Origin of the sequence: Microcoleus sp. AS-A8 (assembly GCA_039962225.1) — a bacterium.
In the GTDB taxonomy this organism is placed as follows: domain Bacteria; phylum Cyanobacteriota; class Cyanobacteriia; order Cyanobacteriales; family Coleofasciculaceae; genus Allocoleopsis.
The window spans coordinates 1-47,852 of the sequence record JAMPKV010000039.1; the positions used below are offsets into that span (position 1 = coordinate 1).

At 47.4% G+C, this 47,852-nt stretch carries 43 protein-coding genes; 34 read left to right on the forward strand and 9 right to left on the reverse strand.

Annotated features, from left to right (window positions below; all coding sequences use genetic code 11):
* The first annotated feature begins 83 nt into the window (after positions 1-83).
* Both drmC and NDI48_30270 read left to right on the forward strand, forming a co-directional pair.
* Entirely contained in the window at positions 84-875 is a 792-nt protein-coding gene (drmC, locus tag NDI48_30265; GenBank protein ID MEP0835452.1) for a DISARM system phospholipase D-like protein DrmC, read from the forward strand.
* 69 nt (positions 876-944) lie between these two features.
* On the forward strand, positions 945-1,376 hold the full coding sequence (locus NDI48_30270) for an EVE domain-containing protein (protein MEP0835453.1): 432 nt from the start codon (positions 945-947) through the stop codon (positions 1,374-1,376).
* Between the two features lie 245 nt (positions 1,377-1,621).
* Here the strand turns inward: NDI48_30270 and NDI48_30275 are convergent, their stop codons facing one another.
* The 3 genes from NDI48_30275 to NDI48_30285 all read right to left on the reverse strand — a co-directional run bounded on the left by NDI48_30275 (position 1,622) and on the right by NDI48_30285 (position 4,412).
* Entirely contained in the window at positions 1,622-2,551 is a 930-nt protein-coding gene (locus tag NDI48_30275) for a ParB/RepB/Spo0J family partition protein (protein MEP0835454.1), read from the reverse strand.
* The gene (locus NDI48_30280; protein MEP0835455.1) at positions 2,541-3,302 is read right to left on the reverse strand and encodes a ParA family protein; all 762 of its coding nucleotides are present in this window, start codon (positions 3,300-3,302) and stop codon (positions 2,541-2,543) included. Before NDI48_30280 ends, NDI48_30275 begins: the two co-directional genes overlap by 11 nt.
* Positions 3,303-3,500: 198 nt before the next feature.
* Complete coding sequence (locus tag NDI48_30285; GenBank protein MEP0835456.1) at positions 3,501-4,412, reverse strand: tyrosine-type recombinase/integrase; 912 nt, start codon at positions 4,410-4,412, stop codon at positions 3,501-3,503.
* 144 nt (positions 4,413-4,556) lie between these two features.
* Between NDI48_30285 and NDI48_30290 the strand changes: the two genes are divergently transcribed.
* Together NDI48_30290 and NDI48_30295 are read left to right on the forward strand one after the other, a co-directional pair.
* Positions 4,557-4,898, forward strand: a complete 342-nt coding sequence (locus NDI48_30290; GenBank protein MEP0835457.1) for a hypothetical protein — start codon at positions 4,557-4,559, stop codon at positions 4,896-4,898.
* A 1,078-nt stretch (positions 4,899-5,976) separates the two neighbouring features.
* Positions 5,977-7,818 (forward strand): hypothetical protein, encoded by a 1,842-nt coding sequence (locus NDI48_30295; protein MEP0835458.1) that lies wholly within the window; start codon positions 5,977-5,979, stop codon positions 7,816-7,818.
* A gap of 52 nt (positions 7,819-7,870) precedes the next feature.
* Here NDI48_30295 and NDI48_30300 read toward each other — a convergent pair whose 3' ends face one another.
* Both NDI48_30300 and NDI48_30305 read right to left on the reverse strand, forming a co-directional pair.
* Positions 7,871-9,427 (reverse strand): hypothetical protein, encoded by a 1,557-nt coding sequence (locus NDI48_30300; GenBank protein MEP0835459.1) that lies wholly within the window; start codon positions 9,425-9,427, stop codon positions 7,871-7,873.
* A 358-nt stretch (positions 9,428-9,785) separates the two neighbouring features.
* On the reverse strand, positions 9,786-9,977 hold the full coding sequence (locus NDI48_30305) for a hypothetical protein (GenBank protein MEP0835460.1): 192 nt from the start codon (positions 9,975-9,977) through the stop codon (positions 9,786-9,788).
* 256 nt (positions 9,978-10,233) lie between these two features.
* On the opposite strand from NDI48_30305, the gene NDI48_30310 reads away from it, so the two are divergent.
* The 11 genes from NDI48_30310 (at position 10,234) to NDI48_30360 (ending at position 16,727) form a co-directional block, all read left to right on the forward strand.
* Entirely contained in the window at positions 10,234-11,310 is a 1,077-nt protein-coding gene (locus NDI48_30310; protein ID MEP0835461.1) for a hypothetical protein, read from the forward strand.
* A 2-nt stretch (positions 11,311-11,312) separates the two neighbouring features.
* The gene (locus NDI48_30315) at positions 11,313-11,669 is read left to right on the forward strand and encodes a hypothetical protein (GenBank protein ID MEP0835462.1); all 357 of its coding nucleotides are present in this window, start codon (positions 11,313-11,315) and stop codon (positions 11,667-11,669) included.
* A 40-nt stretch (positions 11,670-11,709) separates the two neighbouring features.
* Complete coding sequence (locus NDI48_30320) at positions 11,710-12,057, forward strand: hypothetical protein (GenBank protein MEP0835463.1); 348 nt, start codon at positions 11,710-11,712, stop codon at positions 12,055-12,057.
* A complete protein-coding gene (locus NDI48_30325) occupies positions 12,054-12,290 on the forward strand; it encodes a hypothetical protein (protein ID MEP0835464.1) in 237 nt (78 codons plus the stop codon). The genes NDI48_30320 and NDI48_30325 overlap by 4 nt, the downstream gene beginning before the upstream one ends.
* On the forward strand, positions 12,287-12,517 hold the full coding sequence (locus tag NDI48_30330) for a hypothetical protein (GenBank protein ID MEP0835465.1): 231 nt from the start codon (positions 12,287-12,289) through the stop codon (positions 12,515-12,517). Before NDI48_30325 ends, NDI48_30330 begins: the two co-directional genes overlap by 4 nt.
* The gene (locus NDI48_30335) at positions 12,501-12,755 is read left to right on the forward strand and encodes a hypothetical protein (protein MEP0835466.1); all 255 of its coding nucleotides are present in this window, start codon (positions 12,501-12,503) and stop codon (positions 12,753-12,755) included. Before NDI48_30330 ends, NDI48_30335 begins: the two co-directional genes overlap by 17 nt.
* Positions 12,755-12,970 (forward strand): hypothetical protein, encoded by a 216-nt coding sequence (locus NDI48_30340; GenBank protein ID MEP0835467.1) that lies wholly within the window; start codon positions 12,755-12,757, stop codon positions 12,968-12,970. Before NDI48_30335 ends, NDI48_30340 begins: the two co-directional genes overlap by 1 nt.
* A complete protein-coding gene (locus NDI48_30345; protein MEP0835468.1) occupies positions 12,970-13,347 on the forward strand; it encodes a hypothetical protein in 378 nt (125 codons plus the stop codon). The genes NDI48_30340 and NDI48_30345 overlap by 1 nt, the downstream gene beginning before the upstream one ends.
* A 49-nt stretch (positions 13,348-13,396) precedes the next feature.
* Positions 13,397-13,834: a hypothetical protein gene (locus tag NDI48_30350; GenBank protein ID MEP0835469.1), complete on the forward strand. Its 438-nt coding sequence runs from the start codon at positions 13,397-13,399 to the stop codon at positions 13,832-13,834.
* A 4-nt stretch (positions 13,835-13,838) separates the two neighbouring features.
* Positions 13,839-14,639, forward strand: a complete 801-nt coding sequence (locus tag NDI48_30355) for a hypothetical protein (protein MEP0835470.1) — start codon at positions 13,839-13,841, stop codon at positions 14,637-14,639.
* Positions 14,640-14,708: 69 nt separating this feature from the next.
* Positions 14,709-16,727 (forward strand): hypothetical protein, encoded by a 2,019-nt coding sequence (locus NDI48_30360; protein ID MEP0835471.1) that lies wholly within the window; start codon positions 14,709-14,711, stop codon positions 16,725-16,727.
* A 227-nt stretch (positions 16,728-16,954) separates the two neighbouring features.
* Here the strand turns inward: NDI48_30360 and NDI48_30365 are convergent, their stop codons facing one another.
* A complete protein-coding gene (locus NDI48_30365; GenBank protein ID MEP0835472.1) occupies positions 16,955-17,641 on the reverse strand; it encodes a GIY-YIG nuclease family protein in 687 nt (228 codons plus the stop codon).
* Between the two features lie 585 nt (positions 17,642-18,226).
* Between NDI48_30365 and NDI48_30370 the strand changes: the two genes are divergently transcribed.
* From NDI48_30370 to NDI48_30405, 8 genes are read left to right on the forward strand one after another with little or no spacing between them, the layout of a single operon-like run.
* Entirely contained in the window at positions 18,227-18,670 is a 444-nt protein-coding gene (locus NDI48_30370; GenBank protein ID MEP0835473.1) for a hypothetical protein, read from the forward strand.
* Entirely contained in the window at positions 18,667-20,130 is a 1,464-nt protein-coding gene (locus tag NDI48_30375; GenBank protein ID MEP0835474.1) for a helix-turn-helix domain-containing protein, read from the forward strand. Before NDI48_30370 ends, NDI48_30375 begins: the two co-directional genes overlap by 4 nt.
* Positions 20,131-20,138: 8 nt before the next feature.
* On the forward strand, positions 20,139-20,792 hold the full coding sequence (locus NDI48_30380) for a DUF4186 domain-containing protein (protein ID MEP0835475.1): 654 nt from the start codon (positions 20,139-20,141) through the stop codon (positions 20,790-20,792).
* 20 nt (positions 20,793-20,812) lie between these two features.
* Positions 20,813-21,820, forward strand: coding sequence for a radical SAM protein (locus NDI48_30385; GenBank protein ID MEP0835476.1), 1,008 nt, complete (start codon positions 20,813-20,815; stop codon positions 21,818-21,820).
* Between the two features lie 2 nt (positions 21,821-21,822).
* Positions 21,823-23,124, forward strand: coding sequence for a hypothetical protein (locus NDI48_30390; protein MEP0835477.1), 1,302 nt, complete (start codon positions 21,823-21,825; stop codon positions 23,122-23,124).
* Between the two features lie 16 nt (positions 23,125-23,140).
* On the forward strand, positions 23,141-23,629 hold the full coding sequence (locus tag NDI48_30395; GenBank protein ID MEP0835478.1) for an ASCH domain-containing protein: 489 nt from the start codon (positions 23,141-23,143) through the stop codon (positions 23,627-23,629).
* Positions 23,626-24,177, forward strand: coding sequence for a dephospho-CoA kinase (locus NDI48_30400; GenBank protein MEP0835479.1), 552 nt, complete (start codon positions 23,626-23,628; stop codon positions 24,175-24,177). Before NDI48_30395 ends, NDI48_30400 begins: the two co-directional genes overlap by 4 nt.
* A 35-nt stretch (positions 24,178-24,212) precedes the next feature.
* Complete coding sequence (locus NDI48_30405; GenBank protein ID MEP0835480.1) at positions 24,213-25,637, forward strand: deoxyguanosinetriphosphate triphosphohydrolase; 1,425 nt, start codon at positions 24,213-24,215, stop codon at positions 25,635-25,637.
* 465 nt (positions 25,638-26,102) lie between these two features.
* Here NDI48_30405 and NDI48_30410 read toward each other — a convergent pair whose 3' ends face one another.
* Positions 26,103-28,058, reverse strand: coding sequence for a DUF4157 domain-containing protein (locus tag NDI48_30410; protein MEP0835481.1), 1,956 nt, complete (start codon positions 28,056-28,058; stop codon positions 26,103-26,105).
* 728 nt (positions 28,059-28,786) lie between these two features.
* On the opposite strand from NDI48_30410, the gene NDI48_30415 reads away from it, so the two are divergent.
* The 4 genes from NDI48_30415 to NDI48_30430 all read left to right on the forward strand — a co-directional run bounded on the left by NDI48_30415 (position 28,787) and on the right by NDI48_30430 (position 36,901).
* On the forward strand, positions 28,787-29,038 hold the full coding sequence (locus NDI48_30415) for a helix-turn-helix transcriptional regulator (protein ID MEP0835482.1): 252 nt from the start codon (positions 28,787-28,789) through the stop codon (positions 29,036-29,038).
* On the forward strand, positions 29,035-32,262 hold the full coding sequence (gene drmD / locus NDI48_30420; protein ID MEP0835483.1) for a DISARM system SNF2-like helicase DrmD: 3,228 nt from the start codon (positions 29,035-29,037) through the stop codon (positions 32,260-32,262). Before NDI48_30415 ends, drmD begins: the two co-directional genes overlap by 4 nt.
* Before the next feature lie 86 nt (positions 32,263-32,348).
* Positions 32,349-36,317 carry an N-6 DNA methylase gene (locus NDI48_30425; protein ID MEP0835484.1) on the forward strand — a complete coding sequence of 1,323 codons (3,969 nt, stop codon included), beginning with the start codon at positions 32,349-32,351 and terminating at the stop codon, positions 36,315-36,317.
* A 77-nt stretch (positions 36,318-36,394) separates the two neighbouring features.
* Positions 36,395-36,901: a hypothetical protein gene (locus NDI48_30430; protein MEP0835485.1), complete on the forward strand. Its 507-nt coding sequence runs from the start codon at positions 36,395-36,397 to the stop codon at positions 36,899-36,901.
* 33 nt (positions 36,902-36,934) lie between these two features.
* Here the strand turns inward: NDI48_30430 and NDI48_30435 are convergent, their stop codons facing one another.
* Both NDI48_30435 and NDI48_30440 read right to left on the reverse strand, forming a co-directional pair.
* Positions 36,935-37,270, reverse strand: a complete 336-nt coding sequence (locus NDI48_30435; protein ID MEP0835486.1) for a XisI protein — start codon at positions 37,268-37,270, stop codon at positions 36,935-36,937.
* A complete protein-coding gene (locus NDI48_30440) occupies positions 37,258-37,677 on the reverse strand; it encodes a XisH family protein (GenBank protein MEP0835487.1) in 420 nt (139 codons plus the stop codon). The genes NDI48_30435 and NDI48_30440 overlap by 13 nt, the downstream gene beginning before the upstream one ends.
* Positions 37,678-38,027: 350 nt before the next feature.
* Between NDI48_30440 and NDI48_30445 the strand changes: the two genes are divergently transcribed.
* The 7 genes from NDI48_30445 (at position 38,028) to NDI48_30475 (ending at position 47,547) form a co-directional block, all read left to right on the forward strand.
* A complete protein-coding gene (locus NDI48_30445) occupies positions 38,028-38,609 on the forward strand; it encodes a hypothetical protein (GenBank protein ID MEP0835488.1) in 582 nt (193 codons plus the stop codon).
* A 64-nt stretch (positions 38,610-38,673) separates the two neighbouring features.
* On the forward strand, positions 38,674-39,102 hold the full coding sequence (locus tag NDI48_30450) for a hypothetical protein (GenBank protein MEP0835489.1): 429 nt from the start codon (positions 38,674-38,676) through the stop codon (positions 39,100-39,102).
* 37 nt (positions 39,103-39,139) lie between these two features.
* Entirely contained in the window at positions 39,140-40,618 is a 1,479-nt protein-coding gene (locus tag NDI48_30455) for an ABC transporter G family ATP-binding protein/permease (protein MEP0835490.1), read from the forward strand.
* A 33-nt stretch (positions 40,619-40,651) separates the two neighbouring features.
* Positions 40,652-44,173, forward strand: coding sequence for a DISARM system helicase DrmA (drmA, locus tag NDI48_30460; protein MEP0835491.1), 3,522 nt, complete (start codon positions 40,652-40,654; stop codon positions 44,171-44,173).
* Positions 44,170-46,026: a DUF1998 domain-containing protein gene (locus NDI48_30465; GenBank protein ID MEP0835492.1), complete on the forward strand. Its 1,857-nt coding sequence runs from the start codon at positions 44,170-44,172 to the stop codon at positions 46,024-46,026. The genes drmA and NDI48_30465 overlap by 4 nt, the downstream gene beginning before the upstream one ends.
* 237 nt (positions 46,027-46,263) lie before the next feature.
* Positions 46,264-47,121 carry a pentapeptide repeat-containing protein gene (locus NDI48_30470; GenBank protein MEP0835493.1) on the forward strand — a complete coding sequence of 286 codons (858 nt, stop codon included), beginning with the start codon at positions 46,264-46,266 and terminating at the stop codon, positions 47,119-47,121.
* 33 nt (positions 47,122-47,154) lie between these two features.
* Positions 47,155-47,547 carry a transposase gene (locus NDI48_30475; GenBank protein ID MEP0835494.1) on the forward strand — a complete coding sequence of 131 codons (393 nt, stop codon included), beginning with the start codon at positions 47,155-47,157 and terminating at the stop codon, positions 47,545-47,547.
* Positions 47,548-47,852: the final 305 nt, after the last annotated feature.

Consider the following 47,852-nt stretch of genomic DNA (forward strand, 5'->3'; position numbering starts at 1 on the left):
AAGATGGTTGATACTCTTATTGCTACGGCGCTTGATTTAGTCAATCCTAAACATTTACGAAACTGGTTTACAAACTGCTGCTATTGTACTTCATAAACCTGCAATCTGCTGTAAGTCTTGCAACAGCGCTGGAAACAAAAAGACTTTCTGCACCTTTTTCCCTCTCCAGTGCTGCTAGTTATGTACCAGTCGATAAGGTCCAAATGATTGTTGGAGAACTAAACAAACTCCACACAATGGGTGCAACACCCAATCACATCGCCTATACCTTGCGTCTCTTGGCTGCCGAACGGGAATCGTCCCAGGAAATGCGCGATCGCATCGATTTAGTTTGGACGGGGCAGGAAGTCGTCGGCTCTGAAAGTCGCGATACCAGCATTGTAGTGCGCGAACTGTTCAGCACTGCCAAGACGAGCGTGCTCATTTCCAGCTTTGCGATTGACAAGGGAAAGAAAGCGCGAGAATTGTTTGGGGTACTCGCAGATCGAATGGATGCCAATCCAAAACTTCAAGTCAGGATGTTTCTAAACGTGCAACGTCCTCACAGAAGCCAAGCTCCAGAGTCTACTCTACTCAGAGAGTTTGCCGACACCTTTCGCAAGGCAATCTGGCCAGGGAAACGGTTGCCAGAGGTCTTCCACGATCCACGCTCCCTAGCAATGGGTACGGGAGAGAGAGCCAGCCTGCACGCCAAGTGTGTTGTAGTGGATGAGGAGCGCTTGCTCGTTACATCGGCTAATTTTACGGAAGCGGCTCACGAGCGTAACATTGAAGCGGGTGTACTGCTAGCTGACCCCGTGGCAGCTAGAGCGATGCGATCGCAATTTGAGACTTTGGTTTCTAGAAATATCTTACGCCGAGTTCCTGGCATTTGATAATGAAACTTTTTAATCAACTCCTGCCTGATAGTATGACTAACATTCACCCAGAACTCTTCCACTGACATGGCATATTGGCTGTTCCAAGGCAATCCCAAATACTACCGCGTCCTTGATGGCATCCGAGACTTTGAACAGATGCCTTGGTTGGTGACTCGCTACGGGAAAGACATTGCTTCTGGTGATGGAGTTCTGGTTTGGGTGTCTGGGAAAGAGGCAGGGATTTATGCGATCGCCACAGTCACAGAACCCGCTCAGGTTATCACCAAGCTACCAGACCGCCAATACTGGGGAGACCCCAACCGCGCTACAGGAAAACAGCAAGCCACCATCCGGTTTATCAGCAAACTGCTGGACAGCCCACTACTGAAAACAATTTTACTGAAAGACCCCCTACTAAAAAACTTATTGGTCATTCGCGCTCCCAACTCCACTAACTTCAAAATTACTCAAGAGGAGTGGCAACGAGTACATGAGCTATTAAAGGAGTCAACTTAGGGAGCGCATCCCTCGGAGTTTTTTAATGGCACAAAAAGCTTAGATTCTGTTAGCCCTTACCACGCCTTCGCGAAAAAGGATGGAATAGATGTCGATTAACCGCACTTTGATGACACCCCACTATATTACAAAATAACTAAACTAAGGATAACGACATGCCAAAGGTAGGGGGTGCTTCTCAACGGTTCTTTTCCGTTGACAAAAGAGCTAGATTATGCGGCTAATTAGGCGAGAAACGAAATTCGTTATCTTCTATAATCTTCTTCAATGATAAATTCTAGCTCTTCCAACAGTTCCTGAACCCGCTTCCATTTCTTAGGATTCTCCCAGGGCTTCGCCGCTCTCAGGCGACGGGTCGTGGCATCAAATTGAGAGGAGGGAGACTTGCTCTCAGAGCGGAATTGAATGGCTTTGATGCGTTGCCTGATTTGTCTAAGGGGTAGGTCTTGCTCAATTGCTTCCTCTAACAAGGATTGTCGCACCTCGTCGTCTTTGACTCGTGCGATTGCAATAGCCTTGGTGTAGGCAATTTTTCCCGTTTGGAGAGCCTCCAAGATTTCTGAGGGGAGGTTAAGTAAAGGAAGGCGATTAGACACAAAGGATTCCCAAGTAATTGACCCCAACTCCTCAAAGACAGCTTGAATGGTTTGCCCAAGCGAGTTCCCCATAACGTTATGGGGAACTTTTCCTCGTTGTTCGTCACGCATCCGGTGTAGCAGTGAAGTGACTTCCACACTCGCCACATTGAGGCGGAGTGCTAGCAGTTGCAGGATGCCTTCTGTCTGTTCAACGGGGTTGAGGTCTTCTCGGATCAAGTTCTCCACGAGGCTAATCTGAAGCGCTTGTTCATCCGATAGAGAGCGGATGGCGACAGGGACTTCTTTAAGCCCAGCCGATAAAGCAGCCCGATAGCGACGTTCTCCAGCGATTAATTCGTAGCTTGAGTCCTTGTCCGGAAGGGGTCGTATCAGTAGGTTTTCCAAAACGCCATGAGCCTTAACCGACGCAATGAGCTGCTCCATTTTAGTCGGGTCGAAGTAGCGGCGAGGTTGAGAAACGGGGAGAGTAATGGAATCTATAGGAACCGTTTGAGGAGCCGTTTGGGACTCCTCCTCTCCAAACAAAACATCGAGATTGGCTTTGGCTTTGTAGGGGCGATCGCTTTTACGGGGCATTGAGTTGCTCCATCTGTTGGGCTAACTGGTTTAAGATTTTGAGGACAGGGTGCTTAGGGTCATAGACGGCCAAGGGAACCTGTTCTTCGGAGGCGTCCACAAACGCCGTCAGTCGCGGAATCGGTTCATAGACTGTTGCTACCGTTGCCAACTGGGCTTGGATTGCCTTGAGAGTGCGCTTGTCTTGGGAGTTACTCGCGGCATAGCGAGAGGGAACGAACCCGGCTATTTGTAATTGAGGATTGCCTCTTTTTCTAACTTTAGCTACTGTTTGCAAGAGTAAGTTAGTTCCCTGGAAAGCTTTGTAGTGTGTCTCGATCGGAACGAGAACATGAGTGGCCCCAACCAAAGCGCTGTAGCTCAATAGACCTAAACTCGGTGGGCAGTCGATTAAGATAAAGTCATAATTGTCTCTGATGGGGTCGAGCGCTTCAGACAGGCGAACCTCGCGAAAATCCAGGTTGACTAGCTGGATTTCGGCGGCGCTGAGTGTGATATTGGTGGGAGCAAGAGCCATGCCGTGAAGGGAGGGCAGGATGAACAGTGGCTCCTCATTGACCAGGGTGTCGAACAGAGTCTTATCCAAACTGTCAGGGTCAATCCCCATGAAAGTCGTTAGGGAGGCTTGGGGGTCGAGGTCGATGAGAAGAACCTTGTGACCCCGTGCAGAGAGTTGGTAGCCCAGGTTCTGAGTAATCGTCGTTTTCCCGACCCCACCCGCTTGATTAAACAGTGCGATCGCTCGGCTCATCTAGTTGATTGCGTGGCACATTTAGCTTGAGAGCCAGCATATCGTGAATGAGTGGCTTTCCTTCATCTTTATCTGTCACTAGCGATCGCACGTTTGATACCAACCCTTACGTCCCTCAACAGTCTCCGCTAGTAGCCGTTGGTAAAATTAGTCCTCACGCTTTTGCACTCGTGGAACAGAGAAGGCTGACGAGCTGGCTTAATCTTCTTGCCCAATCAAGTCCACAGCCTTAGCCAAGTCATTAGGGGAGGGCTGGCAATAGCGCCTGGTGGTCTCTAAATTTTCATGTCCTGCCAGCGCGGCAATTTTCTCTAAACTAACCCCGGCATCTACTAAATTTTTACAGAAGGTATGGCGCAAGGTGTGAACACTAAAATTACTGAGGTTACCCCTGTATTTTTTCAGCAACCAGCAGACTCCACGGGGAACCATTCCTCCCCGCTGCCCTTGCATCACTGACTTATCCATGCCCCGGTTTTTTTCGTAGCCCAATAGCAGCAAAGCAGAGCGAGCATCCTTATTTAGAGGAATAACCCGGCGCTTTGAGCCTTTGCCTGCCCGCACAACCAGCTCACAGCAGCGATCGCTAATCTCAACGTCTCCCCAGCGGAGGTCTGTCAGCTCAGCAACCCGCAGCCCTGTGTTCAGTAGCAACTTCACCATCCCCAAATCGCGGCAGCTGCCATCGCGTTCCACCCGCTGTAGCAAATCATGTTGTTGGTCGGGAGATAGCCAACGGATTCCTTGGCGCTGTTCCTTGACCATCCTGGGCATTTTAGGGACTGATTTAATCCGCTCTGTGTCCTGCGCCCAAGTGAGAAAAGCGCTCATGCTACAGATCTTTCGATTGATGGTTGCGGGCTTAGCGGTCTGCGCTAAAAAGCGCTTGTAGTCCCGCAAATCCAAATTAGTGATTAATTCCGGACTGAATGGGCCTTGGGTTTGTTCAAACCACTTTATAAAGCCGTTTATATCTTGCAAATAGGCTCTAATCGTGTGGGGACTGCGCTCGTCGGCCTCTAATTCCATCCTCCAATCTTTTTGCCAATCGTCAAAATCATCGGCTGAGTTTTTGGGTCGATAATCCGCCAACCGTGCTACTTTCCCCATAGTTTGCCCCTCAACTCAACAGATAAGCTTGATTATCAGGCACTGATGTAGCAAAAAAAAAGTAATTCTCGCGCCCAGATTAAGCTAGAAAAAAGGAGTAAACTGCTGGTAAAATAGCGAGTACAGTACTTAATTTAATGGCGAGTGAGCATCCGAAAGTCACGGCGTACATTCCCCAGGAAATCCTTAAGGCGCTGGACGGCTGGAAGCAAGCTCACAGCCATTGAATCTCGCAGCGCCGCGATTGTAACCATCCATGCGGGCTATTTGGCAGTGTCGCACCCAGCACCGCTCCAAGATACGGTACTGAACAACCTGTTAACTGAACTCAGCCAACCAAAGGAGCGAGTAGCCGCCCTAGAGCAGCACATGGGTACCGCACCACAAGCAACACCGAGTACGGTGACTGAACCAGACAAGCCCAGCCGCAGTGACATGCTCCATAAGGCACCGAGTACTGTTACTCACTCAGACGGCTCTGGCTAAGCGCCTGGGCTGTTCTGATCAAGCGATCGAGAAGCACCGTTAGGGTGGCAGCAAAGAACAGTTCGCCACCTGGTCTGGCGATCGTGACCCGGATGGGGTGAGTTGGACTTAGGAGGGCAGTGGGGGCAGGAGCCAGCCTTAGGTTTGTGTCAGCAAGTACTAAGGCAGAATAAGGCCGCCAATTTTTCTGGCCCAGCGCTCCAAGTACTCAGATATTGAGAGCTTGTTGAGCGCTGCCAGCTGCTTTATTCTCGATTTGGCAGTTGGGGTGAGAGCCACTTGAAGAGTTTCAGACTTTGGCTCGTCGTAAAACACTCCCTCGCCCCTCATACGCTTTATTGAGGTGCGCCACTGCTCCTCCTGTCCTTCTGGTTTCTGAATTCGCCGCCTTCTTGCCATATTGCCTTTTTAGAAATTGCACAATATCTGAATTTTACGATGGCTGTTCGACCTGCCCTTTTTGTAGAACGCATAGCGAAAAGCGGGATAGCTTTTAAATCATAAGCTTAGTTTATAGTGGATAACTTGCGAAAATTTGGGTGTTCTGCCCCAATAGAACATTTTTATAGAACGCTTTTACAAATTTTTATCTCTGCAATATACTTCCACTTGTTTTATTTTTACCTAAAAAACAGGTAGACTAACTATTTCTAGTGGCATAATCAAATCTATATAGTATGTTAGAAATTAGGTCATATATTACTGGCATATTTTTCGATATTCAGACCAAAGCTGATAAGATGTAATTCTTACAGGGTCACGGATAGATGGCAGTTACAGCACTATAGGCTAAAGGAGTATTAACAATTAATAGTAATAGATTAGGAAAGTATACAGGAGATTTATCCTAGGTATTGATTGATAACCATCCTCTCCCAAAAGTTGTATATTTTATATAAAATAAATACAAATGCATTATTAAATAAATGACAGTTAAGAATGAGTCGTAATTCATCGCTGGTATAAAAGATAAACTAAAATCGTAGTACAATTAGAAAAATCTAAGACTACCTATACATAAGTAAAATCAATAAGTTAGTTTTTAGCTAATTTCTAATCCGTGAGGAGAAAAAATCCGATGAATAATAGAACGCTGCTGGATGCCTGGGAAACCTTCGAGCTTTCCTGCTCCAAAGATGCCTCTTTATGCCAAAGTGCGCTATTTCGCTTCACGCTTCCGGGGTTAGGAGGAAGCCAGCCTTCGGGAGCTAGACTTACCTCAAAGGAAATCGCTGCTGCTCTCAAGACGCTCGCCTCAATAGACATCTCTACCGACATCGGAGAACGCCTTAGAGAGGCACAAAAACAAACTTTTACGCTACTGAACACTCCCAATAAACGACAACGCCAGCCGAGATATTACCTGAATCAGTTCATCAACTGGGGTATTGAAAATGAAACTTTTCCCTCTGCAAAATCACCCGAAGAGAAGCCGCATTACATCTTCTATCCTGAAAAACTAAAGCGAATCAAACTAACTAAGCGAGAACATGTCTATAAAAAATTCGTCTTTTCTTTCGATGTGATTGATTATGAATCTGAACCGCTCGATCCCGAACAGATACAGCAGCATCTTCAGCGAATAAGCCAGGAATGTACTAGCTTTAAAAAATACCAAACCAGCGAAAGATGTCGGCAAGTTACCGCAGACTCATACGAAAGGCATTTAAATCGAATTTTAGGATGGCTTTATCGAGAAAAAGGTATTTCTTTGGCTGAAATCAGCCTCAGTAAGATAGTTCCTTTTGTCCGGCTGAACTTTCAAATTAGAGAGTTTTCCTCTAAGGAGAATCGCTTATTATCTCAATTGATTGCCAAGGCTGAAGCTTTAGAAAATATCAAGCACGAAGCCGAACAACTCGTCAATTTGCTAATAGAGTTTTTCGCGTGGCTCGAAAATCCTCCATCTCCTAAGACAAAAAAGACCTATATAGATAGTTTGATTGCTTACAGCAGGTACATCTACCGCAACGAAACAGATAAAACAATGGCTTTAAATTTTGAGGACATTCCGCTCATCAATCGCCTCAAGGTTTTTCAGAAAGAAGTTGAAAATGGCAAAAAAAACAATTTTAATTCCATCCAGAGATATCTTCTTCCTTGGCCAGACGCTCTAGAGGTGCTTGAAAAATTACGTTTTGAAACTGAGCTAGAAACAATAAAAGTTGGTAAAGGGACAAAGAAACGTCAATTGTCTGCCAAGGCAAAATCATTGCAAAATTTTGTTTTGCTGGGATTTTTTGTTCTGGTTCCACCCTCTCGCCAGCGTGTTATTCGCGAACTAGAGCTAGGCAGAACTCTTAAATATGGAATTTTCGAGAACGAGCGATTTACATCTGCCGAAAAAATGGCTAATCCTAGCGAAGCAAGATACTACATTCATTTGCAACCAGAGGACTACAAAACTGGGGATATCTACGGAGAATGGCTGGGTGAGTTTCCCAATACTGAATTTCCCGATGGCTCTAAGTTTTACGATTATTTGAATCGCTGGTTTTTTAGAGGTTATCAAGATGAAAGTGGTGAATGGCATGGGATGCGAGAGGCGATTGCTGTCCCTGGCGAAAAAACAGTTTTTGTTATGGCGTCTGCAGGAAAAGCTTTTAGCAGTGCAGGAATGACCAGCAAAATCAGACGTATTTTTATTCGTTGGACTGAACTTCCGATTACGCCTCATGACCTCAGACACAGCTTTCGCTCCTACATTGAAGAACCAGACACTAAAGCAACAACAGAAGAGAAGGAAAGTGCAGCTTTCTGGATGCGACATTCCAGCACTACTGCAAAGAAAAAATATGCACACTTGGATTGCGGGAAGAAGCTTCGCCTAGGAGCAGTTTTGTTGGGCAGAATTAATCAGCAGTTTTTGTCAGCGTCAGCACGTACAGAGGGGCAGGCGCTTAGATGTCAGAACGACTGAATCGGCAGTTGCTCAACGGCAAGAAATAGCCGAGGCGGGAACTGTGAATTTTTCACAGTTCACTATCTAGCTCCCTGGCTCTGTCGCCAACCTCCTCTGCTACTTCAAAATCAATGATTTGTCCGGAGCCATCGCGCTGCACGATCAATAAATCTTCGTGAGCACGAACCCAAGCGCGACCCATGCTTGCCTTCATCGCACTAGCAGAACGCAGATGCTCACGCATCTGTGCGGCCTGTGCCTTCACAGCAGAAACATCAATTTCTGGCTCCTTCTCTGGCTCCTCCTCCAGCTCTGGCTCTAAGGTGGCGGCAGGAAGCGCTTCGTTTGTCATGGCGGAGGGAAGCTCATGGAGCTGCACAGAATTGGTCGCCAAGGTTTGGATAGCCGCTGCGGCCTCCTCAATCGTTACCTGTTTTTCCGGTAAAACCTCAGCAGGAATATAAGCGTTACTTACGCCTAGAGCTTGTTGTTTTTTCCATTCATCATTGAGGTTGGCTAAATGGCGCTTGTAGCCGTTCCAAAGTGTCCGAGCCTCATTCACATCCCTCATGGCCTTAAAGACAGCTTCAGTAGCCTGAGATGCCGTCATGTAGTTAGCCTCAAACGTTCGCTTGAGGTAGGAAATAAAATTCGGGAACGGGCACCCCGGTTTCACCTCCCATTCCTGCTTTTCACAGGTGCCCACCGGCTCTCCCCGGCGATACTCATTCAAGTACTCACATGGCTCACCAACATTCACTGACTTGAGAATTTGGTTAGCCCATCCGAGGGGCGATCGCACACCGGATTTATTCTTGCCCAGCTCCAGCAGCTCTTGGTAAAAACCGTCCCGTTCCTCTTGGGATTTGAAACCCTGGAGCGCATCGAATTGCGTCGGTTTAGAGTATTTTACGTTGCGCGGGGCGGCGGAAAACTGATCTTCTCCCGGATGTTGGTTGTCCTGAGTTATTTTCTTGTGACAATTTTCTACTTCATCCGGGTTGACAAAATCAGGAATTTTGGTATTTGCTTCTTCATTGATTAAATCCAAGCTCTTCTCTCGCTCTTGAGAGAGTTCTTTGGAAGTATTTTGGAATTCTTTGTATATAGAACAATCTGGATTATTCCAGATTGCTTTCTGGAAATATCCAGATTGCAATCTGGATAATTTCAGATTGGCTCTGCGAGAGCGTTTGGGCGGCTGACCCGAACGCGAATTTAGTAAATCCACGCCAGTATCATCAAGCAGCTTCTGGTAGTTAATCCTGTACCATTTGCGCTGGTTATCCTCCTGCATATGAGGCGCTGGAGTAGCGAAGCCAATGCTCCGTTTCAGCTCGTGAAACCTTGCACTTATAAGCCATCCCAGCTTTTCCAGCTGGCGAATATATCCTCCAATCTGATCGATGCTGAGCCAGGGAAACTGCTCTTGTATCTCCTTGTAACCGTTGTAGATCCACTTCGTTTCATCTTTAAGCAGATATCCCGAATGCTTATTTTGCAGCCAGTAATGAAACCGCTGAAGCAGCAGCGTAGGCCGTTCGCTACCCAGGTAAGTGGCGATCGCGTGGTGGCAGATCGAGAAAAAGTTAGCTTCGTGGCACCCTAAATTTAAAGACGTATTCATGCTTCCTCCAGGTTTGCGTGAAGGAGGCTAAATGCTAACCTTGAAGTAGACTTTCGCGTACCTGCGTACCCGCGTACCCAAGTACGCAAAAGTTTGGTTCTTAGCTTAAAGCTAGCAGCCTCCAGGAGCCAGCTCAGAATTAATCCCGTCAAAGATATAGGTCTGGGCTGGTCATCTTCTCTAGATTGAAATTTAGCGCTCAAGCTTCAGTATTTACAAGTTCAGAAAAGCCCTGGCAGCGTCATCTGTCGGGTTTTTTTCTTATTTGTTCATGACTGTAGCGGAAGAACTATTTTCGGCAATAGTTCTGGGTTGTGGGAGCCAACAGCGGTGCGATTTCTCCTCACTCCTCGCCCCCTTACCCCCTGCCTTTGCCGCCACTGCTGGTGTCAGCAGTGGGGGGTTCGTTTTTACTCCTCTCCTCAAGCGCCCTAAGAATTACCGTTGCTGCCAAGTTACTTACTGGGCGGTTTTCTTGTTCTGCCCAGCTTTTTAGTTCCTCTATCTTCTCCTCCGTTAGATAAACCACTATTCGCGATCGCGATGGCATCGAAATTTTACAAATTAATTGTCTCTCCATATTCCTTCGAGGACTGTAGAGTTGTCAAAATTCCTCAGAGTGCCTCTTGACTCCTTGGAGCGGCTCCATTATCCTAACAGGTATCAGCCCAAGATTGCCCAATGCAGGAAAGCGCGAGAGAAACGCGACAAGACTGGGCAAGAAGCTGTTTACTCTTCAAAAACGGCTCAAAAGTAGACATAGAGCCGCTTAGAGATTTATTTTGCGAGTTTCAGGAGAAAAATTCATGGTTACGACGCATCAGCCCCAATCGGCTGGAATGACCCGCCAGAACCCACCGATTGCGGGTGGGGTTGATAATGGGGCAGGATTGGTCAAGGTCTGCATGGGCAGCGGAGCGCAGCAAATGCGAATCCGCACCCCTGCCAAGGTCTATGAAGTGCGTGAAGAATTGGATGATATTCTCACGTCAAAAGAAGGCGGTCACTTTTTTTACCAGGACGGCGAACGCCAAGACCTCGTGGGACGTGAATTCTTGACTGGAGCATTGGCAGCATGGAAAGCCCCAGCGACCCACATCAAGCTGAGCGATGACCCAGTACTGAAGGTGGAGTACTGCTTGCACACATTGCTAGGTGCGTTGGGCACGCTACCTCCGAAGCAGGAGTGGCACATGTTTCTGGTTCTTTCGATCCACGCGAAAGTGTTTCGTGATGCTCTAGCCGATAAGGTACGGGGAATGCACATCGTTTCGTTTAACGGTAAAAGCAACCCTACCTCGCGAGTCCACCTCAACATTTCATTGGTGGCACCAGAAGGGGCAGGCTCTTACGCTTATTGCAATGCCGCAAAACCAGAACCACTTGTTGACCGCACAGCACACGTTATTGCAGTGGATTTTGGCACCTCAACAGTAATCCCGACTGTATTTGCGCCTGGTGGCAAAATCATCCATCGCAAGGTGTTGGAGGTTGGCGGTTGTATCGATTTACTGGATGCTATTGCTGCTGACCCAGAACTAATCGCCTTCTTGGGTAAGGGCAAAGCAGGAAGTGTCGAAACGGTACGCCAGGGCATCGAAAATAAATCGTTCCAGTACGGCACGCGCCCATTTAACTTTCGTAACATTTATGCACGTCATCTAACGCCCTGGCTCAGCGATCGCCTACGCCTTGTGGAGAAGGAGGTTGAAGAATGGAAGGATGCGGCACAGAGTTTCGTGGCCTGGGGGGGCGGCGTGGAAATGCCTGGGGTCGCTCAGAAGTTAACTGACAGGGGAATCACTGCCGTTCCGGATGGCTGCTGGGCAAACGTGATCGGACTCCAGCGGATGGCAGAAGGTCGGTTAGCGAGAGGTAACTAACAATGGCATCGAATACACGAATTCGCATTGAGCCGGACATAGAAGACTACCTTCGCTCCCAATCCGAGAGAGTCATCGGAAAAGCTGGCGACACCATAACAGGAGCCGAGGTGACCACGCTTGCCAACCGTTTACTTTACGAGCACAAACTCGCGCAGTCGATGGCGAAACAGGTTCCATTCGCACGGCTTTTCAACAGTTTTAATCGGCTTGTGGAATGGTTACCTGGAATCGCAAGGAACGTTATCGCAATGCCTCAATCCTCACCCTCCGTGTTGAAAGAAGAGGCAATATCCGAACCCGACAACTTTGATTTCGATGCTGACTTCGCTGCTCAGTTTGAGGACGAAGCAGCGTGACCGTAACGTACTTGAATCTCACCCCCGGCAAACTTATCGAATGGCTTGCCTCCCAACCACCGCCAACGACACGAGAGGAAGCGCAACAGCTGAAACGAGTGAGGCGATTAATCAAAACGTCGAGAGACGAGGAGAACGAATAATGTTTCAACTACCCGATATTCCTAACATTGATGCCAATTTCAGCGAAGCCATCCCAGACGCTCACCTTGAATCCATTCGCCAGGAACACGAGCCGTTTCTCACGAAACTAGAGGCATTGGCGGTTCTCGCGATCGCAACCAACGACTGGAATGCATTTGATGCCCATCTTGTGGACTTCCAGAGTGAAAATGACCTTCATGGTGAAACCGGAATTGCTATTGGAGAGGAGCCTATAAACGAATGACCAACCCATTTGACAGATTTACCCCAGACGTAATCATTCACATCCCCCGTACCGAGCAAGGAGAAGCCGCCCGAAGTATGGCACTGGCGATGACCGACGCCGAATTGAAGGACTGGTGTAACAACATATCGATTCGGGACTTTGACGAGCCGTTTGACCCGGAGAAGTACCCCTGGCTGGACGGGTCTAGGGACGGCATGATCGACTTCGTTGTAGGGAGTTTCTTGCCGTGACCTGCCCCAACTGCGCCGACACAGGCATCAAACTAAATCCACGGGTGTACGTGGAGTGGGGCAACCCAGAATCAGGCACCCTACCGTTAACCACCACATGTGAATATCAGACGACAACCGAAGGTCAGGGCGCTGACGAATTGCACAGTCCCAGCGCTCCGACCAAAACCCGACGACCCAAGCAAAAGAATCGTAAGGACTACCCGAATTATGTCATCAAACATTGATTATGTTGCAGATTATATCTGCCGCATTTCAGGAATCCACGCTGGTCACCCTGACCGCATTCTTAACTCAAAATGGCGCATCGCCTCAAACATTGACCTGTTCCCAAAAGGAACTCTGGCACCAAACGGAACGTTGACCTCCGACCAAATCGCTCAAGTTGATGCCTACATCGCCAAATTCAAAGCTACTCCGGCCGGACAGGAAGCTATCGCCCAATACCAACGGAGGGCCAACTAATGCAACCGCAACTCACTCCGGCACAACTTGCCTTGATGGATTTTCTCGATAAATTGGCGACTTCTCCCTACTCACCCCAACTCATGGAAGAAGGAAACCAAGTAATCGACGCCGCTGTTGAGGAAAATCAACGACTTCTTGATTCTATTCACTCAGCAGCAGGTGCGATGAGAAATGTGCAGCAGTGCGCTCAGTTAGATGGAGGGATTCAGTAATGTCACAACCAATTGGATACTCCACCGGATACAACCCAATGACTCAACAACCAGATATCCTGCACCAGCTTCAAGAGCGCTTCGGTTCTCAACTTCAGGAGATGAGTTACGAGCAGAAAATTGTCTTCCGGGCAGCGCTGGCTGATTACATTGCTAATAAGCCAGTACACATTCCTAGCCCCCATCCCGACGAAGTAACTCTGATGCAGAGCTGTATTGAGTCGGCAGGCGTAAATTGGAACATCTGGGACGATGACGAAGAACTGTGCCAATACATTGAGTCTTGCGAAACGCTTCACGAATCTGACATGGAGGGATTAATTGAATCCCTAACCGCACAAATCCGAGGCAAAGTCTACGCTTCTCGCAGCGTTTAATCAACTATTCAATGCCCCTGGCGCAGTGCTAGGGGCATGGAGGGAATTCATGCAAATTACAAGCCGTCAGGCAACCACCTACCTAATTGGAGCGCAAGTAGCGGCCTTAGTAGCTGGTTACGTTATTCGCTCACCTTCCTTACAAGCTGAAGCCGAAAGAAAAGACGCTATTCGTACCGAAGAAACAGCAGCAGCTTACGAGCAACAGGAAGCCATGAATCGAGCCAAAAGGTGTCTCGTACTCATGACCGAACTTCCGATTACAGACGGCTCAGCCGCTTACTTCTCCTCCATCGAAGGAGGAAAACTGGTTATCCACAAAACCCGCCCCATACCCAGCGGAACCACCGTTTGCGACCAGTTTGGCAATACCGGAATTATCGCCTTTAACAGCGAAGGTAAACCCATCATTAACGACATCAAACGTCTGCCCTCAGAAGAAATGAAAAAAATCCTCATTGAACGAGGCGTAACCAAATCGGAGTAACTTTATGGCACTTGGCAAAAAAGAACAATCCCCCCAAATCATCCTTCCACCCAGCGCCCGAAGTGCGCCCCTATACGATGATTTCGACGAAGATAACATTCCGTTAAATCAACGCTTAGGTGATTTAAGCGACAAAACTTTCGGTTTCATTTTCAGCCCCAATACCATTAAGTTTGGAATCTTAATCTTTGCAGGGTTCTGTATCGCCATTAATTTGGCTGGCTACTACGACTTACTCAACCAAGTCTTTACCACCCGCCTTGATGAATTTGGTAGAACACTACCCGTAGAAGCTCCAGTTGGAGAGAGAGTAGTTAGTTCGATTGTTCGTTTTCCTATCCTGGGCACATTAATCAATTGGCTGGACAAACTAACCGGTGGGGTTGTTGCCCTAATTGGGGCAGTGGCCATCTGGTTCGTCGTTCAAGGACTAGAACTTTCTGGACGGTTCCACCTTTATCTTCCAGATGCCGCCCAAAACCTGCTTTACCGGGAAAATCGCAAGCGGATTGAGAACCCCTCCAACAACCAACCGGCCACCAAAAAAGCTTACAAGCTGGCATCTGGGGAAACAATGGCAATCCTCCGCTGGCTGTCACTAGCAGGGATTTTGGCCTATCTGGTGGATGCTTACGCGATGCATATAGCACGTCCCTGGATTGACGGGCTGGGAAATCCACTTTGGATTAACTGCATTTGGAATGGTTTAGCCGTCCTGGGAGTTGAACTGTCTCTAGTTTTATATCGCGGTTACAAAGCCGTCACACTGTCTGCGGCAGAGAAAGCCGATAAAGACCGGCACTAATGCCTGTGACCAATCACTAAATTTATGGGGCGTCCTCAAGATGCCCCAATATTTCAGGAGGGATTGAAAATGTATGATTTAAGACCCAACCTAGAACCAGGCAACCCGGATGGTCACACTGTTCTGCGTTACCTGGTGGAAACAAAGCAAATGCCAATCGATGCGGCTATAGAGCGAGTTTATCAAGCCGTGTCAAAGTTCGCCCAGGAATATCGGTCAGACCAAAACAAGTTGATGACGGGAATGATAGTTTCTGGAGTTTTCGGCCTACCTATTCTCTTCCCCTTTGGCGTGCCATCCCTACTAATTGCAGGGGCTATAGCAGGCTCGGTTTTCCGGTGGCAAGAGTTGGGAAGTATGCGCGACCGCCTCAAGCCCGAATATTCAGTTTTAAAAGGTTCAGTACTCCTCGAACAGTTCATCAAATGGTTGGCAACATCTCTTCGAGAGCGTAGAGAACAAGCCGCGAGTACTGGACAGTTCCAGCCAGATGCACTAACCCCAGCAAATATTATCGCGGCTTACGAACATACGGTGGAAGCGGTGATGAATGGCGAACACTTGGATAACAATGCCTCAGACCCCATACTGGCACTATTTATTCTCAAGCTGCGGCAGCACACCAACCATTTACCCAACTGGGTTATCGATGCATTCCGGCAGTTAGAGCAGGCCGAAGGGGAGAGAGCATTAGATGTAGCTAAAGCTAGTCTTTATATGTGGGGAAATCTAGAGGAGCGATACCCGCAGAGGGTGAAGGAGAATCCACAAACTCCCCCTCCACAAATCGGCTCTAACACGAAATTAGGAGCGGTTGATGTTCCCTCTTCAGAGGTGGAGGGTGAGCAGAGCCTGGGAAAGCTCCTACAGGTTGGGAAGGATGAAGTACCAATAACTCTATCCATCACGTTGGATGAGCTGACCTCTGTTGGGAATCGCGCCATATCAGACCTAGCCTATACAAACTACACGATTATTTTCCTCGGCACACCTGGAGCCGGTAAGACGACGGCTAAGGGAGTCATCTTGGGCAGAATGCTCCAAAAGTTTGGTAAGTCGCTCAGGCTTTATGCCATCGCGATGAAGAATGATTTCTTCGGCGGTGCCAAAGTCGCTCTTCTCAATCAAGATTCTGATTCTTGTTGGGAGATTCTTGTCGAGGTCATTACCGAACTTCGCTACCGAGCTTCAATGTTTCAAGGAACTCGCAAAGCTTACTGTGATGCCAATCCAGTCCGCTTAATTCTGGATGATTACGTCTCGCAGCAAAAACAATTTGATACTGTCCTTAAAGATAAAAAGGTTGGGCTACCAGAAGCGTCGGGAAGGATAAACAGTGTCAAATTCGGGGATGCTGTAGATGCGATTTTATCTGAGATTTCGTTCAACGGAAGAGAGTTAAACGTATCCGCTATCGTTGGCACGCAATCTGGAAATATAGCTGACCTCACATTTTTGTCTTCTAAAAGCGGTAGGGCTGCCATAACTCTAATGATATTAGCTTTGAGGAATACTGAGAAACGGCAGGGGAATTATGAAGTTATCAGCCAAAGTATCAATAATGCTCAGTTGATTGCGGATGAAGACGAGAGGAGGCGGTTGAAAGACGTTTTTCCACAAGCCAAAGAACTTTCAATTCTCCATCAGCAGCCTATCGTTCTCACCTCAAATTCGGATGCGGGAGAATACACTCTGGGAATTCTCCCGAATATCGTAGGCGAGTATGAGGAGTATGCTAACACTCGCTTAACTGAACCCGAAAATTGCTCCAACCCAAAACCTAACCAGTCCACTACCAAAACTGAATCAAACCGTGAAGACTGGGAACAAGCAATAGAGCATTTAGAGAAGACTTGGCAAATCCCTACTTCCCAACGTTCAGAAGCCAGCCTGACAGACGTTCAGAAAAAGCTTTTGGAAATTATCAGGTCAGCTACTAAGTATCCCATCTCTTTTGAATCCATTCGCAAGTCTCGCAAGTGGGAAGACACTTCTCCAGATAGGCATACTCTAAAAGCGGAATTGCGCGAACTGGAGAAGGAATGGATAAAAGGAAACGACATCACAGGTTACTATCTTCAAGACTGATTTGAAGTCACGGCGGAACAGTTCCAGGAACAGGAGAGGTGCTCTAAAAAACCCTGTTTCGTGCTGTTCCGCCGTTTCTGTTCGGTGTTCCAGGAACGCTGGAACTGGCGCATTATCAATGTTCCTAGCGTTCCGCAGCCTGTTTTGCTGTTCCACAAGCGTTCCAAGAACGTTATCACAGACAAAAGGTGGCAGGACAATGAATAAAATAAAGATACAGAGGATTCTTAGACCATCAACAAACTATCAGTTGACGGGATAATTTCAGCTTCTTTTCTATAACTATTCACCCAATAAAGGATGATTGGCATGACTGATGTAGGAATGTCCTTAAACCATTCAACACCACCTTTTGCTGCTTTTCCCGTACTATCAGTTAGCCTCTTGCTACTGAGTTGCTGATGAATGGTTCGCTCACATAAAGCTACCTGCTTTGTCCAAAGCGCAGTTAGCAGAATCGGTGGTTCTGAAACAGCAGTTCTAAGACCAAGTTGCTGTTCAACTCTGTTGAGAATATTTTGCCCAGTCTGTCCTACTTTCAGTTTCGTGTCATAGCGATCAACTGCCCACCAAAGCATACCCTGTCTATGTTTTCCAGCGAGAACGTTATCTTCAAAAGTATAAATATAAATAAAACCGCTTCCATCTCCCACTAATGGATCAGAATAGCCTGTATTCCTAAGCTTTTCAAAACTCAGAGCATCTGTTAATACAGTAGGAGACTCAAAATAGTCAGTATTAAATGTTCTTTTAAGGCGGTTACATTTCTCTAAATAATTCATTGAAGGAAAACCCTTCCAAACATAGGCAAAATCAGAAAGACTAAATCGAAAAACTCCCGGTGGAAGAGAAAGGCTATCAGTAATCTTAACCGCTGGAACATCATGCCAAATGTCTTCGATATTAAATGTCATTTAGTCTTCTATCCTGGAACTAATTTTCTGTTTTCAGTGTCGCATTCCCCTTTTTCGTTCACCACCGTAAAAACACGGATGTTTTTTTGATTCCGCTTTCTTTAAGTTGAAACCAATTACCCCATGTTTACCCTTTGACCAATGATCTATTACTGCGACTGATTCATCAGGAGACTTATAGCTCGTGTCAAGGGGTTTTAAGGATTGGGCAAACCCAATATGGGACTGTCGGGATACCTTAAGAAATTATTTTGTTATCACATTGCTATAAAATTTTAAGCATGTGTCGAAATTTGAGGCAAGGAGATTTTAGGGACATAGATAAAATGATGATTTTTGGTACACCCGCCAGGAGCTAAAAGACCAGTTGAAGGTATGTTGGGTCGATGTAGCATCTATCGGTCGTTTTTTGGTACGCAGTTTAACCCCTTTATGGAAAAAAGAGGCTTACGGTTCTTGAGCATCATTGATGCAACCTGCCGAATCGGGTGTTGCTGCCAAAACAATAGGAGCGCTATCATCGGGTAAGCAACACAACATATAAATTGTGTTGTCTTAAGAACGACACAATGTAATAATTGAGTTATGATTCCGCCATTCAATCAAAATGGTCTTCTACCGCCAGGGATACATTTGGCTAATTGGCAGAACTTTGCCGACCGATTCGGTACAACGCTCCATCGACAACACCTCCTTCTGGGGATGAAGTCGGGTCTGGAGGTTCTGCGAAGGGCAGGTTGTGGAATGGCTTATGTTGACGGCAGCTTTGTAACGGAAAAGGAGCACCCCAATGACTTTGATATCTGCTGGGACATCACAGGAGTGGACTCAGACCTACTTGATCCAGTACTGCTGAAATTCGACAAAGGTCGCTTTGCCCAGAAGATTAAATACTTCGGTGAATTTTTCCCAGCACAAGTAACCGAAAGTAGCACGGGAGTCGTTTTTTTAGAGTTTTTTCAGATTGATAAGGCAACAGGAAACCCGAAAGGTATTGTTGCCCTGAACCTGCGGGAGATATGGTCATGATTAAGAATGAGCGGCAATACCGCATAACGAAAGCCCAAGTCGAAAAATTCTCGGATGCTGTGGCGCAGCTATCTGAGCGGCCAGATCAACATTCGCAGATCAATCCCATCTTGCGAAAAGCGGAGAGAGAAGCTCTAGAAAGCCAACTAGCAGAGCTGCGGGTTCAGCTAGAAGAATATGACGCTTTGCGCTCTGGTCAGAATGCCGTGCTTGAACTGGAATCACTGGAAGAATTGCCACGCGCACTCATCAAAGCACGTATTGCAGCAGGATTGACCCAAAAGGATTTAGCAGAGCGCCTCGGGCTGAAGGAACAACAGATCCAACGCTATGAAGACACGGAGTATGCTTCCGCAAGCTTTTCTCGATTGGTAGAAGTGAGCCGAGCACTCGGAATTCAGGTACGTGAAGACATTCTTTTACCTAAAATCTCGTCTGCTTATTTGCTCGACCGATTGAATCAAGCAGGTCTCGCTCACGATCTGATTTTGAAAAGATTTTTGCCTTCACTGCACGCGACGGATTCACAGATAGAAAATGAAGAATCTGCTGGGAGTTTTGTTCTTCGTACAGCGACAGCATTGAAACGAGTATTTGGTTGGTCATGGGCTGATATTTTTAGTTCAAAACCGCTGCAATTGAACACAGCCGCACTAGGCTCGGCACGCTTCAAAGTCAACGCTAACGCTAATGAACGACGGCTCAGTGCTTACACCGTTTACGCACACTTTCTGGCACTCCTTGTCCTGGACGCTACATTAAATTTACCAAAGAAGCCAATTCCTACAGACCCAACGCAGGTTCGGGAGGAAATTCGCTCCAAGTATGGCTCTCTAACTTTTGAGAATGCACTGCGCTACGTCTGGAGCTTAGGCATACCAGTCTTACCATTAAAAGATTCAGGTGCTTTTCATGGTGCTTGTTGGCGAGTGGGGGGACGCGATGTGATTGTTCTCAAACAACAAACTGACTTTCCAGCCCGTTGGCTTTTCGATCTCTTGCATGAGTTATATCACGCAGCGCAAGACCCATCGCTTGACGATCGTGCCGTGATTGAAGCTGATGTAATGTCTCCAGAGCGCCGAGAGTCCAACGAAGAATTAGACGCCAGTGAATTTCCTGCTGATGTTGTACTCGAAAGCCGTGCATACGAGCTGTTTGAAATGTGCCTAGAGGCAGCAGGAAACAATGTTGCACGCCTCAAAGGGGTTGTTCCAAAAATTGCCAAGCAAGAGAATGTTCCGGTTGATGCACTTGCCAATCACGTAGCTTTCTGCTTATCGCTTATGGATAACAAAAATATCAACAATTGGTGGGGAACAGCAAACAATCTCCAAGTTCGGGGAGAGAATCCTTGGAAGATTGCGCGTGACGTTTTTCTGGAGTACGCCGACTTTGATCGGCTCAATGAGGTTGATCGAGATCTTCTGTTACGAGCACTATCTGATATCAACAATTGAGAGGAGTTATGCCAGCGAAGCAATCACTGAAAGACAAAGTTAAATCCCTTGAAAGCAAGGTTACTTGCAGAAGTACGGATTGTAAAAACGACTTGCACTGCTTTTTACAAGCAAACTCAAAAAAATCTACTGATAAATTTGGTAAATGCCGTGAATGTGAGACAGAGCTAGTTGATTGGGAGCGGGTTCATAAACGGGATATTGGCGATATAAAGCATACTTTTGAAGCTCTCAAGCATGAAAAGATTCGACACCATTTTTGGCACATTGACATCAACCAAGACCAAGGGGCAGTAAATCATGCTCTCAACAAGGGTCGGATCGACCTTCGTAAAGCTGCAACCCACAGACTTAGAAAGTATGTCGGCGAAGTGCATGAAATGTTGGATGGCAAAAAGCGCCCATATCGAGATGGTCAGCAAACTCCATATTCCGGTAACAGCATCTACTATGCTCAGCACGCTACAGCCTCCTGCTGCCGTAAGTGCGTTGAGTATTGGCATAACATTCCTCAAGGTAGAGATTTAACTGAGGATGAAATCGCATACCTCACTGACTTGGTCATGTTGTACATAGAAGAGAAGCTGCCGCAATTGACAGACCAAGCACAGAAGACTCCACGGATACGGCGTCAACCCAAAAAAAATTCGTCTACTGAGTAGTAGGGTAGGTAATAGTTTCAATGGCAATCAACACAGAAGCATTATCAACTCGCTATCGAGCAGCATCAGTTGATCTAAGTAGCAAGCGTCTCTTAATCACAAACTTTCGGAACACTGAGCAGGAGAAGGATTTGAGTGAATCTCCTAACTGTGGTGGCATTGGGCGTATCCGACACTTCCGGCGCAATTTTGGCGGGTCTGGCTGGCCACCAAACCCCTTACCTATCGACCCAGCTTGCAAGGTGCTTGGTCTGCCATCAATAGATATGATTCGGGCGCAGGTTTTCCAAAATGCTGCTTGCAACTGGCGTTGCTGGTATTGTTATGTTCCCTTTGAGTTGCTCAACGCCAACCCTGATTACTCAGAGTGGTTGAGTCCTGTCACTCTTGTCGATCGCTATCTCGACCAGCCTGATCCACCACCCATAATCGATCTAACAGGTGGTCAGCCAGATCTCGTTCCTGAATGGGTGCCCTGGATGATGGCTGAGATAAAAAGCCGTGGGCTTGAGCGCCAAGTCTACCTTTGGTCAGACGACAATCTTAGTAACGATTACTTCTGGCAATTTCTCTCTGACACGGACATTGAACTCATAGCTACATATGCCAACTACGGTCGCGTTTGCTGCTTCAAGGGTTTTAACGCCGAGTCGTTTGCGTTTAATACTCGTGCTGAACCTGCTCTCTTTGACCAGCAATTTGAGCTGATGAGAAAGCTTTTGACGTTAGGCATCGATTTATATGCCTACGCCACATTTACAGCGCCATCGGGAGTCGGAATAGCAGACGATATGCGTCGCTTCGTTGACCGTCTCCAAATGCTTGATGAAAACTTGCCACTGCGGACAGTTCCGCTCCAGATTCAGGAGTTCACGCCAGTCAAGGAACGTCTGAACCATGCCACCTCTGAAGCATTACAGAATCAACAAATTGCAATTGAAACCTGGCTTCAAGAGCTAGAGCGCCGATATTCCAGTGAAGAACGAGCCTGTAACATTGCCGATATACCTCTTTGTGGAGGCAGATAACTATGAAAATAACTCAAACTGAAGCACAGATGTTTGAAGATTCTGTTGACAGCTGGGTGCTTGATGCGCTCGCGTCTGGTGTCACTACATTTGAGCAATTACTGACCTTGCTGCCTGGTGTATATCCATCTATCGCCCTTAGCTCTCTCCAACGACTTGCATCTGCACAGAGGATTTCCACAGAAGTCATGAAAGAGCTGGTCAAACCAGCGAAGAGTAAATTAGAGCAGTCAACTCGTTCATATCACCAGATTTCCTTACCTGTTCCCCATCCCCTTGACTACGATTGGCGGTTTAGTGATGCGGCCGTTGAAATTTTGTTGAATGAGTGCAAGGAACTGACTCCTTTATATAGTACGATTGTACTGCTCGGTACCCCTAGCTTACTTCAGATGGGCATTGAACAGTCTTACCCACGCCAGCTAGTATTGCTTGAAGCCAGCTCGACGATAACAGCGAGTCTTACTCAAGCCGTACCTAACGTGCAGGTAGTGCGGTGCGACGTAATCAAGGAGCCACTACCAAAACTCTCAGCAGAAGCTGTTGTTCTCGATCCACCGTGGTATCCAGAGCATATTCAATCTTTTCTCTGGGCAGCTTGCCAACTTTGCAAAATCGGTGGATATATCTTAATTAGTATGCCTCCCTTCGGTACCAGACCTGGTATTGAGCGGGAATGGATAAATACGCTGGACTGGACACAGAAAATCGGTCTTACCCTGCTCCGTTTGGATAAGATGGCTTTGCCTTATGTCACACCTTTATTTGAACTCAACGGACTCAAGGCAGAAGGGGTTCATACAGTTCCAAGAGAATGGCGACGTGGCAATCTAGCAGTGTTCTCGCGTACCCATCAGGCTGAAGTCCCACGCCCAGCAGCCGTGCCACAAGAAGACGAATGGATTGAGGAAGTGCTGCTTGGCGTAAGGGTGCGTATCCGGCAGCCAAATCTATCAGGCTTTGCAGACCCATCTCTGGTATCCGTTGTACCCAGAGATGTGCTTCAATCAGTGAGCCGGAGAGATTCGCGCCGGAGGTTGGCTGATGTTTGGACTTCTGGGAACCGCATCTTTGCTTGTCAGGGGCGGGGTGTGCTTCAGCAAATTCTGCGGGCAGTCGCAGTGGGGCGATCGCCTTACGAAGCGGTAGCTTTGGCTCTGGAGCGCCCGTTAAGCTCTAGGGAAACCGAGCTTGTCTCCCACGCAACCAATCAGATCATAAACCTTGTTAGTACAGAGCAAAAGGAGAATTTACTCTTTGGGGAACAGCGGAACTATACAAACCTCTCTCTTGCCGCTGGTTGATCAACTACGGTCAGCTGTGCAGGGCGATCCTTTCTGGGAAAGTTATCTGAAGCAGTTGACATCACCTGCATCAGTTCCCTTCGCGCTTCACTTAGCCATTTTGGTAGAGCCATATCTCCAATTTATTTTGGATGGGAAGAAAACAGTGGAGTCAAGATTTTCCACACGTCGTTTTGCTCCCTACAACCGTGTAGATAAAGGTGACGTTGTGTTGTTGAAACAATCTAGTGGTCCCATTATTGGGGTATGTCAGGTTGCTTATGCTTGGTTTTATCAGTTAGATCCTGAATCGTGGCGAACTATTAGGGAAGATTTTGCGGTAGCTCTATGTGCACAAGATCCTATTTTTTGGGAGGAGCGTGAGGCAGCATCATTTGCTACCCTAATGCGAATCCGACACGTAAAGTCTATAGAACCTATCAAGTTTGCTAAACGCGATCGTCGAGGTTGGGTAGTTCTGCACGAAAGTTCTGGTCAACTACAACTTGATCTTGGGAATTTATGAAACCAATTGTTCTCGCCTTTGCTGGCAGTATCGCCAGTGGCAAGTCAACACTTTCCACTAAAGTAGCTGAAACTCTTCACTGGCCCCGTGTCAGTTTTGGAGATTATGTTAGGTCTGTTGCTCGGCTTAGAGGATTTCCGGAGTTGCGGGAAGTCTTACAGACTGTTGGTGCTGAACTGGTGGAGAATGATGTGAAGCAATTCTGCCGTGCAGTATTGGCTCAAGTCAATTGGCAACCGGGACAACGACTGGTAATCGATGGCATCCGTCATGTAGAAGTTCTCACGACATTACGTCAACTGGTTGCCCCGATGGATCTGTATCTCATTTTCATAGTGGTTGATGAATCTGTACGAGCAGTTCGGTTACTTGAGAGAGAAAAGAGTAATCCTACGAGTTATCAGCTTCTAGAACTGAATTCTACTGAACAGCAGGTGAAAGGTTACTTGGAAAATATGGCTGACTTGGTTGTTGATAGCACTTGCTCAATCGAAGAGGTAACGAAAGAAGTTACTAGCTGGCTTCAATCACAATGTGTTAAAAACTAAGAAACCACGTTTTTCACTGGAAGCAGGGATTAATCATGGGTCATCAGAAGATGCGATGGGATCAATTGCTCTGTGAGGAGCGTCAAGGACATGAGCAACATCCTGATGAAACGCGACAAGAGCGTAGTCAATTTGAGCGCGATTTTGACAGAATTATTTTTTCGGAATCTTTGAGAAGGCTCAAAGATAAAACACAAGTTTTTCCAGTTACAGATAACGACCACGTTCATAATCGCTTGACACATAGTTTAGAAGTTTCTTGCATAGGCAGATCCTTGGGCCGAATTGTGGGAGATAAAATTATTAAAAAATATAGAGATGGGCATCTAAAAGAATTGATAGAAAAAGGTTTAAATGAAGCAAGCTTTGGCGCACTTGTTCAAACGGCTTGCCTTGCTCATGATATAGGTAATCCTCCTTTTGGTCACTCTGGTGAAAATGCTATACAATCCTGGTTTTATTCAGAAACAGGAAAACAGCATTTGGAGACAATGAGTGAAGGAGAAAAAGAGGATTTAGAATGGTTTGAAGGGAATGCTCAAGGATTTAGAATTCTCACAACATCTGAACGACAAACTAAACGTAAGAGCTTACAGCTAACTTTTGCTACTCTTGCCACTTTTACTAAGTACCCCAGAGAATCTCTGGTTAAGGATAAAGATTTATTAAAAAATCAAGAAAGAGAAAGTGTTAAATATGAAGAATCTAAACGTAACAAATACGGATTTTTCCAATCTGAGAAAGAGATTTTTAAAGAAGTTGCAGAAAAAACAGGACTTATCCCGCTTGGAAACAATGACACAGCTTGGTGGTGCAGACATCCGCTAGCTTTCCTGGTAGAAGCAGCTGATGATATCTGCTATCGAATCATGGATCTTGAGGATGGCTTTAATATGGGCTATATCGATTATCAAATGACAAAAGAACTGTTGCTTAATATTGCCGGGAGCAAATACGAAAAAGATTTAAAAAATGGGAATAGCCAATCTGAGAGGCGAGAAGATATAAGATTTCTACGTGGAAAAGCTATTAATAAGCTGATAGATGTATCTACAAACACGTTTATTGAAAATGAAGAAGGGTTACTTACTGGTGAATTTGATAAGCCTTTACTACACACCGTTGAGGATAAAATTAAGGAAATTAAAAAAGAAATAAAAGCAAAAGTTTATAACTGTCAGGAAGTTCTCTCAATAGAAATAGCAGGATATGATGTCATTTCCGCTTTGTTAGATGAATTTATGACAGCAATTAATGATGATATCAGTTCAAGAGACCCAAGAAATAAGAAAGGTGAAAAAGTTAATAAATTATTGTCTGAGAGCTTCTTTGAAGGACAGCTTGGTAGTAGGAGATATTTGAACGCCTTGAAGGTTATTGATTATATCGCCGGAATGACAGATTCTTATGCTGTAACATTATTTAGGCAAATTAAAGGTATTTCTTTACCTCGCAGATAAAGATGCAAAGGGTGATTGGAGGGGTTTCCTCTAAGCATGAGTATAATTTTGATTCAAGTTATGGGAAAGGTAGCAAAGCTGAAACGAAATGCCATATTGCTCTCAGAGTAGGCAGATGTCGTATTCCCGTAAAAACCCGACAGGGGGAGAGGCAAAACCCACGCTCCTTACAGGACTGCAAGCAATTTTTTAGGGTGGTCACAACTGATGTTACTCAGATGACCACCCTACCCAGTGCCTTTAAAGGCTTCTCTTCCTATGCTATCGCTCCGCTCACTCAAGCGTGGGCAAATGCAGAGATATTTCCAAAAGCGTTGTTTTTGGGACGTTTACTACACAAACGCCTAATAACGCCTGAACGAGAAAGAACTCTCTACGGGCGAACGCTACTTTTTTCGTCGAGGTTGGTACGTTAACGAAGTAACGCTCCCTACAAGATTGGTGATCACACTGCGAAAAAAAATGTTACACAGTGTCCATCGCGTCTGTGGAAATTCCTTTAAGCGGCTCTTTCAATGTCACATGATTCTTAAGTGTGTCGTCTAGCTCCTTACATACCGTCTCGAAAGATTTGGTGGCTGGCTTCTCGTGGGATTGGGTATCAAATTCTACAATAACGGGGGGCGTATAGGTGTTGGAACCTGTCTCAAAATAAAAATGATAGGAAATACGGGTTGCCACCGGGATACTGATGGTGTTGACTGTAAAGTCTGTCTTACTAGCAATCGCAACTAAATTCAGTTTCCACGCTTGGTTTTTAGTTAACAGCCGCTTTATCTTTGTCTCATAACTGAGCATCTCTGTATTTGCCGCTGCTGTTCCTAGTACCAAGTTTTCACGGATTTGTTGAGGCTGGTTGGTTCTTTGAATTAGGTCTTGTGATGTTTGGGATAGATCGCCAACGTGCGTCTGCCCAATGCTGAAAGCTACCAAGTGAAGCCATTCCCACGATAACGGGGTGGGGCATTTAAACCCTAATTTGTTTGCTGCCTCATTCGGGCTAATGTTATCCATCACCTTGGTTTGCGTGATGTTGCGCTTGCTGCCGGTGGGAAGATCACCATAGCCATGCCCAACAGCAAAAGACATCTGGTTGTTTGTGTCTTCTGTATGAGGAATACCCTCAGATGGATACTGAACTAATCCACCCATCCCGCTTGTGACCATTTCCATAGTAGTGCCACCGTTTGGGTTATACCGGAAGGGGAAGGGAGGGACATAAGAAGTGTCTGTACTTGTATCCAGAGGTGCTGCTCCAACCAACTGCCGCGCTTCATTGATAGTGTAGGTTTTTGAAGAGTCATCATGAAGGTTTTGGATGTTATCCATCTGCTGTTGGTTCAAGCCAGCCATCACCTTGTAGTTGCTTCTCAGCTTACCCGGTTGATAGCTTTCTATTAAACGCTGAATGGGGGGTGCCGAACTCAGATGCCCTTTCTGCTGCACTACATGAGTCAGCTCATGGGCAATCAACTCCTGCCCCCCGCGACTCCCCGGCTCATACGCCCCCTGCCGGAAGAACACATCCTGCCCCGTCGTAAACGCTTTCGCTTGAATCGATTGATTCAACTGGTCAGACTGAGCATCTGTATGTACCCTCACCTCACTAAAATCCGCCCCCATCGCCTGCCCCATTGACTCTTGCAGACTTGCTTCTAAAGGCTTTCCACTTCCTTTTGCACTATTTATGGCAGATTCTAAATCCGTTGATGCTTCCCCTCCCGCGCTCACTTCTCGACGTTGAAGGATTGGCTTAGTCTGAAATCCCTCTGGCTTTTCTTCCTGCCGTTGGAGAGCGGTAATCTCTGGTTTCGCCTGTACTTCCTCTTGATTTTCTTCCTGACGCTGTACCGACTGTCCTTGATTTGACTGGGCGGTTGTGGGGGCATGAATCTGTTCTACCACCTGGGAGGCAACCCGATCTGCTTCCTGTTCGTACTCGTCTCCTGGCTGCCCAATGGTCAACTTGGCCTGGAGCGGCGATGCTAACGACTGTTGCTCAAAGTTAAAGAGCGATCGCTGTTCCAGAAGCGGCACCCTTGGTGTCCCAGTCCTCCACATGAGCTGTAGTTGTGGGGCATCATGTTCCCCATGCGGATTAACCGGAATATTGGCAAAGTTATGACCAAACCGCTTTCCCTGTTCCCTTTTCTGCCCCCAGAGCTCTGCCATCTCCGCGTTCACCCCCCCCAACCGCTCTTGCTCCTCCGGCGTGATGGTGCCATACTTCTCCTTGAGTTCCAGCTTGTGCTCCTCAAACTTATTCTGCTCAAACGGCTCATTCTCAATGTCTTCTGGCGTGGGCTGTCCCAACGGCCTCAACTGTACCGGGGTCTCAAACGGGCGAACGCCAAACCGAGTTGTCGGCTTTGGGGGGCGAGAACTCTGATCTTGAAATGAGTGCGCTCTTTGGAATCCCATATTAACCCCCTGCCTCTGCTAGTGTAAGTCGAGTGGTATCAGATGCCCCAGAAAATCTAGTGGCGTCACGACTCCCGCTCATCAGGCTTGCCACAAAATGCGCTGTGAGCGGAAGACTCGATTGCAATGAATTAACTATTGATATAACTGAGTCAGCTTTGACTCAATTGTATGTTCACAACATCCAATAAGTATTAACACTCTTACAAATGACATCGATAAATAGAAATAACGAAAACGTCAGGGACATGAGCTTTCCTTATCATTTTTGACCTCCTAACGTCAGCCTAATACCGATAATTCACACTACTGGAAGTAGGGAATAGCCTGAATAGACGCTATATCGTTGATTGGGCTAATTCCAAAAAATTACGCTCAATCACAAACTGAAATCATCGGCTTATTGAGAATTACCCTGATTTGTTGCGAATCATTCATAAGGTGGGGTGATGGAATTAGGGGTGTGAGTAACAGTCTTTTAGGGACAAACCGACTTCCCCTCTCAAGGCGATCGCACACTCACCCTTCATCAACACTTCACAAATAGGGGGTGACACCCCTCACCCCTAAGCGTAATAATTAGGTTAGTAGATGCACCCTGATAACCGAGAGAGCCGCAAAACGTGACTCTCTTATTTTTTTTTGGCAAAGTTCCGTGAATATACCATGTGCGAGGCGGTGTTTCTAGAGTTAACTTCAATTAGAAGAACCTATGAGGCATCTTTGCCATGCCCGTAACCGAACCGTTATCAACTGCCGTACTCGTGAAGGAAATCCGGAAGCGCCTGGGGCTGACTCAAGTAGAGTTTGCCCAAGTTCTGGGGGTGTCGTTTCAGTCTGTGAATCGCTGGGAGCGGGGTAAGACAAAGCCTTTGCCGATCATACTGAAGCAGATTAAGGTGATGGTGAAGGAGATGGGAGAGAGCGGTTCAGATTTGCTGGAACGCTATGAAAGCGAGAGAGGAGGTAGCGCAAGGTGACAAACGTTGAAGCCGGACAAATTGTTCGTGTTCGCTCGCGCCAGTATCTCGTGGAAGACGTGGTGCCTAAACCCTCTCCAACCGAAGATACCTTGGTACGTCTTTCCTGTCTCGATGACGATGCTCTGGGAGAAGCACTGGAGGTTCTCTGGGAGAGGGAAGTTGATGCTCAGTATATAGGCGCAACCTCATGGGAGTCCATTGCTAATCGGGGTTTTGACCAGCCACGCCTCTTTTCCGCCTACCTTCATACACTGCGCTGGAACTGCGTCACTTCAACTGAGCCGAAGCTTTTCCAGGCTCCCTACCGCGCTGGTATTGAAGTAAAAGCCTATCAGCTTGAACCGCTTCGCAAGGCACTGCTCATGCCTAGAGTCGGTCTTTTCATTGCTGACGATGTAGGTTTGGGGAAAACCATTGAGGCGGGACTCATCCTGCGCGAGATGCTGATGCGGCAAAAAGTCAGGCGCGTTGTTATCTCCTGTCCACCATCAGTAGTTCGACAGTGGCAAGAGGAAATGGAGAGCCGCTTCGGACTCACCTTCATGATTTTTGATCGCGAATTTGTCGCTGCCCGTCGTCAAGAACGCGGTTATGGGATTAACCCTTGGACAACTCACACTCGCTTTATTATTTCTCATGCCCTGCTGCGGGATGAGACTTATGCGGCCCCCTTACGGGATTGGCTTGGGGACTTTTCCGCTGGGTCTATGTTAATCCTCGACGAGGCTCACAACGCGGCTCCGGCAAGTGGTGCTAAGTATGCCATTGATTCGCAGCTCACGCGAACGGTTCGAGAGATAGCGCCTCGCTTTGAACACAAGCTGTTTCTCTCTGCCACTCCCCACAACGGTCATTCCAACAGCTTTGCCGCCCTACTGGAAATCCTCGACCCTCAGCGCTTTTGCCGAGGCGTGCCCGTGCGCGATCGCAAACTTCTCGATACAGTCATGGTGCGCCGCTTGAAGCGAGATTTGCGGGAGATTGGCGATGACTTTCCCGAACGTCAAGTCATTCCCATTGTTATTGATGACCTTCCAGACGATGCACCAGAGCTAAAGTTATCTCGACTGTTGCAAGAGTACCGCGATGAGCGTGAAGAGCGTCTGAGGGACGAATCTCGGTCAAAACAGGCGGCAGCAATGCTTGTTATCACCTCACTCCAGAAGCGTCTGCTTTCTTCGATTGAGGCATTTGCTCGTACCTTAAAAGTACATCGCACGGCTTTAGAACGGCAAGCCACAAAGCGTTCTAAAATTCGTCTTGAGAATCTGCCCTTACTTTCAGAGTCGCCAGGTTCTGATGACGATCGCGCCGCACTCTCTGAAGAGGAAGTACAGGCAGAAGAAGACGCTCAAATGGAAGCTGCCAGTGGGTATGCTACCGCAGATGGTCTTACGGAGCGCGAATTGAAAATTCTGGAAGAGATGACCGAAGTGGCTAATGGGGTTCGCAACCAGAAAGACCCCCGCGTTGCAAGGCTCATAAAATGGATTCGTGAAAATCTGTGTCCTAATCTGGGTCAACCCGATGCGGCGTGGACAGAACGGCGGGTACTGATTTTTACCGAATATACTGATACTAAGCGATATCTTCAGCAGCAGCTTCAGTCTGCGATCGCAAATTCCAACCGAGAACGCGATCGCATCGATGTCTTCCACGGTGGCATCAGCGAAGACCGCCGTGAGGAAATCAAACGAGCCTTTAACGCTGACCCCTCTCGGCATCCCCTCCGCATTCTGATTGCGACTGACGCGGCACGGGAAGGGGTGAATCTACAAAACCACTGTGCCGATTTGTTTCACTTTGATGTACCCTGGAATCCCAGCCGCATGGAGCAGCGTAACGGGCGCATCGACCGCAAACTCCAGCGATCGCCTATCGTTCGCTGCCATTATTTTGTTTTCCCGCAACGGGCTGAAGACCGCGTACTGGATGTGTTGGTCAAAAAGACGGCAACCATTCAAAAAGAATTGGGCACTCTTTCGCCAGTAGTGCAGAAAAACCTAACGAGGTTGCTCGACAAAGGCATCCGTCACAATGAAATCGAGGGAGTGACGGCTTCTATCGAGCAGGTTAACCAACTCGATCTTGCAGCCACATCCAAGACTAAAGTCATCAATGAAGAATTGGAAGACACTCGACTGGGCAAACAGGAACTCGTCCAGCAGACCGAACAGCTTCAAGAGATGCTGAAATCTTCGCGGGACTGGTTGGGACTCGACGATCGCCATTTTCGGGATGCAGTATCGGCTTCGCTAGAAATCCTGGGAGCTAATCAGCTCAAGGCGATTGATGCCAATGAAGCGGCTAAAGACCCGACTACAGCTCAGTGGGAGATTCCAGCACTCGACCAGCGCTTAGGAGCAGACCCGACTTGGACTGCTACCCTTGATACGCTGAGAAAACCCAGACAAAGGGGGCAAAAGCCTTGGGAATGGCGGAGGGAAGCTCCCATTCGTCCGGTTATTTTTCGCGACCCCGGTACTCTCGATAGCGATGCGGTACACCTGCATTTGGAACACCGGGTCGTGCAACGCCTGTTGGGACGCTTTCTCGCTCAGGGGTTTTTGCACGACGAATTAACCCGTGCTTGCGTATGTCTGACCGATGACCCAGTTCCCAAAGTAATCGCTTTAGGTCGCCTGTCCCTGTATGGAGAGAGGGCTTCGCGGTTGCATGATGAAGTAATTGCCGTCGCCGCTGAGTGGATCGACCCCATAAACCGAGGGCGGAAAAAACTGCGACCTTTGGGTGAAGGGGAAAAAGAGAACGTTTTGGAATTGCTGGAAAAATCCCTGGCTTCTCCCCGTTTGCGAGAGGTTGCGGATACGATTAGGAATCGTCTTAAGCAAGCGGCGGCTCAGGATATTGAGGAACTCATTCCCCATCTGAATCATCGCGCTGAAGTGTTGGCAGAACGGGCGAAAAAGAAACTGACCGCACGAGGAGAGAAGGAAGCGGTTGAGATGAGGAAAATTTTGGAGACACAGCGCGATCGCATTCTTCAACGTCAAGAGGAAACGAAAGCTGTCCAGTTGTCTTTATTCCCCGAAGAGGAACAACGTCAGTTATCTGCGGATCAACGGTATTGGCACAAACGTCTTGAGGCATTGGCTATTGAGTTGGTGCAAGAACCTGCACGCATTGAAGCGACGTATCAAGTTAAGGCAATACGAGTTGAGCCAGTGGGATTGATGTATCTATATCCGGTTTCCGGTTAGTAGGCGCAAGGGTAATACCCTTGCCCTTACAAAAACCTGTATTGCATCCAAAATCGAACCGCTATAATCCTAAACTCTGACATCACATGGCTGATCCAGAAATCCTCAGACATAAAGAATGGTTGGGCTTCCTTCAACCTGTTGGTCTAGTCGTATCTCCTCCGGCGTTAGTTAAGGCGCAGGCGGTGGTGAACCGTAATGTCATCGACCTGCAACAAACCCTACAAGATATTGTTAGTGAAGGAGATAATCAGACCAAGGAACGCTCTTGGATTCCTGATTTCTCAGAGTTTGCCGTTGAAGTTCTGGAATGGGAACCGGATGATTTAGAGTCTGACCCGGAACGGCTGACCCAATTAGAGGTAGTACTGCCGGAGTACGGGGAAGTTTTGACTCCCAACTATGCTGTCTCTAACCCCGATGGGGATGGCTGGTTAATGTTAGTGCAGGTGATTCCTCCTGGTAGTGACTTCGATGAGGTTGAGCCTGCTGTTGCTCACTCGACAACTCGTTGGCACGCCAGTCCCCAAGCGAAATTTGAGCGGCTGCTGCGGGAAAAAGAGATTCCCATCGGACTACTTGACAACGGGACAGATTTACGCTTAGTCTATGCTCCACGGGGGGAGTCATCGGGACACCTAACTTTTCCCATTCAGGCGATGTGCGAGGTATCGGGTCGCCTTATTCTTGGTGCGATGCATATGCTGCTCTCGGCTGATCGCATCTTTAATATGCCGAGCGATCGCACTCTCTGGGCCTTATTACGCGAAAGCCGCAAGTATCAAGCAGAAGTTTCGACTAAGTTATCCGAGCAGGTACTCGATGCGCTTTGGGAATTGCTGCGCGGGTTCCAGACGGCAGATGAGGCGAGTTGTGGACGGTTGCTGGGTGAGATTGCCAAGGAAGACCCCCAGCACATCTACGGTGGACTGATTACCACCCTGCTGCGATTGGTGTTCCTGCTTTACGCGGAAGATGAGGGGTTGATGCCCCAGGATACCGTTTACACCCGAAATTACTCGGTTACTGGACTTTACGATCGCTTGCGGGAGGATGCCGGGAATTATCCCGACACGATGGATCAGCGCTATGGCGCTTGGGCGTGGTTGCTGAGTCTGTTCCGCGTCGTCTACGACGGCGGGGGTCACGCTCAGATGTATTTGCCAGCGCGTCACGGGCAGTTATTTGACCCGAATGAGTACTCGTTTCTGGAAGGTCGTCCTCCCAAGACAAACTATCAAGAAATTGAGCGCATCGAACCGCCTCGCGTGTCGGATGGTGTGATTCATCGGGTACTGCAAGGGTTACTCGTCCTCGACGGAGAGCGTCTTTCTTACCGTTCTCTGGATGTGGAGCAGATTGGCTCGGTCTACGAGGCGATTATGGGCTATGAGGTAGAACGGGCAACTGTACCTTCTATCGGGGTTTGGAGCAAACCCAAAAGTTCTAAGTCCTCAGTCACGGTTGTGGTGAATGTGGATGAGGTGCTGGCGACGAAACCAAGCGATCGCGCCAAGCTTCTGAAGGACATCGCTGGCTGTGAGATTGCAGGCAAGGCGCTATCTGAATTGAAGGACGCGAAGACAACAGATGATGTGGTTGCCGCGTTGGGTCGCAAGGTGTCGCCCCGCACGCCCACTTTAATGCCTCTTGGTTCGTTGTACCTGCAACCCGGAGAGGAGCGCAGGCGATCGGGTTCTCATTATACGCCCCGTGCGCTGACGGAACCGATTGTTCGCACCACTCTCCGACCTGTGCTGGAAGCTTTAGGAGAGCGTCCTACGGCAGAACAGATTCTCAATCTTAAGGTGTGCGACCCAGCAATGGGTTCGGGTGCGTTTTTGGTGGAAGCGTGTCGTCAGTTGGCAGAGGAGTTAGTCGCGGCTTGGGATAGAGAGGGAAGGCTACTGGAAATTCCTTCGGATGAAGAACCGTTACTCCATGCGCGGCGGTTGGTGGCACAGCGCTGTCTGTACGGGGTGGATAAAAACCCGTTTGCGGTGAATTTGGCGAAGTTGTCGCTGTGGTTGGTGACGCTGGCGAAAGCTCATCCTTTTACGTTTTTAGACCATGCTCTCAAGACGGGTGATTCGCTGGTGGGGTTGACTCGCGCTGAAATTGGCAAGTTTGTTCAGGCATCCAATATCTCGAATGCACCTGTGTTTTCGCTGTTCAAGGAGCAGGTAAATCAAGCCAAGATATACCGGGATGAGATTGGTAAGTTAGGGGATGGTGATGATAACGAAAAGCGCGATCGCTTTGAAAAGGCAGAGCAGGAATTAGAGGAGGCACGACTGACCGGAAATGTTGCCATTGCTTCGTTCTTTGCTGCTGATAAGGATAAGGCACGAAAGGAAAAAAGAGAAGAGTTTTCCACGAAGGTAAATTATTGGAAATCAGGCATTGTCAACAAATTGGAACTAGAAGGCATTGCTCAGAGTTTGCAGAATTTAGAAAAACCTGTAATCCCGTTTAATTGGGAGATTGAATTTCCAGAGGTGTTTGAGCGGGAAAATCCGGGGTTTGATGCGATTGTAGGAAATCCACCATTTCTAACAGGAAGTAGGATTTCAACGAACTTTGGTGCTGGTTACCTTGCTTGGCTTTTAGAAATCCACCCTGAATCACACGGAAATGGGGATTTAGTTGCACATTTTTTCCGGCGAGCATTCACTATCTTACGCAAGGGAGGATGTTTTGGGTTAATTGCCACAAATACAATTGCACAAGGTGATACTCGAACAACTGGATTACGCTGGATTTGTCTTAATGGTGGGACAATCTATCATGCAGTAAAGAGGCTCAAGTGGACTGGAGTAGCTGCGGTTCTAGTGAGCTTAATTCATGTAGTCAAGGGTCAACATTCTAAGGTTTACCTACTTGATGGACGTGAAGTACATACTATTTCTGCCTTCCTTTTTCACACGGGTGGAAGTGAGAACCCCATGCCCCTCATGAATAATGCTAGTAAAAGTTTTTTGGGTTCAAAAATTTATGGTCAAGGATTCGTCTTTGATGATGATGATAGTAGAGCCAATTCTATTTCAGAGATGTATCGTCTAATCGAAAAAGACCCAAAGAATGCTGATTTTATATTTCCTTATATAGGGGGAGAGGAGGTGAATTCTAGTTCAAGCCATGCTCATCAGCGTTACGTGATTAGCTTTGGTGAAATGAGTGAAGATGAAGCACGCATCTGGACTGATTTGATGCAAATTGTAGAGAAAAAAGTTAAGCCAGAAAGAATGGTCTTGAGAGACAATTCTGATGGAAGAAGACTCAAAACAAAATGGTGGCAGTTTGGGCGAACAAGACCTGAACTTTATGAGGCAATTCGTGGCATTAATTCAGTATTAGTTCGACCAAGAACCAGTAAGTATCATACTTTTACTTTTCTCCCTAATCGACAAATTTATAGCGAAAATTTAGTAATTTTTTCGCTTCCAGAAATTTTCTTTCCAATTCTTCAGGGTCGAGTTCATGAAGTTTGGGTAAGTTTTACAGCATCCACACTGAAGGATGATCAAGGGTATCGTTCCTCTGATTGTTTTGAAACCTTCCCCTTCCCGGAAAACTGGGAAACCAACCCCACCCTGGAAGCTGTTGGCAAAACCTACTACGAATACCGTGCCGAGTTAATGGTACGCAACAATCAGGGACTTACCGCCACTTACAACCGCTTCCACGACCCCGACGAACGCGACCCGGACATCCTGAGACTGCGCGAACTTCACGTCGAAATGGATCGCGCTGTTCTCGATGCTTACGGTTGGACAGACATCCCCACCGACTGCGAATTTCTACTCGATTACGAGGAGGAAGAAGATGATGAAGATAGCAGCAAACGGCAGAAGAAAAAGCCCTGGCGCTACCGCTGGTCTGAAGAAGTCCACGATGAAGTCTTAGCGCGTTTGCTCGACCTCAACCAGAAACGCCATGAACAGGAAATTTTCGGCGGGAAAACTGCTGAGAAGAAACCGAAAAATCAACGCCAGAAAAAAAGCGCTAAATCTCAGGGAAAAATAGCCAATCAACCCACCTTATTCGATTTGTAGCATTACTGGGGAACACATCGACTAATAACATTATCAATTTTTATATCAATTACTGCTTAACTTAGAGGATAAACCCCATGTCTGAGAGTGAAAAAGAACTCATAAACATCCAGAAACGCGCTAACAAAAAAATCTGGATTACAGCCTTACTTACCCTCTTTATTCACTGGGCTGGTTATCTCTATACAGTCCGTTACAAAGCCGCCCTTATTGCCTTTTTTGCCATGTTTTTCCTAATTTCTGCGAAAGAGACTATGGGTGAAGATACTGGCGACAGCATATACGGTTTTTTGGCACTTGGAGTTGCTGTTGAAAATTCCATTTCTGTCCGCAAAGCTAGAGAACTTGCTCAACAGAAAGGATTGCCGTCGGGTTCTGATAGTTATGCTCGCCTTCCCGATGCCAAGGTGCAAATCTTAAAGATTGGGAAAAAACACGGTGAAGTAACGCTAGCCGATTTAGTCATTGAAACAGGACTACCGCCAGAGAAAGTGCGAGAGGTTGTAATAGAGTTAGAGCGCCAAGACTTAATGCGTTCCTACAACCGCGAACACGATGGTGCTGTTGTGTATCGGGTTATTTAGTTCGTTAAATTAAACCTTCATCTCCCTCACCGATTAACTCACCGCAAACTCGGTAAATTTCCGCAAATGGGGCGGATGAAATCCAAGCACGATATCTTCTCTAGGTACTCCTAGCTCCATCAAATCGTCAGCCACCTGCTCCTCTGTCCCATTCCACTGAATCCAAACCTTACCCTCTTTAATATCGATATGGATAACTGGACCCAAGACCCGTTGCTTATTTTCCCACCCCATATACATTAGTTGGTAATGGTCTCGCTCCACATCAAAAATAGTTTGAATTTCCACCTCACCTTTGGTTGAACGACGCTTGGCATATTCACTCAGCAATTGCTGAATCCATGTCCGATAGTTCTCTAAGTCTGCCATCGCACAATTTCCTCATTTTCTACGTCATAAACAATCAGACTAACCTGACCGCGCTGAATCACGGATTGAATAAAAGGTCGAGTAAAAAATTCATTGTAGGCATTTAAGGGAATCGCCAAATATAAAACCCGCTCCGGCTCAGAATCTGCCAACGCATAGCGATAGTTAGTAAACTGCCCCATTGCCATATGAAAGTCAGTGACTGCCGATTGCCCCAAAAACGTTTTAATTTCAACTGCTATTTTCTGCCCTTCTTTCTCAGCCGCTAGCAGCTTTTGGGCACCCAAGTCAATAAACAAATCGGTAAACGCATCAACTCGGAGCGTCAGCGGATCGTCCGTGATGAGCCATCCATCCTTTTGCAGTGCTGTTTTAACAACATTGTGAAAAACATCTTTTGCCGCCATGTTCAAATGCTCCATCCGATTTGGGCATTCTATCTATAGCGTACTCATTTCAATCACCGCACATGATGTCGCCAACCATCCCTGCTGAAGTTCACCAACACCTTGTTAACCGCTCTAGCAGACCTCATGGGACTGCCTCCCGACGATACTGCCCATATCCAGGGAATTCTGTCCAAATCCCTCCAAGTGATACCTCATCGGCTTTCTCGTTCCTTACCAAGCCGCCCCTGAAGATTGTTCAGAGGACATGGGGAACTAGGAGATGAGGAATGAGAGGGAAATATGCGATCGCATTTCTCAGTACGAGCAGGTTGATAACGCACTTTCAACAAAACAGCGCAAACTACATCATGCAAATTCTCGCAAACGTTCCCAATTTAATCGACCGATGGCTTCGCTATCGATTCCAAACCATCCTAGTCGTCTGTTTTTTACTTTGGACGCCCTTTCTAGTCGCGAAAACTTTGCAGGTTCAACACTCTTGCCATCCCATGATTCATGGGTCTAGTCCCCTCCCAGCCGAGTGCCAACCTAAAGTGTCGCAAACTAATTCTAGTTCATCTAAAAAACCTGAGCGTCTGCGCGATCGCTCCCCAGAACAAATAGCACAGCACGATCGCAGTCCATCATCTAAACCTTCGTCCACTTCTCAAGAAAAAAACCAAATAGCACGTAGCGATCGCACTCCATCACCTACACCCTCACCCACTCCTCAACCTCAAATATCTGACGAATCTCCACCCCCTCAACAGACAGAGAAACCCAAGGCAATAGAAGAAGCTATTAAGACAGCAAAAGACCACCCTGACATCACAGGAGGTGTTATTGGAATTGGAATTGCAGTTGGTGTGGCTGCTGTTGCCAGTGCCCCTCTAATTCTCGCCGCAGGAATTGGTGCAGCCGTGTGGTTTGCGATTAGGACAGTGCTTTAGTAACACTATCTTCATTTTCAACTTTGTCCAATTATTTCACAAAATCAAGGAGTAATCAACCAAAATGCAACCTTCTAACAACTCTCAACAATCTTCAAACCTTGTGCAATCCTCTTCCAACAATCCCCAAATCGTTCCAGATTCAGACGGGCAAATACAATCTACTTCCAATCCTATAGAAACTCCAGCCGTTTCCTTAAAACTTCCTGGTTCAGGATTTTCATTACACCTAAATAAATGGGTGGTTTTAGGAGTTTTTGCCGTTGCAATGGTAGCCACATTCTTTCTTTTAACCAAAGGAAGTGAATTTTGCTTCTTCAGCACTTGTCTGCCACCCATTGATTCCACTGGCTCACTTGCTATGAATTTTTGGGCATTTGCCGGAGGAACAGCCGCACTTGTAGTTTTAACCACTTTGTTCGGCATCCCCTTAGTGCCTGCTGTTGCCGCTTCTTTTGGGGTTTGGTTTCTAATGCAAATGACACTTCATTAAGTCTAAATCTTATCTACAATTTCCCCTCACACAAGCCATGAACATTATCGAACTCAAGCAAGTTTTTAAGGTATTTCGCAAGGGATTCCAGCGAAATCCTATCCTACAGGATATTAATCTTACTGTGCAGCGAGGCGAATTCGTCGTACTGCGTGGGGAAAATGGGGCTGGCAAGACTACTCTATTGAATCTGATTTTAGGGTTACTCAAACCCAGCGGTGGAGAAGTTGAGCTAATGGGGTTTTCACCCCAGAGTGCTGATTCAAAAATCCATGTTGGAGTAGTTTTACAAGATACACAAGTTCCCAGAAATGTCAAGGTAAAGGAACTTGTTGAACTGTTGAGAAGCTACTACCCCCAGCCCCTTTCAACAGAAGAAATTTTGAACAAAGTTAAACTTAAGGATAAAGAAGGTGCTTGGGCAACTGACTTATCTGGCGGACAAAAACAGCGGCTCTATTTTGCCCTTGCTCTAGCAGGCAATCCTGAACTGCTCATCCTTGATGAGCCAACCCGAAATCTAGATGACAAAGGATACGAAGAATTCTGGCAGCAAATTAAACTCTGCCGTCAACGAGGAATCACCATTTTAATGGTGACAAACAATAAATCCGACTGGGACGAATTAAATGCTTTAGCAACTCGCTGTGTCACTCTCCATAAAATTACTGAAAGACCGCCCGAAGGACAGCTAACCCAGGAGCTAATAAATTTAGAAAATAAAGCTTTATTAGAGCAGCCTGAACCTATTAGACAAACTGAGAGTCTACCTAAACCTTCTTCTCAGAACATCCAACGCATTTTTCAGAAACAATTTTGGTTTGAAACCCTTCAACTGCTTCGTACCCCAGTCTTCTTAATCGGAACGCTTGCGATGGTGGGATTCGTCCCTTTGTTAAAATTTCAAGGATTGAAAGGAGAAAAGGCAACCGAAATGGTTGTTTACCTGTGTGGCATTATACTTTTCACGATTGTCATTGACCGACTGGGTAAACGAATTGCAGTCGAGCGATCGGAAAAATGGCTCAAGCTTTTGAGAGCCACACCTTTACCACCAGCAGCCTACATGGCGGCTAAGATTGCCACTTCACTTCTCATCTGTACTGTGAGTCTTTTGTTAATCTTCGGATTAGGACGCTGGCAGCTTGAGATGAGAATGGATTTGACTCAAGGGTTAGCTCTTCTATCGAGCCTAATTTTGGGAATTGTACCTTTTGCCATTCTTGGTATTGCATTGGGGTATTTACTAGACCCCAAAAGTGCCGATTCCATTCTGAGCCTATCGCTAATCGTTGTTCCTGTTGCTTGCGGTTCAATTCCACTTCCGGGACCACAAATCGTACAAGATTTAATTGCCTTCTCGCCGTTCTACCACTATCGGGAATTAGTTCTAGCGGCGGTTCACTTGAACCACGATAACCAACTATTTCTACATTTACTTTGGCTTCTTTGGGCTTGGGGTGCTTTTGGTTTATTCGCGGCTTGGTCTTATCAGCGCGATCGCATCGTTCAGTAGCTTCTTCCTGCCACTAAAGTTTTTAACCTTCCTATGTCGCCAACCGCCCCTGCTGAAGTTCGCCAACACCTCATCGATGCCTTGCAGCTCGATCTCGTCGGACCAACTCCCGACGATGCTGCCCACGCCGAGGAAGTTCTCCCCCAAGCCCCCTCCAAGTGGTATCTCACAGGATTCCTAGTTCCTTACGAAGCCTCATCCGCTCAACGCTCAGATGATACGGGGGACGAAGAACTCGACCAACTCGATCGCACTAGCCCAGGCGACGATGAAGCCACTCCAGAACCCGCCTCCGCCCGGAAAGCTTTTTTTCCCTCTTCAATGGGCTTAAGCCTCCTCGTCCCCCAAGATGCCACTCAGCTTGATGTCACCGTAGAGTGGGGCGATTACATCCCGCTCGAAAAAGAACGGGACGAGAATAAAGCCGAAACCGGACTGCAAAGCTTGCTCTCTGGCTCCTGGCAGAGAATACCTCGACAGGCACAAGTTAGTGTTCCCCTGACTACAAACGGCAAGTCCAGCCAGATGAGTTTGCCCCTTGACCTTCCTATAGATTCAGGGGATACGCCCACTCAAATGAAACTCCCACTCGATACTGTGGGTACAACAAAACAAGTAGACCTCCCTAGCAGCGGTGGCTTAAAACTGGTCATCTCCATCCGTTCCATTCTCTACCATGCGCTGGTGCCGATGGGAACCCGTTCCGTTTCCGTGTTCTTAGTCAACTACCGCTCTCCTGCCCCTGACAAAGAACGGGACAGCGCTTACATTTTTCAAACGACGCTGACCATCCGCACTCCCGAACCCCTCGTTCCTCGTCCCGACCTGCGCGGACAAAGTGGTGACGACTGGGATGAGAGCGTTGCTGACCTGCAATACCGGGATGACTACGAATATGCTGTCGGTCATAACGTCTCTGCAATCGCTATTCCCAACTCCAATGGCAGTTGTCGGGAAATCTCCACCGCTTGGATGCCCAGCGCCGACGTAGAAAAGGTCGTTCCCACTCAAGTAGACCAGGTGGAATTGAGCATGGAAGCGCTAGCCACTGCTTCTACCGCCGATGCAGTACGCAGCATGGTCAGTCCAATGGTTACAGCTTACACCCAATGGATTGCCGAGCAGGGTGCAAAAGCTCCAAAACAGCCAAAACATCGAGTTGATGTCGCCAATGACCTTTTGAATCGGGCAGGTATTGCCAACGAGCGCATCGCCGCTGGACTCCAATCCCTCGATGACCCAGAGGTACTAGAGGCATTTTGCATCGCCAATCGAGCGATCGCTACTGCCATCCGCCAACGGTCTGTACACGGCACGGAAAAAAGCCCTAGCGACCTCAAGCCTCCAAAATGGCGACCCTTTCAGCTTGCCTTTCTGTTGATGAATCTAGTGGGACTCGCCAATCCCGAACATAGCGATCGCGAATTGGTAGACCTGCTCTTCTTCCCTACAGGTGGTGGTAAAACCGAGGCATATCTGGGACTTGCCGCCTTTACCCTAGTCCTGCGACGACTGCGGAATCCAGGCTTCAATGGTGCTGGAGTTAGCGTCATCATGCGCTACACACTCAGACTGCTCACCTTAGACCAGCTCGGTCGAGCTGCCACCTTGATTTGTGCCTTGGAGTTAGAGCGACAGCAGGACGTGGAAAAACTAGGAACCTGGCCCTTTGAGATAGGGCTGTGGGTCGGACAGACTGCCACGCCTAACATCATGGGACAGAGAGGAGACAACAATCAATACTCTGCCCGTGCCCGTACTATCGCCTTTTTAAACGACAGTCGGAACAAACCGTCACCAATTCCCCTAGAAAACTGCCCGTGGTGCGGTGCCGAGTTTACCACCAATTCGTTCCAACTGCTGCCCAATGCAGATCGACCCACCAATCTCCAAGTTATTTGTAACAATCGGAAAAAGCGGCAAGATGGCAAACCCCAATGCGGCGTGTTTAGAAGCAACCAATCCCTTCCCATTGTTGCGGTAGATGAGCCAATTTACCGACGACTCCCCTGCTTCATCATCGCCACTGTCGATAAATTCGCTAACCTGCCGTGGGTGGGGCAAACTGGGGCATTGTTTGGACACGTAGACCACTATGACCAAGAAGGCTTCTATGGTCCTGCCACTCCCAGTCAGGGTCGCCCTCTTGATCAACCTTTGCCGCCGCCCGATTTGATTATTCAAGACGAACTGCACCTAATTTCGGGACCATTGGGGACGATGGTAGGACTGTATGAAACGGCGATCGATGCCCTGTGCAGCAGGAATGGCAACCAAAAAACCATCCGACCCAAAATCGTAGCATCCACCGCAACGGTTCGGCGTGCCACCCGTCAAATCCAAGCACTGTTTTGTCGCAATCAGGTGGATGTATTTCCCCCACCGGGACCAGACCGCCGCGACTCGTTTTTTGCCAAGACAGTCCCGATTACCCAAAAGCACGGTCGCACCTATGTTGGTATTGCGGCTCAGGGACGCAGTCTCAAGGTTGTACTGCTGCGAACTTATCTAGCGCTGTTAGGCGCAGCCCAAAAAGACTGGGAAGCAGCCGGTGGGGCAAAGAACCCCGATAACCCGGCAGACCCCTACATGACGCTATTGGGCTACTTTAACTCCTTGCGCGAACTCGGCGGCAGTCGCCGGATTGTCGAAGACGAGGTGAAATCCCGCGTTGAGCGATACAGCCAGCGTCACCGAGAAAATGAAAGTTTGGGGTCATTTAGCGATCGCCAAATTGCTAATGAACCTTCCGAGCTAACTTCTCGCGAGAGTACCAATAAAGTGGCGGAGACTAAACGCCGTTTGGCGCTGTCCTTCCACGAAAAAGAACGGGTTGATGTAGCATTAGCCACCAACATGATTTCAGTAGGTCTTGACATCACCCGACTAGGATTAATGGTGGTGCTGGGTCAGCCAAAAACAGCGGCGGAATATATTCAAGCCACCAGTCGTGTCGGACGGGATGAAAACCGACCGGGGTTGGTTGTGACACTGCTGAACGTGCATCGACCCCGCGATCGCTCCCATTACGAACGCTTTCAAGCGTGGCACACCACATTCTACCGTGCCGTGGAAGCCACGAGCGTCACTCCTTTCTCGCCGCGTGCCGTGGATCGAGGACTCGCTGCTGTCACCGTTGCCCTAGCTCGTCTGGGAAATTCTGACATGACAGCGCCCTTGAATGCCGTCGGTATTGTTCAACAGCGCCTAAATCTGGACTTTGTAACAGACATCATTGCCCAACGGGTAGAGATGCACGACAAGGAACTGGAAGCTAAGGAGGCAGGAGAACTCCGTCAGAAGATCAGAGGACGGGTTGTGGATTTACTCGATACCTGGAAACGCATTGCTGCTGAAAAGGGCAGCCTTCAATACCAGCAGGAAGTGGGTAAGGCTCCCCCTTTATTACGTGACCCGCTCGATCCGGAACTCGAAAGGATACCGCTAGCAGAACGAAAGTTCAAAGCTCAACGCAGCCTTCGTGATGTTGAGCCAACAGTAAATTTGTGGGTACGAAACCCCGATGGATTTGAGGTAGAGGAAGAAGACTCATGAAATCAAAAGCAAAGCGACCTCCCTCCGGAGAAATTCGGCAGAGTCAAATTTTATCCACCTTCGGTCCAGGGGCAATGGTGGATTTACCCGATTATTCTGTTCTAATTGGAGGACTGAACCACTGGAAAGGCGATCGCCGACGGATTTATGAAGACCGTCTGGCTGGAAGAGTTAGCGAGATTCTCAGTGTCAATAGTATTGCCATGTACGCCCCCCCTGTGGACGCACCCGACCCAGCCGCACCGCGTACAGGGATAACGGCGTTCACCTTCCCAGCTTGGTTTGTGGCGCAGGTCGAAGAGACTTGGACGGCACCAAGCGGCAAAGAATATCGGACACGACCTCTAATTCCGTGGGGTCGCCTAGTGAAAGGGAAATATCTCGACTCCGAGAAAAAGAAAAAACCTGTTGTTCCCGTGCGCTTTGTTCAAGCCTGTCTTAACGGGCACATCAGCGACGTTGATTGGTATCTCTTCGCCAACCCCAAGTGCCAGAGCAACTGCCCAGCTCAGCTTTGGTTGGATGAGGGAGGCTCTGGAAATGACTTTGCCGACATCTTTGTCCGGTGCGAGCAATGTAAAGAGCGCCGTCCGCTCTCGGATGCCACGTTGCCTGGAAGAAAGGCGTTAGGTTCATGCAAGGGAGAACGCCCGTGGCTCGGTCCCAATGCGGCTGACTCCTGTGTTTCGACAACTACAGGTAAACAGGAAGCCAATCGGTTGCTGGTACGTTCAGCTAGCAACGCCTACTTTGCACAAACCCTGAGTGTTATTTCTCTCCCAGACTCCGATGAAGCCTTACGGCAGGCTGTTAACTTGGTCTATGAAGACTACCTTCAGGATGCCGAAAACATCAGCGATGTCATTCGAGATCGCAGGAGACAAAGGGTTTCTAACGCCCTAGAAGGATTTAGTGACGAAGCGGTGTGGGCAGAAATCCAACGCCGTCAGGGTGGGCAGTCTGACAAACCCAAGAGCATCAAGCAGGTAGAGATTGAAACCTTACTATCCAGCCCTGAAGAGGTAGGAGAAGATGCCCCTGAAGGTGATTTCTATGCCCGTGCCCGTAAATTGGATAACTTGACTCCCACATGGCAGTCCCGTATAGAACGCATTGTCCTGGTTCACCGCCTCCGGGAAGTCATCGCCCAAGTCGGGTTTACTCGCTTTGAAGCCGCGATGCCTGATATTGATGGTGAACTTTCTCTAGAAGTTCGCAGGGCAGCTCTGGATATCGAACCGACTTGGGTACCTGCTGTGGAGAATAAGGGCGAGGGCGTGTTTATCGCTTTCCGCAAGCAAGCCATTGAAGACTGGCGCAAGCAGGAATCTGTCCAGAATCGAGGACGGGAACTGTTTAGCGGCTTCAATCAATGGTGCAAGCAACGGGGGATTCCAGACGACAAAGCGAATTTCCCCGGCTTACCCTACATCATGCTGCACTCCCTATCCCACCTGCTAATTACAGCGGTGTCCCTCGAATGCGGTTACGCCGCCAGTTCCATCCGCGAACGCATTTATGCGGGGGAATCGGGTTACGGCATCCTGTTATACACGGGAACATCAGGGTCAGAAGGGACGCTGGGGGGACTGGTACAGGTTGGCAAACAGATTGAGTCTCACCTAGCTACCGCCTTGGAACTGGGACGACTGTGTTCTAACGATCCAGTCTGCGCTCAGCACAAGCCAGACAATGTTCAAGAAGAGCGTTTTCTTCACGGCTTTGCCTGTCATGGATGCTTACTAATCGCTGAAACCTCCTGCGAACGACGCAACGAGTTCCTCGACCGGGCGCTTGTTGTCAACACGGTTGACGGACCAGGAGCAGCGTTTTTCCCTGATGAGACTTTGTGATGTCTCCATTCATCCGTCTGAACCGACCAGCGTTTGTGAATCTTGCTGTACTAGAACACCAGTCCAGTAATAATCGGTAAAGGTTTTTTGTCCCTTGAGGACGCAGCATTCGGGGGAGAATTCTAGCTAAAACCAAAGATTTTACGTCCGAATGCTTTGTCCCTGTATGTAGGGGAATAAGAATCATCAATAAAAGCCTGCGAAAATACAAAGATTATAAAAGTTGTGGAGTATTACATGGCGAATCTGGAACATATTGATATCCTTTATGAGGGAGCGGATGCCTGGAATAATTGGAGGAAAGAAAGTCCTCAAATAAAGCCTGATATTAGTAAATGTGATTTATATAAAGTTTCTAGATACTGGATGTTTGCACATATTTCTATAACATCTAAAGAATTAAATTTTAGCGAGACAGATATGAGGGAAGTAAGGTTCAAAGGCATGAATGAATTCATCTTTGATTTCACTCATTCTAACCTAAGTAATGTTGATTTAAGCCAGAGAAAATTGAGATGGGCAAATCTGAACAATGCAGATTTAAGTTATGCACAACTAAGAGGTACAAATTTATTTAGAGCAAAATTAATTGATGCAAAACTAACTAATACCAATCTAACCCATGCCAATTTAATTGAGGCTGAACTAAACAATGCTGAGCTACATTATGCAAACTTGAATAAAGCTAAATTGTGCAGAGCTAAACTAATTAAGTCCAATCTGTATAAGGCAAATCTGTCTGGCGCTAAATTGGGTAATTCTGATATGAGGAATGCAGATTTGCGGGGAGCAGATCTCAGTAATACTAACTTATATAGTGTTAATATACAAAAAGCTTACTTTGATGAAGAAACCATTTTCCCTCAAGATTTTAATCCCCTCAATGCAGGAATGATATATTTAAGTGTAGATTATGAAAATTCTAACTTGATAGAAAAATTATTAATTAATAAGAAAGAAAAAAAATATATTAATCCTCCACCCCGACCAGGTCAAGTTGAATTTAGAGAGAATGTGCGTAAAGCCTATGATAACAAGTGCGCTATTTCAGGATGTGGCATAGAAGAGGTTTTACAGCAGATTGCAGGTAACTAGAGTACAGTCAAGTCAGTGCATCAAAGCGTAAAGATGAAACCTTACTCCATCGACTTTAGAGAAAAAGTAGTCAAAGCCTACGAGCAAGGAAACACCTCGATTAGAAAACTAGCAGCCCGGTTTGATGTCAGCAAAGCTTTTGTGCAGAGAATGCTCAAACAAAAGAAAATAGAAGGTCATGTAAAACCAGGAAAACAGGGCGGAAGCATCAAGAGTGAGTTACAAGGACAGGAAACTCAACTAAGTTTGATGGTGGAAAAATACCCAGACGCCACTTTGTCAGAATATTGTGAGTACTGGGGAGAAACCCACAATCAATGGGTCAGCACCAGTACTATGTGCCGTGCCTTGCAAAGAGAGCAACTGACACGAAAAAAAAGACGTTACGTAGCACTCAAGGGGCGACAGAAAGAGTACAAAAGCTAAGAGGTGAATATTGGGAGCAAGTAAAACAAATAGAGCCTGAAAATCTAGTATTTTTGGATGAAATGGGCGTTTTACTGGGTTTGACTAGAACCCATGCTCGCAGCCCTTATGGAACTCGAGTATATGACCTAAAACCGTTTTACCGAGGGGCGAAAGTCACAGTGATCGGAGCGGTAAGCCTAAAACAAGTTTTAGCAGTAATGACCTTAAATGGCTCAATGGATGGAGATGCCTTTGAAATTTTTATCGAAAAATGCTTAGTGCCTCAGTTATGGTCAGGCGCTGTGGTTGTTATGGATAATCTT

Excerpts from the sequence above, each read along its gene's own strand:
- NDI48_30335 (MEP0835466.1), top strand. The coding sequence starts at position 12,501 with ATGTCATCAAACATTGATTATGTTGCAGATTATATCTGCCGCATTTCA.
- NDI48_30325 (MEP0835464.1), top strand. The coding sequence starts at position 12,054 with ATGACCAACCCATTTGACAGATTTACCCCAGACGTAATCATTCACATC.
- NDI48_30275 (MEP0835454.1), bottom strand. The coding sequence starts at position 2,551 with ATGCCCCGTAAAAGCGATCGCCCCTACAAAGCCAAAGCCAATCTCGAT.
- NDI48_30455 (MEP0835490.1), top strand. The coding sequence starts at position 39,140 with ATGAACATTATCGAACTCAAGCAAGTTTTTAAGGTATTTCGCAAGGGA.
- NDI48_30400 (MEP0835479.1), top strand. The coding sequence starts at position 23,626 with ATGAAACCAATTGTTCTCGCCTTTGCTGGCAGTATCGCCAGTGGCAAG.
- NDI48_30385 (MEP0835476.1), top strand. The coding sequence starts at position 20,813 with ATGGCAATCAACACAGAAGCATTATCAACTCGCTATCGAGCAGCATCA.
- NDI48_30450 (MEP0835489.1), top strand. The coding sequence starts at position 38,674 with ATGCAACCTTCTAACAACTCTCAACAATCTTCAAACCTTGTGCAATCC.
- NDI48_30370 (MEP0835473.1), top strand. The coding sequence starts at position 18,227 with ATGATTCCGCCATTCAATCAAAATGGTCTTCTACCGCCAGGGATACAT.
- NDI48_30430 (MEP0835485.1), top strand. The coding sequence starts at position 36,395 with ATGTCTGAGAGTGAAAAAGAACTCATAAACATCCAGAAACGCGCTAAC.
- NDI48_30380 (MEP0835475.1), top strand. The coding sequence starts at position 20,139 with ATGCCAGCGAAGCAATCACTGAAAGACAAAGTTAAATCCCTTGAAAGC.
- NDI48_30445 (MEP0835488.1), top strand. The coding sequence starts at position 38,028 with ATGCAAATTCTCGCAAACGTTCCCAATTTAATCGACCGATGGCTTCGC.
- NDI48_30305 (MEP0835460.1), bottom strand. The coding sequence starts at position 9,977 with ATGCCATCGCGATCGCGAATAGTGGTTTATCTAACGGAGGAGAAGATA.
- NDI48_30295 (MEP0835458.1), top strand. The coding sequence starts at position 5,977 with ATGAATAATAGAACGCTGCTGGATGCCTGGGAAACCTTCGAGCTTTCC.
- NDI48_30375 (MEP0835474.1), top strand. The coding sequence starts at position 18,667 with ATGATTAAGAATGAGCGGCAATACCGCATAACGAAAGCCCAAGTCGAA.
- NDI48_30415 (MEP0835482.1), top strand. The coding sequence starts at position 28,787 with ATGCCCGTAACCGAACCGTTATCAACTGCCGTACTCGTGAAGGAAATC.
- NDI48_30340 (MEP0835467.1), top strand. The coding sequence starts at position 12,755 with ATGCAACCGCAACTCACTCCGGCACAACTTGCCTTGATGGATTTTCTC.
- NDI48_30350 (MEP0835469.1), top strand. The coding sequence starts at position 13,397 with ATGCAAATTACAAGCCGTCAGGCAACCACCTACCTAATTGGAGCGCAA.
- NDI48_30280 (MEP0835455.1), bottom strand. The coding sequence starts at position 3,302 with ATGAGCCGAGCGATCGCACTGTTTAATCAAGCGGGTGGGGTCGGGAAA.
- NDI48_30425 (MEP0835484.1), top strand. The coding sequence starts at position 32,349 with ATGGCTGATCCAGAAATCCTCAGACATAAAGAATGGTTGGGCTTCCTT.
- NDI48_30390 (MEP0835477.1), top strand. The coding sequence starts at position 21,823 with ATGAAAATAACTCAAACTGAAGCACAGATGTTTGAAGATTCTGTTGAC.
- NDI48_30405 (MEP0835480.1), top strand. The coding sequence starts at position 24,213 with ATGGGTCATCAGAAGATGCGATGGGATCAATTGCTCTGTGAGGAGCGT.
- NDI48_30300 (MEP0835459.1), bottom strand. The coding sequence starts at position 9,427 with ATGAATACGTCTTTAAATTTAGGGTGCCACGAAGCTAACTTTTTCTCG.
- NDI48_30320 (MEP0835463.1), top strand. The coding sequence starts at position 11,710 with ATGGCTTGCCTCCCAACCACCGCCAACGACACGAGAGGAAGCGCAACA.
- drmA (MEP0835491.1), top strand. The coding sequence starts at position 40,652 with ATGTCGCCAACCGCCCCTGCTGAAGTTCGCCAACACCTCATCGATGCC.
- NDI48_30360 (MEP0835471.1), top strand. The coding sequence starts at position 14,709 with ATGTATGATTTAAGACCCAACCTAGAACCAGGCAACCCGGATGGTCAC.
- NDI48_30315 (MEP0835462.1), top strand. The coding sequence starts at position 11,313 with ATGGCATCGAATACACGAATTCGCATTGAGCCGGACATAGAAGACTAC.
- NDI48_30365 (MEP0835472.1), bottom strand. The coding sequence starts at position 17,641 with ATGACATTTAATATCGAAGACATTTGGCATGATGTTCCAGCGGTTAAG.
- NDI48_30310 (MEP0835461.1), top strand. The coding sequence starts at position 10,234 with ATGGTTACGACGCATCAGCCCCAATCGGCTGGAATGACCCGCCAGAAC.
- NDI48_30345 (MEP0835468.1), top strand. The coding sequence starts at position 12,970 with ATGTCACAACCAATTGGATACTCCACCGGATACAACCCAATGACTCAA.
- NDI48_30475 (MEP0835494.1), top strand. The coding sequence starts at position 47,155 with ATGAAACCTTACTCCATCGACTTTAGAGAAAAAGTAGTCAAAGCCTAC.
- NDI48_30440 (MEP0835487.1), bottom strand. The coding sequence starts at position 37,677 with ATGGCGGCAAAAGATGTTTTTCACAATGTTGTTAAAACAGCACTGCAA.
- NDI48_30355 (MEP0835470.1), top strand. The coding sequence starts at position 13,839 with ATGGCACTTGGCAAAAAAGAACAATCCCCCCAAATCATCCTTCCACCC.
- NDI48_30470 (MEP0835493.1), top strand. The coding sequence starts at position 46,264 with ATGGCGAATCTGGAACATATTGATATCCTTTATGAGGGAGCGGATGCC.
- NDI48_30435 (MEP0835486.1), bottom strand. The coding sequence starts at position 37,270 with ATGGCAGACTTAGAGAACTATCGGACATGGATTCAGCAATTGCTGAGT.
- NDI48_30410 (MEP0835481.1), bottom strand. The coding sequence starts at position 28,058 with ATGGGATTCCAAAGAGCGCACTCATTTCAAGATCAGAGTTCTCGCCCC.
- NDI48_30285 (MEP0835456.1), bottom strand. The coding sequence starts at position 4,412 with ATGGGGAAAGTAGCACGGTTGGCGGATTATCGACCCAAAAACTCAGCC.
- NDI48_30465 (MEP0835492.1), top strand. The coding sequence starts at position 44,170 with ATGAAATCAAAAGCAAAGCGACCTCCCTCCGGAGAAATTCGGCAGAGT.
- NDI48_30270 (MEP0835453.1), top strand. The coding sequence starts at position 945 with ATGGCATATTGGCTGTTCCAAGGCAATCCCAAATACTACCGCGTCCTT.